The following is a 51657-nucleotide window of genomic DNA, read 5'->3' on the forward strand; positions in this document are numbered from 1 at the left end:
TGGATGGTTATGACGGCCAATGAGGAAGGCGCGGTTGGGGCGGTTCGGGCGCTCGAGCAGGCCGGTCTGGATAAAAGCTCCTGCGTAATCGGTCTGGGTGGCTATCTGGCAAAAGACGAATTCAAGAAGGAATATTCGGCAATGAAAGCGGCCACCTATTTCTCGTCCGATGCGGTGGGCGGCACTTCGGTAAAAGTACTGATGAATTACATACTGAAAAAAGAGGAAATGCCGATGGAAACTGCCGTGGATGCGGCTATTGTAACAAAGGATAACTATAAGCAGATTATGGGGAAAAACGCGGAATAGTTATATATACAGGTAAAGGGAACCGGCGCCCAGAGTGCATGGGCGCCGGTTTTTAAATGATCTTTTGAGATACACAGGGAGGCTGGCGGTTATGATCGACAAAATACGGTTTAAGCAGATGGACGCGCTGCGGCTGGAAAATGAATGGCTGCGGATTATTGTCATTCCGGCCTTAGGCGGCAAGGTGGCGTCGATGTATAAAAAGGATAAACAGTTTGAGCTGCTTTTTCAGCATAAAGAGGAGGCTTACCAAAAGCCCGGCAAGTACGCGTCGTTTGCCGAGTATGATGCCGCCGGCTTTGACGATGCCTTTCCTTCGATTGACGGGGGCAAGGTATGGGTAGGGCAGCAGGAACTGGAGTATCCGGATCACGGTGAAATATGGACCGCCGATTTTTCTTATGTCATTGAAGGCGATGATCGCGTAAGCCTGACCTATCAAAGCCCGGCTTTTGGCTACCGGTATCGGAAGCAACTGACTTTGCAGGATAAGACACTGCGGCTTCACTATCATATCACCAATCACGGGGCGGCTATGTTCCCGTGTATTTGGGCGATGCACTGCCTGCTGCGCTGTGAAGAGGATATGGAGCTTGAGTTTCCGCCGGGAACGCAAACGGTGCTCAATGTCCAGGACAGTGCGAGCTTAGGTCCTGCCGGGCAGCTTCATTCCTATCCGGTCACCCGGAACCGGGACGGCAGGCAATACCGGCTGGACCGGGTATTGCCCGCGACGAGCGGCACCACGCAAAAATACTATACCTGCGGCCGGGTCGCCGAAGGGCGGTGCGGGGTGTACTATCCGTCGCAGCAGGTGCGGTATCAGGTGGTATTTGATAAAGAAAAACTCCCTTATGTCGGTTTCTGGGTAACCGAGGGAGGCTTTCGCGGTGATTATAATTGTGCGCTGGAACCGGCTAACGGGTATTACGACGCCATTGATATCGCCAAGCGGAATCAGGCCTTATATTGCCTGGCGCCGGGCGAGACCCTGTCGTTTGAACTGGCCATGAATTTGGACTGACCGCAAGGGACCCGCTGATTAAATGAGCCTGCCGGCCTGGCGAGAGATTTTTTCGGCTGGCAAGGAAGTAAAACCGCAGGAATAGCGGTCCCTATTTCAAGGTTTTGCTGACGCAGCCAGACGGAAAAAGATCCGCCAGGATGTGCAGTGTGAATTAATCAGTGGTTCCCAAGGCTAAAAGGGGACCTTGCGAAATTCGGTCGGGGTATTTTTGGTGTGCTGTTTGAAGCAGGTAATAAAGTTAGCCTCGCTGTTGAAGCCGGTGGTAAAGGCGATTTCCTTAACGGACAAACCGGTGGTTTTTAAGAGATCCTTGGCGCGGTTAAGGCGGACCATGGTGACATATTCGTAGGGTGAATAGCCGGTGGTTTTTTTGAATAGCCGGCTGAAATAGTAGACGCTTATGCAAAGATGGTCGGCTAAGTCATTTAGGGAAATTTTCGAAGAATAGTTGGCTTTGATATAGGTGATCGCCTTGATCATCGGGTGGTCCTGATCAGTGCTGCCGGTAGGATATTGGGAGGCTACGCCGTAGAGTTCGGCCAGCAGGCGCTGTATCTGACAGGAAACCAGATGCTCATTTAATATTTGGCTGTTTTGCAGCAGCTTAAAAATATCCTCCAGACAGTCCGGAATTAACGGCGAACCGTGCAGCGGCAGGACGCAGCCCGAGCGATTATAGATCAGGTTAAAGTATTCGGTGCAGATATTGCCGTCGATGTGGCACCACAGGGTTTCCCAGCCGTCGGTACTATAGGCGTGCGGACGGTAGCAGTTGAGCAGCACGATATCGCCGGCTCTGGCGGTGACCACTTTGTCATCAAACCAGACCGTTCCCTCACCGGCGCGGACATACATGAGTAAAAAGCTGTTGTAAGACTGACGCTTGAGGTGATAATTACTGTCGCAATAAAAGTGTCCGGCGCAAATCACGTAGAAAAGAATGGACCTGGCCAATTGGCTGGGAGTATAAAAATAGGCCTGGGAGTGGTCTAATACTCCCCTTTCAATGACGTGCATGGTATCACCCTTCCTGTAATTGAGGCAGCGATAACTGTACATAACTGACAATAAGCTAATCCTATTATACGATAAATCGACAGTGAAATGAATGGATTTGTACGCGCTTATCCGGTGGAAAAAGAAAAATAATAAAGGGCAATATTTATGAACTAATGGGCAAGTAATAGTAATGATTACTGGACTTTATGCATTTATAATGAAAGCAAAATAGTAAAATAATTGGCTGCGGGAGGCGCGATCATGCAAAAGGATTGCAACGTAGAGATCCGGGAGGAATGGGTGGAGATTCCTACCTATCCGGTGGGGAAACCGGATAAGAATCCGATGTTTTTGGAAAAACGGGTATACCAGGGCAGTTCGGGAAAAGTGTATCCTTATCCGGTGATTGATAAAATATATGACGAAATAACGACTAAGCGGTACAAGGCAGTTTTTTTGGAAAACCGGTATTTGCAGATTATGGTACTGCCGGAACTGGGCGGCAGGATACAACGGGCGCTGGATAAAACCAACGGTTACGATTTTGTCTACTACAACCGGGTGATTAAGCCGGCACTGGTGGGGCTGGCCGGCCCCTGGATTTCCGGTGGTATTGAATTCAATTGGCCGCAGCATCACCGGCCCAATACGTTTGGACCGGTAGAATATGAGATCAGGGAGAATGATGACGGCAGCAAGACGCTGTGGGTCAGTGAAATCGACCGGATGTACGGCACCAAGGGGATGGCCGGTTTTACCCTTTATCCCGGCAAGGCATTTCTGGAGATTACCGGCCAGTTGTACAACCGCACCAACCAGCCGCAGACCTTCCTCTGGTGGGCAAATCCGGCGGTGGCGGTCAACGAGCATACCCAGTCGGTTTTTCCGCCTGATGTGCACGCTGTTTTTGATCACGGAAAACGGGATGTTTCCAAATTCCCGATTGCCACCGGCGTGTATTACAAGATGGATTATTCGGCCGGAGTGGATATCTCCTGGTACAAAAACATTCCGGTGCCCACCTCCTATATGGCACAGCATTCGGACTATGATTTTATCGGCGGCTATGACCATTCGGTAAAAGCGGGCATTCTACATGTGGCCAACCATCATATTTCACCGGGCAAGAAGCAGTGGACCTGGGGCTGCGGTGATTTTGGCAAAGCCTGGGACCGCAACCTGACAGATGGGGACGGCCCGTATGTGGAATTGATGACCGGGGTATTCACCGACAATCAGCCTGATTTTAGCTGGCTGCAGCCTAACGAAGAAAAAACGTTTACACAGTACTTTATGCCTTACAAGGAAATTGGGGTCGTCAAAAACGCCAATACCCGGGCGGCTGTCAGCCTGGAACTGAAGGATGGCAAGGCTCTTGTTGGTGTATATGCCACAGCCTGTTATCCGGCTGCGCTGATTGAGCTAAGCGGCGAAAAGCTATATTTGTCCTGCCGGGCCGATTTGTCGCCGGCGAAAGCCTTTACGGCAATGGTCGATATAGCGGGAGAAACGGAGCAGGGACTGCAGCTGCGCGTCATGGCCGACGAGCATACGGAACTGATCGCCTATCGTCCGGAGCAGGAAGGTTTACAGCCACCGCCGGCTGCGGCCAGGGCCATACCGGCCAATCCCCGGAGCTTGCCGACCACGGAAGCCTTATACCTTGCCGGTCTGCATCTGGAACAATACCGGCATGCCACGTATGAGCCGGACCGGTATTACCTGGAGGGACTGCGGCGTGATCAGGAAGACCTGCGGCTTAATAACGCCTATGGCGCTTTATTGCTGCGCCGGGGCCAGTTCGCGGCAAGTGAGAAGTATTTCCGGGCGGCTGTTAAAACGGCTACGCGGCATAACCCCAATCCCTATGACGGTGAGCCTTATTATCATCTGGGCCTGGCTTTGCGGTATCAGGGCAAGCTGAAGGAAGCCTACGCCGCCTTTTACAAATCGGTATGGAATGCTGCCTGGCAGGATGCGGGCTATTATGCACTGGCGCAGCTTGATTGCATCAACAGGGATTATGAAACTGCGCTGGCCCATTTGGAGCGTTCACTGGTGCGCAATTACCACAGTTGCCGGGCCCGCCTGTTGAAAACTGCGGTGCTGCGGACCTTAAACCGCCGGGAAGCGGCGGAAAAGCTGGCCCGGGAGACGATAGAGCTTGATCCGCTGGATTTTGGTGCCTACTATGAGAGCTATTTGTTGGCTGGTGCCAGCGGGGATGAAACAAAAGCTGCTGCTCTGGACGGAAAGCTGACGGCTATGCTGGGGGACCGCGAGCATAACTATCTGACTCTGGCGGCGGATTACGCGGCGGCAGGCTTCCTGACAGAAGCGGTGCAGGTACTGGAGCGTCTGGCCGGACAAGAGCGTGACGAACATGAAATTTCACCGATGGTATATTACTATTTGGGATATTATTATGAACAACTGCAGTCCCCACAGGCGGCAGATTACTATAAGCTGGCGGAAAACGCCAGCCCCGACTATTGTTTCCCTAACCGTCTGGAGGATATTGACGTGCTGCAGGCCGCCGGCAAAGCTCTGCCGGCGGCTGCCAGAGCAGCCTATTATCTGGGGAACCTGTGGTATGATAAAAAACAACCGGAGCGGGCGATTGCCTGCTGGGAGGAGTCCGCAGCGAGCGAGCCGTCATTTGCCACGGTTCACCGGAACCTGGCGCTGGCCTATTATAATAAACGGCACGATGCGGCCCGGGCCCAGGCAGCACTGGAAACGGCGTTTTCGCTTAATCCCGCTGATGCGCGGGTGTTTTTGGAGCTTGACCAACTGTACAAGAAGCTCAACAGACCCTGGAAGGAGCGGCTGGCTCTATACCGGGAGCATCAGGACTTGATCCAACAGCGGGATGATCTGTATATTGAATATGTTACGCTCATTAATTTGTCCGGTGACTTTGAAAAAGCGCGGCACCTATTGGCCGCCAGGCAGTTCCACCCCTGGGAAGGCGGCGAGGGCAAGGTGACCCGGCAGTATGTGTATGCCCAGGTGGAAATAGCCAAGAACAACATCGGCCGGCAGGAGTTTGCCGAAGCGGTTAAGCATCTGGAACAGGCGCTTGTCTATACGGAGAACCTGGGAGAAGGCAAGCTGGCCGGAGCCCAGGAAAACGATATTTATTACTATCTGGGTTCCGCTTACCGGGCCATGGGGCTTGACGGCAAGGCCGAAGCCTGTTATCAACAGGCCTCCGGGGGTTTGGAGGAACCGGCCAGCGCCATGTTCTACAACGATCAGCCACCGGAGACCATTTTTTATCAGGGGCTGGCCTTATTGGCACTGGGAAATGATAAACAGGCCCAAAGCCGGTTCAACAAGCTGATTAACTATGGTGAAGCCCATTTGTATGATGAAGTGGCGATTGATTATTTTGCCGTGTCTTTACCCGATTTTCTGATCTTTGATGAAGATCTGAATAAGAAGAACCAAGTACATTGCCGTTACTTGCTGGGGTTGGGCTACCTGGGGCTGGGCCAGGCCGTGCTTGCCAAGGAGCAGTTGACTATGGCCCAGTCTTTGGAGGTCAGTCATCAGGGCGTGCACACGCATTTGAAGATGCTAGCGGCGCTGCTTGCTAAGTAAAAACAGCTATATGAAAAAGAAAATCCTGCGATCCTTGTGGAGGGCAGGATTTTTGGCTTTGTTGTTTTGTTGTAGGGACAACAAGAGGATTAAATGGGTTGCGACCGGTGCCAGTTAACGTTGCGGGATTTCAGCCGGACGGATATGCCAGATGGCATCGGCATATTCCTTGACGGTGCGGTCGCTGGAGAAGCGGCCGGAGTGGGCAATATTCTTGATGGCCATCTGCCAGCGGGTGTGTTCGTTCCGGAACAACCGGTCGATTTTGGCCTGGCCGTCCAGGTAGGCGTCAAAGTCCTGCAGCTCCAGAAAAGCACCGTTGGGATGCAGCAAGTACTCATAAAGCGGTTTGAATTCATCGCCAATGACGGGGAGGCTGCTATCGATCAATTGGTTGACACAATTTCTTACCCGTTCATCCTGATTGTAGAGGTTCATCGGGTTGCACTGGCCGGTTTGGTAGCAGGCGGTCGCTTCTTCGGCCGTGAGACCAAAAATGAAGATATTCTCATCGCCTACGGCTTCGCGGATTTCCACATTGGCACCGTCTAAGGTACCGATGGTGATGGCGCCGTTCATCATGAATTTCATATTGCCGGTGCCGGAGGCTTCCTTGCCGGCAGTGGAAATCTGTTCACTGATATCGGCGGCAGGAATAATTAGTTGCGCTAACGATACATTATAGTTTTCTAAAAATACGATTTTGAGTTTATCCCTGATGGCGGTATCATTGTTGATTTGTTTGGCCAGGGTGACAATAAGCTGGATGATTTTCTTGGCCAGGTAATAGCCGGGCGCCGCCTTGCCGGCGAAGATAAAGGTACGGGGCAGAATGTCCAGTCCGGGATCGTCCTTTAGCCGCTGATAAAGCTCCATGATCCGAAGCGCGTTCAGGAGCTGCCGTTTATAGGCATGAATGCGCTTGACCTGTACGTCGAACAGTGAATGGGTATCAAGGGCAAGGTGATAGTTGTCAAAAATAAATTTGGCCAGAGCTTCTTTCCGGTCCTGTTTGACAGCCGCCAGTTTTTGCTGGAAAACCGTGCTGGCGGCAAAGGGCAGCAGCCTTTCCAACTCATTGGGCCGCTGCAGCCAGGCGGGTCCGATGGTATCGGTAATCAAGCCGGCCAAGCCGGGATTGGCGGAAAGCAGCCAGCGGCGATGGGTAATGCCGTTGGTTTTGTTGTTGAATTTTTGCGGCGTATGTTGATAAAACAGGTGCAGGAGGTCTTCTTGGAGAATCCGGCTGTGCAGCTCGGCCACGCCATTGACGCTGTGGCTGCCGACCACTGCCAGATGAGCCATCTTGACAAAACCGTCGGCAATGACGGCCATGGCGGCAATGCGGTCCCAGTCGCCGGGATAGTGCTTCCACAGTTCGGCGCAGAACCGTTCATTAATCTCGTGAATGATTTCGTAGATACGGGGCAGCAGGCCCCGCAACTGATCGACCGGCCATTTTTCCAGCGCTTCCGGCAGGACGGTGTGATTGGTGTAGGAGATGGTATGGGTTGTGATGTCCCACGCTTCATCCCAACCCATGCCTTCTTCATCCATGAGAATGCGCATGAGTTCGGGAATAGCCAGCGCCGGATGGGTGTCATTGATATGGATGGCAATCTGGTTGGCCAGATAGGACAGGTTGGAACCCTGTTTGCGCTTAATATGGCGGATAATGCTTTTCAGTCCGGCCGAAACCAGGAAGTACTCCTGGATGAGGCGCAAATGGCGGCCTTCTTCATAACGGTCGTCAGGATACAGAATTTGCGAAATAGCCTCCACCCAGTTCTTATATTCCAGCAGTTTGCGGATATCACCCGGTGTGAGGCTGGAATAATTGACATTTAAGCCGTCACGCAGTTCGGCGCTCCATAAGCGCAGGGTGTTGACAGTCCGGTTGTCAAAGCCGATAACGGGGATATCGTGGGGTACGGCCTTAACTGTACCCAGCGGCGGCCCGAATTCCACGTTAACGGCTTTGCCGGTTTTGCGGTATTCCCAGATATCCAGATCGCTCAACCAGGTATCCGGTTTTTCCACCTGTACGCCATCGATAATGGACTGTTCGAACAGGCCGTAGGTATAGCGGATACCGCAACCGTGGCCGGGTAAACCGAGCGATGCCAGGGAATCCAAAAAGCAAGCTGCCAGCCGTCCCAGACCGCCGTTGCCGAGGCCGGCGTCCCGTTCGGCGTTTGTCAGTTCGGTGTAGTCGATGCCGAGCTCAGCCAGGGCCTCGCACCAAACCTCCCTAAGACCGAGGTTGCGCAGATTAGTGTCCAGTAAGCGTCCCGGTAAAAATTCAATGGAGAAATAGTACACCTGTTTTTGTTTTTGGTCGTCATAATGGCGGGTGGTATCCACCCAGCGCTGACCGATGTAGTCGCGGATCAGGCTGGCTAGCGCGGCGTATTTGTCAGCGGACGAGGCCTCATCCAGACTCATACCTGTCAGCGCTAATATCCTTTTTTGCAGGGCAGCCTTGCACTCCTCTTTGGTTAACACTTCATTCGCCTCCCTTAATAAATAATGTTTAACTCCTGTTTTTATACCTGCAGGCGGCTGATTTCTGCAGGATTATCGCTGTCAGCTCCTTTTTCCGCGGTTAGTCATTTACGGTGATGCTGTCGTACCGAGTCCTCCTTGTCGTCAACCGGAAGGAAAAACCATTTGGAAAAAAGGGCAAATAGCCTTGTTATAAGCAGTGAGCCTGCGATTAATACTATGCCTGCAACCAACCATGGAGCTAACTTTTTAAGCCATTCCATATGACCGACGCCCCCTTGGTTTGCGGATTTCTTTTTGCTGGTTATTGATAGATAAGAGTCATAGATAGGCCAGCGGGCAGATGATGCTATTCCCGCGCTTTGCACTTCATTGTGCGTATCCCCGAATATAATTTGACCGGGTCAAATTATGGTTAAAAAAAATCCAATAGTTCTATTGGAGTGATTTGTTGGTTTATTTATTTAAGCGATAAGTGCAAAGTTGCTTCTGGCAATGCCAATATCTTTTCGATGAGAGATCCCGCTATCTTAAAATGGCAGGCCATTTGTTCGTCCGATGTTTTCTCGCATAATGCGTCCGTAATACAGTGCAGGATCGACATGATAAAATTAAGAGCGATAAGGGGATCAGAAACCTGGAAACAGCCTTTTAGGACTCCCTCGTCAATTACTTTTAGAAGCCAAGGTTTAAGTAAGAGCGCATTTTGGTGGACAATTTTATTTCTGATATCTAAATGTTTCTCATCAGATAAGAAATCCAGGAGCAAGCCATTTTTGTATTTAGCTGTGTGATAGATGGAATTAATCATGAATTCAATCTTTTGGGGCGGAGGGATAAGCTGGGAGCAGGCCATATTTTTCATATCCGTCAGCAGGATGGAGATTTGACGGTTGATCACCGCTTCCAGAATTGCTTCCTTCGAGTTAAAGTAATAATAGATCATTCCCTTGGCAACGCCCATTTGGTTAGTGATATCCTGGACTGTTGTTTGGCGGTAGCCATTTGCCGCAAACAGAGGCTCGGCTGTATCTAAAATTTCATCGATCCGGATTTTGGGGTCCTGGGGAGTTCGGGGCATACATTTCACCTCAAAAAAGTTTGAACTGGTCAAATTATAAATCCGTCTGGGGATTTTTGTCAATGATTAAATTCCTTTTTGATTTCCCGCGAAATGGATTAGTAACCACCAGCCCGGCGTATCGGTCGCCGTTACCAGGCAAAAAAGTAGAGCAGCATCTGCAATAAAACGGAGCTATTACCGTTATATAGAGTAGAAAGCAGTGCAATAAAGGAGGCGAAAGGAACAGCAGTACAAAGACAAATACGATAGAAATGATTGAGGGGAATGATTGCTATGACCGATGCGAAAGTCATTGAAGCGTTTCAAATGATGTGGGGGAATTTTCCTGATCCAGTCATGCTGGTACATAAAAGCCGGGAGATTTTGGCCGTGAATGCGAGCTATAACAAGTTGGGGGTGGTGCCGGGCATCAAGTGTTCTTCTATGGGCACGCCGGAACGACACAAGCGCTGTCTGGCAAACAAGGCACTGGCTTCTCAGCAGGCTGCTTTTTTTAAGGGAGAAGTAAATGGTAAATCCGTTATCGGTTTTTGGATACCGGTGGTCGGGTATCCTGATATTTATGTTCACTTCGGTGTTGGCATGATGATTGACTATGACCAATATCCGGCTGCAGTGAAATAGAGAGGCGGGTAGCAAGCGGTATTAGCCCGCTGTTAACCGGCCATCCTAGTATTATGCCGATTTCTTTTGACAAGGACCGGAACGCCTGACCGTGTTAGGAAGGTATATTCCGGCGAAAGGAACAGGAATAAAGGAGGCAAACAATCATGAATATTTACGATTTTCAAGTTAAGACCATTGACGGCAAAACCATTACGCTGGCAGAATTTAAAGGCAGAGTGCTGCTGATTGTGAATACTGCCAGCAAGTGCGGTTTTACTCCTCAGTATGAGGAACTGCAAGCCCTTTACCAGGATTATGCTGGTCAGGGACTGGAGATTCTTGGTTTTCCCAGCAACCAATTCGCAGAACAAGAACCGGGCAGCAATGAGGAAGTACAGCAATTCTGCCAGCTTACTTATGGAGTTAGCTTTCCTATGTTTGAGAAAACCGAAGTCCGCGGTAAAAGTGCCCATCCGTTGTTTGTCTATCTGACGGAGCAGGCGCCCTTCCGGGGATTTGACGCCGGTCATCCGATTGCCGGTAAACTGGAGGAAGTACTAAAGGAGCGCTTTCCGGAATTGCTGGAAGGCGACGGCATCAAATGGAATTTTACCAAGTTTCTCGTCAACCGGGAGGGAAAGGTCGTGGGGCGCTACGAACCTACGACTTCCCCGTCGGCTATGAGAACGGCGATTGAAAAATTGCTGTAAGAACAAATAAGACACTCTCGGACCGCTGTATATAGGCGGGGAGGGTGTCTTGTCTATTTTGGAGACCATAGGAACAAAAGCACAGAAGGCATAGGTATCTTACAGTTTCCTTTTACGGGTCAAGTTAATGCGAAACGCGTACATATCGGCCCGGTAGATGCTTTTCTCATACTCGACGGGGTTGCCGTCGGCATCGGTGACCAACCGTTTGGACAGGAGGGCGCAGCAGGGCTCGGAAGTGAGACCCAGCAGTTTCTTTTCGATGGCCGTGGGGATGATCGCCGCGATGGATTGCTTGGCTTCCCAAAGGTTGATGCCGAGTTTCGTTTCGAATATATCGTAGGTGGAAACGTTGTTTAAATCGAATTCGGCTAATTTGAGTCCGTACTCTAAGGGGTAGTACTGTTTTTCCAATACAACAGGGGTGGAATTGGCCAGCCTCAGCCTGTTGGTTTCATAAACTTCTGCCTGTTTAAATATTTTGGCGGCGTCCTGCGGCGCGGGAACAATGCCCTGGCTTAGCATTTGGATATTAGGCATCATGCCCATTTCTTCCACAATATCAAAGAAGCTGCTTAAGTTGCCCAGCCATTCTTCGATCGGTCTTACGGCAACAAAGGTGCCCAGACCATGGCGCGTTTCCAGAACCCCGTCTTCAATCAGGGTCTGAATCGCCCGGCGTATGGTCGCGCGGCTTACGCCGAATTTATCCATCAGATCAAATTCGGGAGGGATTTTTTCCGTATAAGTGCCTTTAAATATTTCATTGCGTAAAAAATTCCGCACCTGCAAATGCAGGGGAATCGAATTGGTTTTATCCAGCAAAATGAGGACATCCTTTCCTCGCAAAAAGTATTGAAAAAAACAGTTGCGTAAAATCAATTTTTGTTTTATTATAACAGCATACGGATGTACGGACAACCTGAAATGAACAAGTTGTTCGTAAAATAAACTATTGACAGGACAACTTCTTTTACGGTATAAATGATATAACATAATGCTTAGCAGGCTGATCAGACAAACTGAAGGCTAAGGTCATTCCCATTTTGGGTATGCTCTTAGCCTTTTTATTTTGGAATACCATCTCTTGCTAAAGAGTAAGGTGAAGGAATATTCCAGGCCATACATAGACAAGAGGAAGCGGCGAGGGAAAAAGGTTCCTGTAACCACTGGTTTGATCATACGGTTCTGCCAGGTAGTTTATTTTCAAATTTAAGTTGTTCGGACATCCTGATGATGATTATATGGATATGCGATAGGCAGGAGGCTTTTGAATGAGTACAGCAGATAGTTTAGAGGTCGATGAATTGGTAAAACTCCACCGGGATCATTTATGGCTCCATCTTACCAATCACAAGGCCTTTGAAAGTCAGGAACCGCCGATTATGACGGAAGGAAACGGTTTTATTCTTAAAGACATTTACGGCAAGGAATATGTAGACGGCTTATCAGGCGGGGTTTGGGCAGTCAATGTCGGTTACGGCAGGGATTCCATTGTAGAGGCTATTGCCGGGCAACTGAAAAAACTGCCCTATTATGCCGGGTCGATGGCAACACCTCCGTATATTTTACTGGCGCAAAAACTGGCCTCGCTGCTGCCGGACCTGCCGAAAGTGTATATATCCAACAGCGGTTCCGAGGCGAATGAAAAGTCCTATAAAATTGCCCGACAGTATTTTAGCGAGAAATATCCGGCAAAGGAAAAATATAAAATTGTTTACCGCAACCGGGATTATCACGGCACTACACTGGGCGCGCTGGCCAGCAGCGGCCAGCAGGAGAGAAAAGTGAAATTCGGGCCCTTGCCGGAAGGCTTTGCCGCTATTCCTCATGCCCTCTGCTACCGGTGTGAATTGGGCAAGTGTTATCCTTCCTGTAATATAGACTGTGCCCGCGCTCTGGAGACGGTGATCCAAAGGGAAGGCGAGGACAGTGTGGCGGCGGTGATTGTCGAGCCGGTTACCGCGGGCGGCGGGATCATTCCGCCGGTTGCCGAGTATTATCCGGTCCTCCAGGAGATTTGCCGGAAATATGAAGTGCTGCTCATTATGGATGAGGTCGTTACCGGTTTTGGCCGCACCGGCCGCATGTTCGGGCATCAGCATTACGCAGTTGAGCCGGATATGATCACCCTGGCTAAGGGACTGGCCAGCGGTTATATGCCCATATCGGCAACGGTTGCCCGCAAGAGCATCTTTGATCAGTTCTTAACCGGGCTGGAAGATCCGACCGGGTATTTCAGGGATATCAGCACCTTCGGCGGCTGTGCCGGCGCTTCAGCGGCAGCCCTGGAAAACATCCGGATTATCGAGGCGGAAAAGCTGGCGGAGAACAGTGCGCAGATGGGAGCGTATTTGCTGGAGGGCCTTAAAGAGCTGGAGAAATATCCTATAGTGGGTGAAGTCCGTGGCAAAGGCTTGCTGGCCGGTATCGAACTGGTTGAGGATAAGAAATCAAAAAAGCCGCTCCCTGAAACACACCTGGCCCGGATTGTGGCGGAAGCCAAGCAGGCGGGCGTGATTATCGGCAGGATGGTGCGCAGTGTTCCCGATTGCAATAACGTGTTATATACGGCACCGCCGCTGATTGTAACGAAAGAGGGCATCGATCGGATTGTCGGAGCGTTTGCCCAAGCGCTGGCTCATGTTAAGCTATGAGTTCTGCTGCCGTAGGGGAAGGAGGTTACTATGAACATTGCCTATTTTGTCAGGAAGCAGGTTACCGTAGAGCGGCTGCTGACAGCGAGCACGGTAATCTTGCTTTTACTGCTGTGGTATACTCTCACCGAGTTAAAGCTTGTTTCCGATATTGTTGTTCCTTCACCTTATAAAGTGGTTACCAGTTTCCTTGAAATTGCCCGCAGTGGCTATAAAGACAATAGTTTGCTTGTTCACTTGGGTGACAGTCTGGTGCGTTTAATCACTTCCTTTTTATTGGTGGTGATTACCGCGATTCCCTTGGGGCTGGTTTGCGGCTATAACTCCAAAGCGCGGGCTATTGTCGATCCGCTGATTGAGTTCTACCGGCCCTTGCCGCCGCTGGCCTATTATACGCTGCTCGTACTATGGATGGGGATTGAGAACTCCTCGAAAATAGCACTGTTATATCTGGCGGGTTTTGCCCCGGTCTATCTTTCCTGTGTGGCCGGTGTGCAAAAGATAAAGAAAGACTATATTGACGGGGCCTATACACTTGGCGCAAACAGCAGGCAGATTTTCTTTCATGTGGTTTTTCCCGCGTGCCTGCCTGATATATTCATCGGCCTGAGAACAGCCATCGGGGTTGCCTATACCACGCTGGTGGCGGCGGAAATGGTGGCGGCGGTCACCGGCATAGGCTGGATGGTGCTTGACGCCAGCAAATTTTTGCGCAGCGATATCATTTTTGTCGGAATTTTTATTATGGGCATTACCGGTATTCTTTTGGATGGCATGATCCGGACTATTGAGAGCAAGGTCATACCTTGGAAAGGTAAAGAATAAAACAAAAGAGGGGATTTATGTATGAAACAAAAATTAAAGAGGCTGTTACTGGCCAGCGGGCTTATCCTTGCTTTAGCAGTGCAGTTAACCGGCTGCGGCAAGAGCCCGGAAACTAAAACGGCTGCCACTGAGGCGGCGAAACCGGAAGTCGTGAATATCGGCTTTCAGGACATTCCTAATGATGAAATTGTTGCTAAAGTGAAGAATTGGTATGAAAGCGAACTGGGTGTGAAGGTGAATTTCAAAAAGTTTGATTCCGGCCGTGATGTCAATAATGCTTTTGCGTCAAAGAGCATCGATATTGCCCTGGTGGGCACAACGCCTGCAGCGGTGGGGATAGCCAAAGGTGTTGGCTACGAGGTTTTCTGGATTCATGATATCATTGGCACTGCCGAGTCGCTGGCGGTAAAAAACAGTGCTAACATTAATTCTATTAAAGATTTAAAAGGAAAAAAGGTAGCGGTACCGTTTAGTTCGACGGCTCATTACAGTTTGCTTAATGCGTTGAAGCTGGAGGGAGTAAATCCTTCGGAAGTGAAAATTCTTGATATGCAGCCGCCTGATATCTTTGCTGCCTGGCAGCGGGGAGATATTGACGCCGCTTATGTCTGGAACCCGGTATTGGGTAAATTGCTGGCCGATGGAAAAACGCTGACTGACAGTGGCAGGCTGGCCGAAAAAGGCATCGTAACGGCCGATGTGGGTGTGGTAAGCAAAGAATTTGCTCAAAAGTATCCTGATATTGTGGCCAAATACATCAAAGTACAGCAAAAGGCTCATGACCTGTACCAAAGCAATCCCGATGAGGCTGCCGAAGCCCTGGCTAAGGGTCTTAATATTGACAAGGCCGATGCCCTGAATCAGACTAAGGAATTAATCTGGCTGTCGGCCAAAGATCAGCTTTCCGATAAGTATTTCGGAACCAGTGCCAAGAAAGGCGATTTAGCTAAAATCTTAAAAGCAACCGCTGATTTCCTGGTTGAGCAAAAAGCCATTGAAAGTGCGCCGGGACAAGAGACGTTTGATCAGGGAATTAATGCTACATATATTGAGGGCGCTTTAAAATAGGCGGACAAACAGGAGGTTGACGGCAACATGATGGCTGTAGACGGTCAGGGCAGGCTAGAAAAAGCTGTAGTAATCGCTTTAAAAGATGTGTCACTAAGCTATAACTCGAATAGGGATGACAATGCGCTGGAACATATTGATCTTACGCTGACGGAGGGCGAGTTTGTCTGCCTGCTGGGCCCTTCCGGCTGTGGTAAGAGCACTCTCTTGAAAATTATAGCCGGCTTTATATCGCCCACTGCCGGAACGGCCGTCATGGATGGTGAACCGATCAATGGAGCCGACTGGCACCGTGGGGTGGTTTTTCAGCAGCCCCCTCTGTATCCCTGGCTCAATGTAATGGAAAACGTCATGTTTGGCCTGAAAATGAGAAATATCCCGGTCCATGAAAGTCACAGACTGGCAGAGGAGTACATAGATAAGGTGGGACTAAGGGAGTTTCGCCATAGTAAGCCCTATGAGCTGTCCGGCGGTATGAAGCAGCGTGTTGCCATTGCCAGGTCGTTGGTCAATAAACCCCGCGTACTTTTAATGGATGAGCCCTTTGGCGCTTTGGACGCCTTAACCCGGGAACAAATGCAGACACTGGTAAGAAATATCTGGTGGGATTCTAAATGCACCATTTTGTTTATTACCCATGATGTGGACGAAGCGCTATCCTTGGGCACCAGAGTCATCGTCATGTCCAAACGGCCCGGTCGAATCCTCCGGGAGCTTAACACGGAATTTACCTATAAGATTAGCGGCGACAATTCCAATCGCACCCGGTATTCGGACCAGTTTCTTGAGCTGCGTGAGGAAGTCCTTAATCTAATTAATCGGCAGGAGTTAATGTATCAGGTGTAACTTTTCCAAGGAGAAAGAGTCCTGCTTTGGTGAAAGCAGCTTTAGGTTTTAAGTGAAAACGCCAAATACATACAATAAAGCGCTTCAGCAGGGAGATGCCGGCTGAAGCGCTTTACTTTGGGGTGTGCACAGAGTGCGTTAGATCTTAACATATCCCGAATGAGTGATACCAGCTCGTCGCGGGTTGTCGGTAGCCAAGGCGGCGGAGGAATACCAAAGGAAAGAACGCCGGCTCATGAAAGAAAAACAAAATGTCCGTCCTTGGAAATTGACAGGAAAATCAAGACGCCTTAGCTTGGCTGTACCGGCCTAAGGCGCCTTGCTGTTTGAGTTTTATAGGTGTTTTAAGAGTGAAGTGGCAAAGACTTTTTACTTTTTCCCAATGATAAAACCGGTTGAATGATGTATTCCGCCAACAGGAAACATAAAAGCAATGTGACGATGGAAACGCCGGTATATTTCAGCCAAATATTAATGTCCAGTTTTTGGACCAGACAGCCGATGGGAATAACGACACATTGGTGAATAAAATAGATAATATAGGAGTTGGCGGCAAGCCGGCGCCATAGGTAAGCGCTGCTGTCAAAGAAGTTTTGGAATACGGCGATCAGGCCAAAGGTTGCTGTCATGGCGAAGGTGGCATGAGTGAGGGCATGACCAATCTTAAATGGCAGGGGGACTTCGGGCATGAGCGTAAAGGTTACGCGGTACAGCAAAAATACGATCAGCATAATGACGGCACTGGCGCTCCAGGGGATAAGGCGGGGACTGTAACCGCCGGGAGTGAACCAGGACTGTTTCCAGGCATATACGCCCAGGCTGAAATAGCAAAGATGGAGCAGGAGCCTGACCGGTTGGATCATAAAAATATATTTTACATGCAGCCAGGTATCATTCCAAAAAAATAAGTTGGCACTGAAGAAGCAGGCGGCGGTAAGCAAGGCGAAAAAGGGAAAGAACCAGACTGGCGGCATACGCTTTTGCCGCGGCGTGCTCAGGTAAGACGGCTTAGCCAGATGAAAAGCGGTGAGCAGCAGAAAAAACAGGGTCAGGATGCCAAGAAACCAGAAGTGCCCCTGCTGATAAAAGGGGCCCCAGAAGCCGTTACGCCAGAAATCGAAAAAGTTGGGTGGGACCGGCATACGGCTGAAAAAGGTGCTGTAAGCTATCAAGGGAGCAATGAACAAGACTCCGCCGACCCAGGGAATGACGATGCGCCGCAGTTTGTCCTGCCAGAAGGCGCCAAGTCCTTTTTTGACCAGCACCATAGGCGCGAAATAACCAGCCGCTAAGAACATGATCGGCATAATATAAACATCGGTTTCCAGAATAAAGTAATCAAAGAAATTGCTTTTTTGAATGTCGTTTACTGTCCACCATTTGAGGTCCCAGGTGGTATAGCCCATGCCGATGTGGAAGATAACCATAAGCAGAATGATAAATGCTTTCAGATTATCGAAAAAATATAAACGATTGCGGCTGATTGCTTGCAGTTTCATGCTATTCCTCCCCGAGCAAATTTACTTGTGCTGTATTTCTTCCACAGCTAACGGGCAAACCCCTCTTGAAATTATAAAAATATTCTATTAAATCGAGTTTGTAATAGCTGGTTATATCAGGTGATACTTAGTGGACCTTTTATGGTATACTAATGATAATGTCCGACTTCTAGTGCTCTGTCTACTCTGAAAACGGGCTTTTGCCCGCAATGCTTTGTTATTGCCGGCTTACATATGTCCGATGTGGCGCCTCCTCCGCCTTATCTTGCAAAAATTCACGGGGATTCTTTTACACTTTCAAAGTAGACAGACCACTTGGACCGGTTAGGAGTACAGGTAAGGAGAAATGATCCATGACAAATTGTCAACCGATTGCTATTTTGAATGGCCCTATCGTGACGGCAGACGGGAAGTATTCCTGCCGGACGATCAGTTTGCAGGAAGCCATAGATCTGGTGCAAGGTGCGCCGGAGATTGTTTCGGCCGTGGGGCATGAGGCTACGGCCGAGCTATTGACTGAATTGTTTAATCGGAAGATTAGTTTTAACCGGATTAATTTTCAGCAAGCAGCGGGGCAGGATGCCCTTGTGTTTAAGCTGAACCGCCGCTCGCCGGAAGGCGTAGTTCTCACTAAAGCTGAGATTGAAAAAATCGGTTATCAATTTCAACTGTTATCGCGCATTTCTTAGCACATGGCCGTCGTAAGACGGTCTTTTTGCCGCCCGTAGCCATTTTACCCTGACGGATTATATTTATATTTCGGGGAAGGATATCCATAAAGGAGGGATTGCCTGATGCGACAACTTGCCGCTATTGAAATCCTGGCGTTAACCAAAAGTCTGGAAGGCGAAATGCATGCCTTATCCATGGCTAAAACCAGTTTAATGAATATGAAGGATGAGGATTTAATAAGTGTAACCCAGTCAGGAATTAAGGCAACCGAGATACGAATAGCCAGGCTTCAGGAGTTTATTGCCGAAAATAATATAGTTCCTAATATCCAACGGAATACTATTCAGTAGAGGTGAATACTATGGCATCATTAATAGGGTCGATATTTTCCGCGGGCGATATGGCATCGGACCAGACGATGGCCTATATGGCGGCGGTAAGCGCAGCCGGGACGGCCAATGCTTATTTTTCAGCTGCTGTAGTGGCTGTGACCCCGGAGGTCAGGCAGTTATTTAGCGAATTTAGTTCTGAGATGTTAATGGGACACGGGCAGCTTCTTAACCTAATGCTGCATAAAGGCTGGATGAATCCTTATGATGAAACCAATCGGCAATTGCAAAGCGTATTAACTCATTCGCTGCAAGTACTGCCTTCCGAGCATCAGCACAGTATATAACAAACAAAACCTGTCCAGCTTTTGGACAGGTTTTGTTTGTGGTAGGTATTTATTTCGACAAAATGTGACCGGGAATTCTGGGTATAATCAAAGGGAACTTTAATTTTGAATGGAGTGTTGTTATGAAAAAAAACGTTCTTCTAACAGTTCTTTGTTTACTCGCTCTTGTTATGGGAAACAGCGTATTAGCCCAGGAAGCTCCTGATTCACAGAAAGTATACAATATCGCGATTGTGCCGTACTTTAATTCAACCGAGGAGAAGGCAGGGTATGTAGAGGAAATCGTTAACGGCAAATATACTGAACAATACTCCAATCAAAATTTTCATCGGGTTCCTTTAGTGGAAGTACAAAAGGCGTTGAATGAAGCAGGCTATGATGTCTCTAATATGGAACTTCCCGACAAGGATGTCTTAGCGACGGTGGCTAGGCAAACCAATGCCGATTATGTTATTGCTATGGAGATTTCAGAACTGATTACGACCAGACATCTCAGTTACTTTCAGAATAAAGTGGTAACTAAGACCAAGCTGCGTTATAAATTCTATAATGCCGGGCAGGATAAGGTTACATCCTTCCAGGTGACCGGGTTGTCCGAAAATAAAGCGGTATTTGGTTATACCGGCTACAAAGATCCGATCACCAAGGCCTTGAACCAGGCGCTGGATGATGCCAACCAAAAAGTTATGACCTATTTATAGACAATGATAATTAAAAGACCTGCTTACGGTCTCGATTAACAGGCAGGCATAACAAAACTCTCATCCGTAGGGATGAGAGTTTTGTTATGCCGCAGTAAAGCAGCAAGTTATTTGTAATAAACCTATGGAGAGTCAGCTTGTGATTTTGTTCTTATACCACATCATGGCAAACAGCAGCAGTGGCAGGAACAGAGCCAGGGCACCGGCCAGCTCGAAATAACCGCCGTACAGTGATACAGCGAGTCCTCCCAGCGGGAGAAGGCCGAATATGGACAGGATAGCCCAGCCGGATTTTACCATGACGGGTACTGTTAAAGGGGGAGCCTGACGATAGACGGTATTGTTCCAACGGGTCAGCCAGACACAGATGCCGGAGATAATCATGGCCATGGTGATGAGACTATAAACTGACCAAATGATTTTTGTCGCCAGTAAAGCATGATTGTGAGTGTGTAAATTGACAAACACGGCGGTAACCGGTAAATACCAGGGAAGCGGCTTGCGAAAACAGGACGCAGGGCCGCTCTTTTCGCCGGCAGACGCGGCAACAAACAGGGGTTGTCCCATAAAGTCATCCGGACCTGCCGCTAGCGGCTTGATATAAAGGGTATATAGATTGCTCTTCGGTTCCGGCATTTTGAGAAAAATGACAGCTTCGTTGTCTAGGGCCTGACTGGCCGTTTGCAGTGCTGTCCAGGGTGGCACGGTTACCTGGTTTTGACTGTAAGCCGGTAGCTGCTGCGCTGCTTCACTGCGTGCTGCAGTGAGATAGGAGCTGTAGCCTAAAGAAAATAGGACGATCATCACCCCGCTCAGGCATAATACCAGAGCCCACATCCCGGCTGCCAGCCCTGTGAGTTTATGCCAGTCGGACCAGAAAATGCGGCGGGAGTGATTCCTGAGCATGCCCGCTGCCAGTTTTCTTAGGGGAGGGGCATAAAGCCAACAGCCTGATAAAAGAGACAGGCAGCTTAGCAGGCAGAAAAAGCCTAAAAAGAGCATTCCTTCCCTGCCTAACCCTAAACGTACGTGCAACGAGCTGAGTAATTGCAGGCAATCTTGCAGAGCAGGATATTTTAGTGAGAGGGTGCTTTGATCGGTAAAAGTCTGTGTCTGCACATGATAGGCAAGCTGTACTTCTTTTGCTGTATTAGCTGCTGAGGGATGTTTTTTATCCTCCAGGTCCTGGAGACGAAAGATAAGATCGCCTTTATCGGCCTTAGCGGAAATGGTTTTGATCGTTTTTTGCGGATAGTCTGCCTGTATGGTCTGAATGCCTTGTTCCAGCCCCTGCCAAAGGGTGGCATAGCTCAAGGGCTGCGGATTTTCCGGCGGCCGAAGTTGATTCCATTCGTTGATTTCCTCTTTGAATAAAAGCGGCAGTCCTGTCAGGCAGAGCAGCAGGAATAAGAGGGCGCAAATCAAACTGGTCCAGCGATGGATACGGTAAACATATTTCATAATTTTATATCTCCGATGCGGTTAGAGGGAATAATTCATGCTTAGACTATAGGTTCTGCCGCTGGTGGCTTCTGTTGCATAGAACTTACGATTAAACAGATTCTGGATGCCGAACTGAAGGGTAGCCTGGTCGTTCAGTTTATAATTCAGCGAAGTATTTATCACAAAAAAGGCATCTTCGGAATTATATTCGCCGGTAGACAGATCCGGGCTTTGCCGTTCACTGACATATTGCGCATCGGTTAGCCAGTTCACTTTATTTTTGCTATATTCCACGCCAGCGTGCAGCAAATGCTTGGGAATATCCCAGTTGCGGGTCGTTTGGCCGCTGGACGTATTTTCACCGCTTTCAAAGGTATAGTTAAGATAGGAAGACCAGGTTGGCGTCATTTTGCTCTTCAGTTCAAATTCGATACCTTTGGCAGTTCCGCTGTCTAAGTTATAGTAAGCCTTTACCGAATTTTTGATTGCTGAAACTATTTTATCTTCCGTTTTCACATGGAACAGGGTGACACCCAGTGAGGTTTTCTGATCCATTTGCTGCTTCATGCCGATTTCAAAGGTGTTTGAGGTCTCCGGCTTTAGATCGGGATTGGCTTGTATGGAACTCATGTCAGTGCCAGCCCGGCGGTATAACTTATAGATTGTCGGGGGATTGAAGGAATGACCGTAACTGGCGTAGTACTTGGTGCGGTCGTTCTGGGCATATTCGAAGGCTAGTTTCGGACTTAGCTCGGTGAATTCGGCAGAGGGATAATCCTGTTTGCTGCCACTGACTAAGCAGTAGCCGCCTTCTTTATTGTACTGATCCAGGCGCAAGCCGGTATACATGGTCCAGCGGTCGGAAGCGGCATATTCATCCTGAGTGAAAACGGCCCAGGAGTTGGTGGAACCTTCGCTTTGGGTGGTTAAAGCTCCCACGGTGCTCCAGTCGCGCCAGTGACTCAGCGCGTAAGAACTGTAAGTCATTTTTTCTTTTATCCAGCTAAAGCCGGAGACGATGGTATGGCGGTTGAAATCCCAGGTTTTTTGGGCATCCAGATTATAGTTTTTACTGGGATACATCGCTAAGGTGCCGCTGCCTGTCCAGTTGATTGAGTTGGCGGAGGAACCGGCTTGACTGTAGCCCTCTTTCGTCACATCGGACAGACCCAGCCCGACAGTGATCTTATTCTCTGTGTCTTCTTATTTCAGTCTGTGAAGGTCCTGCTCTCTTTCGCCAACATAGCCCAGATAAGCGGAAGGGGATAAGGTCACATAGGTATTGTCCTGAGTCCGGATAGTACCGTAGAAGAGAGGATTGCCGCTGCCGTCATAAGCGTAGGTGAAAGGGTTGTGATAGGCATATTGGTAGTTGTTATGCATGTATGAGTAGGACAGGGTTTTAGTGGTATCCAGCAGGTAATTCAGGTCAAGAAAGTAATTTTCGCTTAGCTTGCTTTTTTCGCCGCGACCGCCAAGTAGATAGGTCCCGTTGCCAAGTTTGGGGAGTGTTACATTTAGGGTGGGAGTACCTATAGTCTTACCAGGTGTAACGTAGTAACCGGAATAGCCGTCTGTAGAACGCTTTTCATAACCGGTATTGAAGGAAAGCTTATCGTTGGTGCTGCCGCCAATTCTAATTCCCCGCTGCCAGGTATTGTTGCTGCCTGTTGACAGGGTCAGATCGGTCTTTACTTCACCGCTGGCCGGAGCCGGCTTTTTGGTAATGATGTTGATGACGCCGGCAACTGCATGTCCGCCGTAGAGCGAGGAACCGGCGCCCCGGACAATCTCGATTCTTTCCACGTCGCTGATGGGGAAGGAATCCCAGGCTACACTGCCGTCAAAAGAGGTATTTATCTGTTGGCCGTTGTACAAGACAAGAATATTGCCGCTGCCAAAGCCACGTATTGACAGGGCATCCTTCACTTCTGCCGTAGGTTTCACATACAGGCCGACTTCATTTTGCAAGGCTTCCCGTAAACTGAAAATATTGCGTTTCTTTAAATCCTCAGCGGTAATAACCGTCACGTTGGCCGGTACATCTTTAAGTCTTTTGGCGACTCTGGTTGCTGTAACGATAAAGTCGTCGAAGGTATATTCGGGAATTTGGTCTGACTCTGTTGCTTTTCCTTCCGCCTCCCGGTTGCTTTCTGTTGCCACCGTCTCTGGCGAAGCTGTTTCCGGCGGAGCTGCTTGTACCGATGTGGCTATTGCCATACAGGCCAGCAGCATAATCCCTGATTTTTTTGTAGTAGAATACATGGTGTCTTTTTCGCTCCTCTGTCAATTTTGAAATAAAAGCAACCATACCTCTGACCGGAAGCAAATAAAAAAGAGCTTTTCCCATGCAAAGAAAAAGCTCATTGTTCATATTCACAATAAGTAAATCCCCTTCCCATCGCTCGCAGGTCAAACGGTGATTGCTAAACAGGCAGTTCTCCTGGCTCCAGTTCATAGCTCCTTCGCGCCTTCCCAAGGCTGTAGCCCCAGTGACATAATTGCGAATTTGCTCCCTGATACAGTGGCGGGACCGCGCTGACCTTACATCAGACTTCCCTATTAAGTCCTTTCGGACACCTGTTTCAAACCATATGAAATTTTTTCAATCTTTACTATGGGTTATCGTATCAGTTGGTTTTCCTGTTGTCAATGTATTTTCGACAAAATTTGCTATGATCTTAGGCCGGTTTGGATAAAACGAAATGCAGGACCCGTGGCATTTGCCACATCAGGATAGTGTTCAGAAGAGTTGACAGATGGAATAATGGCAAGAAACCGTTCGCCGGAAGACAGGCGGTTCTTATTTGTTTTGAGGGGAAATTCTGTCTCTTTTTGCGCTTGCCTAGAGGAATATGGTAAGATGGAGACAAGGGGTGTTTTTCAACTACACGGAATGTTCCCTGAAAGCGCTTTTTACGGGACCTGCTGCCGGTCTCGAGCGCTGCTTAGTTTGTGTACAATGGAGGTAACTATGTCGATTTGGTCCAGTTTTATTCAGTATTATAAGCCATACCGGCGAATTTTCTTTATCGATCTGGCATGTGCGTCCGGGGTGGCATTGGTTGATATTGCCTTTCCCCAGATTCTGTATTATCTGACTCATTACGTGTTTGTCCGCAGCGCGGCGGAAATTTTGCCGATTCTGGGCTGGATCGCTGCCGGTATGTTTTTTCTGTATGGTATCCGGTATGCATGTCAGTATTATATTACCACCTGGGGCCATATTATGGGCGCCCACATGGAAAGCGACATGCGGCAGGATTTATTCGACCACTACCAGCGGCTGTCCTTTTCCTACTATGACCGTAACAATACCGGGGAGATGATGTCCAAGCTGGTATCCGACCTGTTTGATATTTCCGAGCTGGCTCATCATGGACCGGAGAACCTGTTTATCTGCAGTCTGAAAATCATCGGTTCTTTTGCCCTGCTGCTTTTTCTAAACGTTAAGATGACCTTGATTCTGGCTGTTGTCACCGGATTGATGATTGTTTTCAGTATCTATAAGAATCGCCGGATGAAGGCCGTGTTTATGGATAACCGGAAAAAGATTGCCGGCGTCAATGCGAGGGTACAGGACAGCCTGGCCGGCATCCGGGTGGTTAAATCCTTTGCTAACGAGGATTTGGAGCGGGAGAAGTTCTGTGACAGCAATGAACAGTTTTTGGATTCGAAAATCAGCAGCTATCAGATTATGGGAACCTTTCAAGCCGGCAATGGACTGTTTCAGGGTCTGCTTTATACAGCGGTTTTAGTCAGCGGTGGCTACTTTGTGGCCGAGGGAGCATTGCGGGGGTCCGACCTGGCGGTGTATGCCTTGTATATCGGGATTTTTATGAATCCCATTGATGTGCTGATCAACTTTACCGAGCAGTTTCAACGGGGCTATTCCGGGTTTAAGCGGTTTTTAGAGGTCATTCACACCACGCCGGAGATTTTGGAGAAGCCCCATGCCATGCCGCTGGGGGAAGTGAAGGGAAATATTGAGTATAAGAACGTATCGTTTCACTATAATCAAAACTCACAAGTGCTTGACGATGTGAATATTTCTATTGAAGCCGGCAAAACAGTCGCATTGGTGGGACCGTCAGGCGGCGGCAAGACAACGCTTTGTTCCATTCTGCCACGTTTTTACGATGTCAGCGGCGGTGCTGTGTTGATTGACGGCAAGGATGTGCGGGACGTTACGTTGAAATCGCTGCGCAGTGCCATTGGCATTGTACAGCAGGATGTCTATATGTTTGCCGGTTCGATTCGGGAGAATATCGCCTATGGCCGGCCCGAGGCGACGGAAGCGGAAATCATGGAGGCGGCCAAACATGCCAACATTCACGATTTTATCATCAGTCTTCCAGAGGGTTATGACAGCTATGTGGGTGAACGGGGTACCCGTCTGTCGGGCGGACAGAAACAAAGACTGGCGATCGCCCGGGTATTTTTGAAAAATCCATCCATCCTTATTCTCGATGAGGCTACGTCTGCCCTGGATAATGAAAGCGAACGCTATATTCAGGCTTCGTTGGAAAAGCTCTCCAAGGGCCGGACGACCATTGTAGTGGCCCATCGTCTGAGCACCATCCGCAATGCTGACGAGATCATCGTTATCAATCAGAACGGAATTCAGGAGCGGGGCAATCACGAGGAGTTGCTGGCGAGAAACGGTCTGTACGCCAAGTATTACAATATGCAGTTTGAAGGATTGGATGAGTTGCAGCCGGACTGATATGACCGGAATTTGGCCGGCTGCAACGGAAGTAAAGAAAGGCATAGAGAAAGAAAAGGACTGTTTCAATATAGGGTTGAAACAGTCCTCTTTGCAATTGCCGGATTTTTTATTTTGACGCATCTTGCGGTAAGTTGCTTATAAGTATTACAATAAAAATATTGCAAAACTTGTAAACTTTACTTTTATTTGCCTGTTTTGCGTAGTGCGAACGGAAAAGGGAGTTAGCTTGCTTATCGGAAGGGAAGTGAAATCTTGTGAAGCGAATTGAAAAAATTTATGAGTATATTTGCGAACAGTCAAACGAGTATACTCTGGAGCAACTGTTAGGCGAGGCCGGCGTGGACGCAGCCGCTATTTCGGAACGGCTGGGCATTTTACGGAACAATGTCAGTATGGAACTGAACGTATTATTTAAAATGGGCAGGATTATTAAGATTAAAGGCAGACCGGTCTTGTATTTCGATAAAGAGACGCTGGAGCGTTTGTGCGGAAAAAAGCTGGGGCCGGAACCGGTTGAAGTAAGCAGCCTGAAAGAACTGCTTGACGAGAACGAAGATGTCTTTTTGGAGAAAAACCCCTTTAAACATTTGATCGGCGTAAACGGCAGCTTAAAGGGCCAGGTGGAACAGGCCAAGGCGGCCATCCTTTACCCGCCCAACGGACTGCATACTTTAATTGTCGGGCAAACCGGCGTCGGAAAGACCCTGTTTGTCAATATGATGTACAATTACGGGAAATTTTGTGAACGCCTTAAGGAAAACGCGCCGTTTAAGGTATTTAACTGTGCCGATTACTATAATAATCCGCAACTGTTGGTATCGCATATTTTCGGTCATGTGAAAGGAGCCTTTACCGGCGCCGACGCCGATAAAAAAGGGATGGTTGAAGAAGCAAACGGCGGGATTTTGTTTCTCGATGAAATTCACCGTCTGCCGCCGGAAGGCCAGGAAATGATTTTTTACTTTATGGATACCGGCACGTATAACCGGCTGGGCGAAACCGACCGCAAGCGCCGGGCCAGGGTGCTCATCATTGGCGCGACAACCGAAGAACATACCTCGTCATTAATCAAAACATTCATTCGTCGCATCCCGATCGTAATTACCATTCCTCCTCTGCAGGAGCGTCCCGTCCGGGAGCAGGTGGATATCCTGAAATTCCTGCTGACCAATGAGGCGCACCGGGTGAATAAGCCGATCAGGATTACGTCGGAGGCGGTCAAAGCGCTGATTGCCAGCGTATCTTTCGGCAATATCGGGCAATTGAAATCCAACATCCAGTTAGTTTGTGCCAAAGCGTTTGTGAACGGGATTAATAAAAACTATATTGAGATTGATTTTAAATCATTGCCGGAACATTTTAAGAGCGGCTTGCTGACCCTGGGGGCCAGGCGCCAGGAAATGCTTGAACTGGACAAACACATTGAGGAAGAAATTATCGTCAGTCATCAGGAATATAAGGTGCTGGTGGAAGACGACCCTTATGAACCGCCGTTCAATTTGTACAAGATTATCGAAGGCAAAGCCGCTATGCTGAAAGCGGAAGGCGTGCAGGACGAACTGATCCAGAATTTTATCATGGCCGATATCAACCTCCATATTAAGTCCTTCTACAACAAATTTAATACCCACTTGAGCACCAGGCAAAGAATATTAAAAATTGTAGACCGTAAATTGCTGGAACTGGCTGAAGAAATCCAGCAGTTGGCCAAACAGCGGCTGAAACGGGATTATCAGGACCGGTTTCTGTATGCGCTGAGTTTGCATCTCAGTGCTTTGCTGCGCCGTCTGGAAAGCAATCAGACCTTGCAATATACCAATGTGGTAAGCGCTGTGCGGGATTATCCCGATGAATACAAGCTGGCGCTGGAAATAAAGGCGTTAATCGAGGATAATTATCATGTGGCGATACCCAAGGAGGAACTGGAGTATTTTACACTGTTGTTAAGTTCGGTCCATGAAGTGGATCAAAGCGGGCAAATTTTTATTATTGTGGCCATGCATGGCAACAGTACAGCCAGTTCTATGGTGAACGTAGTGCAAAAACTGCTGGGCTATGACAATATGGTGGCGGTGGATATGCCGCTGGAAGTCAGCCCCAAGGATATTCTGGATAAGATTATCCAGTCTGTGCAGGAAATCAACCATGGCATAAAGGGAATCCTGCTGTTGGTGGATATGGGCTCTTTAACTAATTTTGAAGATGCGATTATGGAAAAATGCCGGGTCAAAGTACGGACGCTGGATATGGTCTCCACACCGCTGCTCCTGGAGGCCGCCAGAAAGGTCAACGAATTTGGCCAGGAGCTGGAAGATATCTACACGGCCCTGCAGAATTTTCAAGGCTACGGCAGCCGCCAGCGAAAACGGTCTTACGAAAACGAAGGTGTCATTTTAACGATTTGCGCCTCCGGTGAAGGCACGGCGATCAAATTGAAAGAGCTGGTGGAGGACATTCTAGGCAATATGGTGGATGATCCTATTGAGGTCATTCCGCTGAGCAGCAAGAATATCAAAGAGAATGCGGAGAGAATTCAGCAAAAACATAAAATCCTGGCGTCGGTGGGGATTGTCAATCCCGGCATAGACGCTCCGTTTGTGCCCCTGGAAACGCTGATTAACAGCCGGGGTGAAAAGATACTGAAAAATATCATCAGGAACAATTTTTCCGTAGTGGAAAAGAAGCAGAATGTTGTTGTGAAAAATCTGAGCGAAGACAGTCTGAAACAGTTTTTAACCTACTTAAATCCGGCTAAAATTATTAGTGTATTAGAAGAATTTATTAGTGTATTAAAAAAATCCTTAAAAAGGGAATTTACTAATACAATGGAAATCAAGCTGATGATTCATTGCGGCTGTGCCCTGGAACGGATGGTCATTCAGGATGGACTGATCTATAAGGGAGATAAGAGCCGTATTAATCCTGTCCATGTGCAGGGTATCAAACGGTCGGCTCAGGTCTTCAAAGATACGATAGGGATTGAATTGACCGAGGATGAAATATTGTATATTGCCGAGATGCTGTAACTGCTTTACAGCCAAGGGAAAACGATTCTTACCGCGTTACGCGGTAAGAATCGTTTTTTTATCTGAGATCACGGAAAAATCATTTTAAAAAGCTGATATTCTTTTTTGTATTTTTTCTGATTAAGTGTATTAAAAGAATTTGATAGTGTATTGGAATTTGTTCCGGCACTGAATTTTGCCTTGCTATCAGTGGCGGGACGGGTTTCGATACAGGCAATTGGCATGGGGCTTGCACATAGTATGATCGGAAAACGAAAAACATTTGTTTTGTTCTAGGAGGGTAGTTATGATAGCTGTTGTGATAAGTTCTCATGGCCGTTTTTCGCAGGAAATCCTGAAATCGTGCGAGATGGTTTGCGGGACCAGGGAAAACGTAAGGGCTGTAACCTTTGATGCCGGTGAGAGCGCCGATTCTTTAGTTGATAAATATAGAGCGGTTATCAAGACCATGGATGTAAGGGAAGGGATTCTCTTCGTTACCGATCTATTTGCCGGCAGTCCGTATAATGCAGCCTGCAGAATTTCGCTGGAAGCTGAGAATGCCGGCGTGGTAGCGGGGCTTAACATGCCCATGCTGCTGGAAATTTTAAGTTCGCCGGCGCTAAGCCTGCAGGAAGCGAAACAGGTTGCCCAGACGGTGGGGAAAGAAGGGATTCGGGCTTTTGAGACGGTGACTGCCGAAGAAGATAGCGATAAGGAGGAATTATAATATGAACATTGTGCTGGCGAGAATTGACGACAGACTGATTCACGGGCAGGTGGTGACGACCTGGTCCAAGGAAACCAAGTGTGAAAGAATTATTGTTTGCAATGATGAAATTTCGCGGGACACCATTCGCAAGACGCTGCTTACCCAGGTAGCCCCACCGGGAATTACGGCCAGTGTTGTTGATATCGACAAGGCCATCCGGGTTTACAATAATCCTAAGTATGCGGAAGCACGGGCGTTGCTCTTGTTCACTAATCCCACAGATGTGCTGAGAATGGTTGAGGGAGGTGTTGGAATAACCAGTGTCAATATTGGCGGGATGAGCTTCAAAGAGGGGAAACGGCAAATCACCAAGGCCGTATCCGTCAATGAACAAGATGTCAAAGCATTTCAGGAACTGCATAACCGAGGAGTGGAACTGGAAATCAGAAAGGTAACTACCGATTCTAAATTGGATTTGATGTCTGTGTTACAAAGCGGACATTAAATAAAGTCAGACAACATCATAAGGAGGAATTTGTATGGAAATTAGTGGTATCCAAATTGTTCTTATCTTTATCGTTTCCTGCATTTGCGGTATGGGAAGTGTGCTGGATGAGTTTCAGACTCACAGGCCGCTTATTGCCTGCACCCTGATTGGTCTGATTCTGGGCGATGTGACTACAGGCATTATCATTGGCGGTACTTTGGAAATGATTGCCCTGGGTTGGATGAACATTGGTGCGGCCATGGCGCCTGATGCGGCTTTGGCTTCGGTTATATCCACCATTTTGGTTATTGCCGGACATCAGAATATTGGCGCCGGCATTGCCGTTGCCATGCCGTTGGCAGCAGCAGGTCAGGTATTGACCATCTTTGCCAGAACCATTACCGTTTTCTTTCAGCATCAGGCTGATCTGTATGCCGAAAAAGGCAGTTTCCGTGGCATTGATATCTGCCATATCTTAGCTTTGTTTGTACAGGCGCTGCGGGTAGCTATTCCGGCCGTACTGGTGGCTGTGTTCATTGGAACCCACGCCGTTCAAGCTATGTTGGCCGCCATTCCGCCGGTCGTAACGGGGGGACTGCAGGTTGCCGGCGGCTTTATCGTCGTTGTCGGTTATGCCATGGTTATTAACATGATGGAAGCTAAATACCTGATGCCGTTCTTTTTCCTGGGCTTTGTGCTAGCGGCATTTACTTCTTTCAATCTGGTTGCTTACGGTGTCATTGGTATTGTGCTGGCTATTTTGTATATTCAATTGCATCCGAAATACGCTGCTGCCGGTGGCTTGGCCCTGCAACAATCGGCGTCGGCTAAAGACAGCGATCTGGATGACGAACTGGATTAAAGAAGAGGAGGAATGCAGGCATGGACACAGCAAAACAGGAAAAACGGTTAACTAAGAGTGATCTTTTCAATATGTTTATCCGGTCCAATTTTCATCAAGGGTCCTGGAATTTTGAACGCATGCAGGCTTTGGGCTATTGCTTCAGTATGGTGCCGATTATTAAGCGTTTATATCAGGGCGAAGACCGGGTGAAAGCATTAAAACGGCATCTTGAATTTTTTAATACCCAGCCTTTTGTTACGGCACCGATACTGGGAATTACGGCAGCCATGGAAGAAGAAAGAGCTAATGGTGCCGATATTGACGATGGCGCCATTAACGGGATCAAAGTGGGGCTTATGGGCCCGCTGGCCGGGGTCGGTGATCCGATCTTCTGGGGCACGCTGCGTCCGCTGGTAGCGGCGTTAGGTGCTTCGCTGGCACTGGGTGGCAGCATTGCCGGACCGATTCTTTTCTTCCTGCTGTTTAATATCGTCAGACTGGGTGTCCGCTGGTACGGCGTTGAATATGGCTATAAAAAAGGCACTGATGTTGTAAAGGATATGGGCGGCAATCGTCTGCAAAAACTGACCGAATCGGCGGCCATCCTGGGGCTGTTTGTTCTGGGCGCGCTGGTATGCAAGTGGACGTCGGTTAATATTCCGCTGGTAGTTTCCACCATAACTATGCAGGACGGCAAAGTGGTAACCACGACGGTGCAGGACATTTTGAATCAATTGATGCCGGGTCTGATTCCGCTAATTCTTACTTTTATTTGTATGGATTTGCTGAAGAAGAAAATTAACGCCATTTGGATTATTTTTGGTTTGTTCGCCATTGGTATTATCGGCTATGGCTTTGGCATACTTTCCGTCAAATAGGCAATAGATCAAAAAATACGATAGGAAACCAAAAGAACAGCCGCTATCGGCTGTTCTTTTGGTTGTTTGGATTTAAATAGCGGCGTTGTGGAAAACTGCAATTGCTTGAGTCTGCCTTGCGTATCGCCGTAATTACGCCGGTCTACGCAAAAGACTTCGGCAGCTTGCCCAAGCTGCTTGCCAAACAGGGAGCAGCCGGTGATATATTCGTGGTTTTACAACAGTAAACGTTACCTGAGTATAAAAAAGAAGCTGGCAAGGACCTATGAAGGGTCTTTGCCGGCTTCTTCGCTAACGTTTGAAAATAGTTGACAGAGCGTTGAAGTTCCGACGTGGGAAATGGCTGCTTAAGCCGGTTATGACCGGGACAGTAGTGTTTCAGACAAGGTTCCCTGATAAACTGCAGTGACAGGGCCGGTCATATAAATGTCGCCGGCGGCGGTAATGGCGATGTGAAGGGTGCCGCCGGGCATGATGACGGTGACATTCCGGTCGATCAGGCCCAGCCGGTAAGCGGCGCTGGCGGCGGCGCAACTGCTGCTGCCCGAAGCCAGCGTATAGCCGGCGCCCCGCTCCCAAATTTCAATCTGAATGGTGCTGCGGTCAAGCACCTTTAAGAGCTGCAGGTTAATCCGGTTGGGGAACAGCGGATGGTTTTCGATAACCGGTCCGAGCTGTTCGGCCAGCTCCCGCGAGATATTTGGCAGTGGAATCACACAGTGTGGATTGCCTACCGAAAGACAGGTGATGGCGTAGGCACGGTCTAAAACGGTGAGCGGTTCGGCGATTACCTCGCGGGCCGGGCCGGCTACCGGTATGGCTGTGCTGTTAAAGGTGGCGGCGCCCATATTTACCTTGATCAGGCTGGCGCGGGCATCGAGGATTTCGACACTGACCTTGCCGCCGGGCGTAAAAAGGTCAAAGGAACTGTCTTTTAGATAACCGGTGTCGAAGAGATAACGGGCAAACATCCGGATGCCGTTGCCGCTTTTCTCGGCTTCGCTGCCGTCAGGATTGAGTATCCGCAAGTGGATGCCGTTTTCCTGAAAGAACGGCCCGTACAGAATGCCGTCCGAGCCGATGCCGAAATGACGGTGGCATAAGAGACGGATGATCTCTGCGGTTAAGGACAGAGCAGTTTTGTTCGGGTCGAGAATAATATAGTCGTTGCCTAATGCGTGGTATTTATAAAAATCAACAGTCATGAATCATTCCTCCTGGCTGGGAGCTGCCTGCGCCTTATGTAGCCGGAAACTCCTGCGGTAATCAGGCAAATGCCGTAAATAACAAGCTGTCCCGGAGGTTGGTCGTCTCCGGGATTGCGCGGGGTGGGAACGGTTGATTCCCTCAAGCTTGTTATTGCTAGCTTTAGTATAACAAGAGAGAACGGAAAAAACATTGCATAAACTGCGGGAAAGGTGGTAAATACTGCTGTGGCGAATAGTAAGGGAAATACTGATGAAGAGCGGTGAGCGAACCAGCATGGACAGTGAAACTCGATTTTCTCCGGCGAAGCGGGGTTACCTCCTGCAGGAGGTCAGCTTTTTTAATTTATCGGACAACAAAAAGCTGCAGATTGAATCGCACTATCATGATTTTCATAAAGTAATTATCTTTTTATCAGGGAAAGTCACCTATTGTGTGGAAGGGATCGCCTATCCGCTAAAGCCCTGGGATGTGGTGCTGGTCCACCAGGACAGTGTGCACAACCCGGTGATTGACCCTGCCTTGCCATACCGGCGCATGGTGCTGTGGCTTAAACCGTCCTTTTTGCAAAGCGGCGGTGTAGCCGGTGATGATTTGCTGACCTGCTTTAGCCTGGCGCAGCAGAATAAAAATCATGTGCTCCGGATGACCCAGGATATGCTGCCGGTGATCAAGGGCCTGGTGGGACAGATCGACGAGACCTGTGGCAACAGGCAGTTTGGCGATACTATTTTGCGCAACGCACTGCTCCTGCAGTTGCTGGTGCATATCAACAGGCTGATGCTGTCGCGGCAGGACGGTATTACACCGGCCGGCGTTCAGCAAGATGAAAGTATCAGTGAGGTGCTGCGCCATATCGACAAGCATCTGGCCGAGGATTTGTCTGTTGAAAAGCTGGCGGCGGAATTCTTCTTGAGCAAATATCACTTTATGCGTAAATTTAAGCAGCACACCGGCTATAGCGTGCACAGCTATGTTCTGCAGAAACGGCTGATCAGTGCCGGCCGGCTGATCCGGGAGGGGAACCCGGTTATGTTAGCTTGCCTGGAAAGCGGTTTTAGCGATTATTCCAACTTTACCCGGTCCTTTAAAAAGGTGTACGGTCTTTCGCCAAGGAAATATCAGGGATTGGCGCAACAAAACAATACCCTGTTGCCGGAGCAAGGAGCGTTACAGCTCCAGAATGGAAACGATGCCAAGCAGTATGATGAGCACTCCTGACAGCCGGTTGATTTTGATAATGACCTTGTCGGTTATCCGGTTGCGGAAGCAAGCGACCAAACCGGTCAGCGTGAGCCACCATAACGCCGAGCCGGTAAAGACTGCCAGCGCGACCAGGACGGTTGCTGTCAGACTGGTGATTCTACCGGCGATGCCTAGCGTCGAAAAGACGGCTAAAAAGGCAAAGATGGTAAAGGGGTTGGTTAAGGTCAGGACAAAGACTTTGCCCACCAGACGCAGCAGGCTGTGGGGGGAAGGACGGGCTTCCTCGCGGCAGGGCGCCGCACTCTGGAAGGTCCGGTAGCCTAAATAGATGATCAATAGCCCGCCAACCCAGCGCAGCAATGAGACATGGCGGAGGATGAAATCGGTAAACACGTGAAGGCCGGCGGCTGCGATATAGGCAAAGAGCGCATCGGCCAGGGCGGCGCCCAGTCCGGCAGCCAGTCCGCTCAGACGGCCTTCGCTGAGCGTTCGTTTCAGGCAGATCAGGTTGACAGGACCGATGGGCGCGGCCAGCAAAAAGCCGCTGAGCAGGCATTTTAGAAACAGTAGGGAATGCATAGGGGTTTGCCTCCTAAAGACTCTGCAAAAGGATTCCTGCAGACCGGTTATGGTAATAGCCCTCGCCGCGTATAAGGAGAGGCGGAGGGGATATAACTATAGAGGAAATCAAACGGGGACTACAGGAGAGAAGCTGATGATTGCTGAAGTAATTGACAGAACGCTGCGCCGTTTCGAGGATCAAAATTGCCGGCCGGCGGCGGTCAAACGGGCCGGGGCCTTTTTTAAACATACCGTGGAGCAGGGACTTAGGCCCGGCTTTATTGACGCGGTCCAGGAATTGCGGCTGCGTCATATCCTGCAATATGTGCAGGAGCGGTCGCCTTTTTACCGGCGCTTATTTAAAGAATATGCCATTAAGGCGGAAACCATACGGACGGTCGCTGATTTAGCGCAGATCCCCTTTACGACGGCAGCGGATATCCGGCAATGGCAGGATTTTCTTTGCGTGCCGGAGGACCGGCTTTCTGCTGTTTTTACCACCTCCGGTACAACGGGGGAGCCTAAGCGGGTCTATTATACTTTCCGGGAAATGCAGGCCTTATCCAACTTGTATGGCATGACAATCCGGATGGTCCACAGCGGCAGGCTGGTGGCGCTGATTGCTTTGCCAATTGGGCACGGGCTGTGGATTGGCGGAGCCAGCGTGCAGCGTGCCGTAGAGCGGGCGGGTGGACTGCCGTTGATGGTGGGAGCTGACAATCCTGCTGAGACGGTGACCTGGCTGAAGCGTTTTTCACCGGATATGATTTTTTCCTCTCCGTCTTATCTGACTGCCGTTACCCGGGAAGCGCAGCAGATAGGGTACCGGAAGCCGGTCGGTAAAATTGCTCTCGTCGGGGAACGGCTGACGGCGGAGCATAAGGCTTTTTTTCAGGAATACTGGGGGGCGGCCGTGTTTGATATTTACGGCTCCACCGAGATTGGCAGCGCTCAAACCATTTCTTTGCCGGGCTGTCAGGCTTTTCATATTAACGATTTGCATCTGGTAACGGAAATTATTGATCCTGCCACAGGGCAGCCGGCTCAGGAAGGCGAGCTGGTATTTACCACGTTGCGGCGGGACGGAATGCCCTTTATCCGCTACCGGTCGGGCGACCGGGGGAGCTGGGCTGCCTGCCCGTGCTGGCTGCCGCTAAGGGCCGTCCATATCGGGGGACGAACCGACGATATGATTGTAGCCGGCGATATGAACCTCTATGGGCGGGTTATCGCCGATGCTGTCGGTAAAGTTCCTAAAACTACCGGCCGCATATTGGTAAGGGTGGAAAAAGCGGGTCTTGTTGATCAACTGACGGTACAGGTGGAAGGACAGCCTGATGAAATTTTGGTACGAGCCGCTTTGCAGAAGGCCTATCCTGAATTGGCGGTAAATATGAAAAATGGAAATCTACAGTTAGTTATTGAACCTATATCCAGTCTTGGTCAACAAATTAAGGATATCAGAGTCAGGGATTTGCGCTGAGTTGCTGCGCTGCATGCATTATGCCGTGAAAGCCACATGTCTTTCCGGAAAATTCTTTTGGATAAGTTTCGATTAATGTTCATAAAGGGAGCAATTTTGAGGGATATGTCCTTAAAATTGCTCTTTTTTCCGCCTGGCAATGTATTTTCTTCATCATAGGCCTTTTTCCTATATCTTTGATTGAAGATTTCGGTTCCAGCTTTTATAATGAAAATATTAGTAAGAAAATTATTGGCTTATACAGGAAGTTATGCCGTTTTTTCGGATAGAATGTCCTTTGAAGAGTAATTTGCCCGGCACAGGCTATGCTGGGATATTGTAAGCAGGGAAATTCCAACAAACAGAATCTTCGTGGATCTTATTGACGCAATATTAAATTTATAGTAGTATGAGGGTAAATTAAATATCTATGACAATGTAGAGTCAATCCACAAAGATGATGTTCTTTGTCGGTTGACTTTTTTCATATACTCCTATAATTGGGAGGCTGGAGGTGTTCTTGGTGCAAAATAACTTACTTGATTCCACGATTTATGATATTGTGTCGGCCTATCCGGCGACCCGGGAGATATTTATTCAGAATGGATTTGCTCCTTTTGCCGAAGACAGGGTGCTCAGGCAGTGGGGTTCTTTGCTAAAACTAAGGACAGCCTTGCAGGCAAAGCGGATACAGGAAAGTTGGTTTCTTTCCTTACTGCAGGATGTTGTCGGGAGAGCCGGCCAGTCGGGGAAAATAAGTCAAAACAGACTTTGCGAACGGCTGCATTTGCTGGCGCTGTTGCCGTGCCCGCTTAAAGTGCCGATAGAAACCGAATTAACACAAGTCATGGAACGGATGGAGGCAAATAGGGGGAACCCCTTACAGGTTTGCATTGAATCAAATGCCGACCATTCTATTAAGTTTCTGGATTATGTTAAATTTTTTACCGAACCGGACGAATTGCCCGATATTATTTTGCTTACGGGGTTTCATTTTTTGCTGCGAAGCTTTGTCGAACGTTTTGTTGAAACGGGGATTTTTACTGCCGTGCCCAATCAGGCAGTTAATATGCGAATAACCGGGTCGGAACTGGTCGATCCTGACGGGCACTTTTCTGTCATTGCGGCCAATGCGCTCGTTATGGTAGCAGACCGCAGGCGGCTGGGACAGACCCCGGTCCCGAAGCGTTGGGGTGATCTGCTTAAACCGGAATATGCCGGTAAAGTCGTCATAAGGGGGCACCGGGAAACTTTCTGCGATATTGTTCAATTGAATTATTATAAGGATTACGGACCGGAGGGCCTTGCCAAGCTGGCGGCAGCCGTTCGCTACGGTCTCCATCCTGCCGAAATGGTAAAAGAGTTAACGAGCCGATCGGCGAAGGTTCCGCCGGTTCATGTTATGCCCTACTTTTTTGCCCGGACACTGGCAGACAGTCCCCATCTGGAACTTGTCTGGCCGGAGGAGGGGGCTTTAGCCTATCCTATTCTTGTTTTGGTTAAGCGGGAAAAAATGAAAGAATTGCAGGAGCTGACCGAATTTCTCACAGGTCCCCGGGTTGCCCGTATTTGTGCCGCTGCCTCGTTTCCCGCCGTGCATCCGGAAGGCGATTGGGCCGTTCCGCCGGGCGGACGTCTAAAATGGCTTGGCTGGGATTTTGTTAAGAAGCATGATATGGAAAACCTGATTGAACGGCTGAATGCTGATTTCCTCCGGACCCGTCAAGCCGGGGAGCGGGAGGGAGGTAAACAATGAAGCTGATTACTGTAGCCGGTCCGCCGGCTGCCGGCAAAACATCGGTCATTATCAAGGTGGCCGGCGCTCTCCAGGCCGCCGGTAAAACGGTGGGGGTCATTAAATTTGATTGTCTTTCCACTCAGGATAAGGAGTTATATGATAAAAAGAACATACCGGTAAAAATCGGGTTATCGGGCAACCTTTGCCCTGATCACTTTTTTGCAATCAACATAGAAGATGCTTTCGCCTGGGGTCAGGGACAGGGTTTTGAGTTTTTAATCAGTGAAAGCGCCGGGTTATGCAACCGGTGTGCTCCTCATATCCGGGGCGTTACGGCGGTTTGTATCATTGATAATCTCAGCGGCATTCATACGCCGCAGAAGGTCGGCCCCATGTTAAAGCTTGCGGATATGATCATCATCACCAAGGGTGACATTGTTTCCCAGGCAGAACGGGAGGTTTTTGCTTTCCGGGTTAGGCAGGTTAATCCGGGAGCGGTGATTTTGCCTGTAAACGGTTTAACCGGGCAGGGCGCTTATGAGGCCGGTACGTTTTGGAATAAGGCGGAAGACCGGGATACGTTGTCCGGCTGCCGTTTGCGTTTTTCCCTGCCGGCAGCAACCTGCTCTTATTGTTTGGGCCAAACCCAAATCGGCGACAATTATCAAATGGGCAATGTGCGGAAGATGGTCTGGTAACGTTAGCCGGTGCCAAACGCGAGGGGAGGGCATGAAGGATGAATGTGCTGGTAACTGGTATGACGTTAAGGGAACTGTTTGCCCGGTATCCCTATGCCCGGGATTTTTTTGAGGCCTTTGACGAATATGAAGCACAAGAAACACTGCCAGTTGCGGATTTTTTTACCATGCTGGATGACGAGCTTTTAGCCGACCGGGGAGTTGAGCGGGAAGATCTGCCCCGGCAGTTAGCGGAATATCTGGCTTTTATGCAGCAGCTTACAGAGCCTTCTGTGGAAGAGGTCCGGTCAATCACCATCGTTGGCGGCCGGGACAAAAGCGGCGTGCCGGAGAATTGTCGGTTAACCATCCGGACCGGTGAAATTATTTGTATTGTCGGACCTACCGGTTCAGGCAAGAGTCGCCTATTGGCCGATATTGAATGGCTGGCCCAGGGGGATACGCCTACGGGGCGACGCATTTTAATTAATGAGCAGCCTCCGCCTGGGGCAATGCGCTTTTCTGTCGAACAGAAATTGGTGGCGCAACTGTCGCAAAATATGAACTTCATTATGGATTTAACGGTGGAAGAGTTTATTGCTATGCATGCCGGGAGCCGGATGAGGGAAGATGTGGCCGGCATAACTAGGATCATTGTAGAGGAAGCCAACCGGCTGGCGGGGGAAGCGTTTGCCGCCGCCACACCGGTTACTGCGTTAAGTGGCGGACAGTCTCGGGCGCTGATGATTGCCGATACGGCTTTTTTGAGCAGGTCCCCCATTGTGCTGATTGATGAAATTGAAAACGCCGGGATTGACCGCCGGCAAGCTTTGGGATTGCTGGTTACGCAGCAGAAAATTGTGCTGATGGCAACCCATGACCCGTTTTTGGCTTTATTGGGTGATAAGCGGATTGTAATAGGTAATGGCGGGATTCGCGATGTATTGGAAACCAGTGCGAAGGAGCGGGAAAACCTCCGGCTGCTGCAAAGTGTAGATGCTATGTTAAACGGATTGCGTCAGGACTTGCGGTCAGGCGGGCGAGTGGAGTTGGACCAATTGAGACTGATAGAAGGACTGAAACAAGAAATTAGCTGAAACAAGCCGGAAAGAATGGCTGTTTATCTCTAAGAGCGTTGCCTGAGATAAATAGCCGTTCTTTTTTATGGATGCAATGTAAAGACAGGTGTATTGACACTATCTTTGTCCGGCGTTACAATGAACGTGAATCAAATACCGTTGAGGGAGAGAGGAAGAAGGCTTTGTCAGAGTTAACACAGGAGATTAGAAGGCTCAAGCAGCAAAGAAATGCTGTGATTCTTGCCCATAATTACCAAATCGACGAGGTACAGGCAGTAGCTGATTATGTCGGCGATTCTTTCTATCTGAGCCGCCAGGCCGCTACACTGGCTTGTGATGTGATTGTATTTTGCGGCGTCTATTTCATGGCGGAAACGGCCAAGTTGCTTTCACCGGATAAAACGGTGCTGCTGCCCGAGGCGGATGCCGGCTGTCCGCTGGCCGATACGATTACGGCTGAGGATGTACGGGAGTTGAAACGGCTTTATCCCGGCGTGCCTGTGGTTTGCTACATAAACTCTTCGGCGGAAGTAAAAGCGGAGAGCGATATTTGCTGTACTTCGTCCAATGCGGTGCATATTATCCGCTCATTGCCCGACCGGCAGGTGATTTTTATTCCCGATGGTCATTTGGGTGACTATGTGGCTAAACAGGTGCCGGACAAAAAACTCATTTTGTGGGGGGGCAGTTGTGTTACCCATGCCAAAGTCAAACCTGACGATGTTTTGAAAGCCCGCCAGCGACATCCTGAGGCAAAGATTCTCGTGCATCCCGAATGTTCGCCTGAGGTTGTGGCACTGGCTGATTTTGCCGGCAGTACTTCGGAGATCATTCGTTGTGCGGAGAATTCCGCCGACAAAACCTATCTGATCGGTACGGAAGCCGGTGTATTGTGCCAGTTAAAGGCGAGCCGGCCGGATAAGGAATTTTTTCTGCTCCATGCCGGCCTGTACTGTCCTAATATGAAAAAGACCCGTTTGCAAAGTATTTACCAGGCGCTGCTGGATGATCAATACAGCATGAAACTGGATGAGCGGACGGCGAAGCCGGCAACCCGGACTTTGCGAAGAATGCTGGAGATGGTTTGAAATGGCGACAAGAGGGTATAGCTGCGGTGCCTTGGCGATGGCTAAGGCGGCCGACTGTTTTACTTATGACGTGATTATTATCGGCACAGGAATTGCCGGACTGAGCACCGCCTTATCATTGGATAAACGGCTGCGGGTGGCTTTAATCAGTAAAAACGCGCTGACTGAAAGCAGCACCTATAAAGCGCAGGGCGGCATGGCGGTCGCTGCCGGCAGCGATGACAGTGCCGCCCGTCACGCCGCCGACACCTTACGGGTGGGCAAAGGGCTTTGCGTACAGGAGAATGTGGAGCATCTCACCCAAGAGGCGATGGCGGCGCTGCAATTTCTGCAGGCTGCCGGCACCGACTTTTGTTGTGACGGGCAGGGCCTGCAACTGACCAGAGAGGGTGGCCACAGCCGGAACCGGGTGGCCCATCATCATGATTATACGGGGCGTCATATTGCCGAGGCCTTGATGAACCGGGCGGCCGGCCGCCCACAGCTTGATTTTTTCAATAACACGTTTCTGGTTGATTTGCTGACCGATACACAGGGCATCTGCTGTGGCTGTCTGGTTCAAACCGAACAAGCGGCGCTGCAATTGCTGGCGCCGGCTGTTGTTGTGGCTGCGGGCGGCTACAGCGGGATTTTTGCCCGTTCAACCAATGCCGCCACGGCGAGCGGTGACGGGATAGCCGCGGCTTACCGGGCCGGGGCGTTCATTGCCGATATGGAATTTGTCCAGTTTCATCCTACGGCGGTAACCCTGCCGTCAGGCAAGGTGTTTTTGCTAAGTGAGGCGCTGCGGGGTGAAGGGGCGGTGCTGCGCAATACGGCAGGCGAGCGCTTCATGCCGCGCTATCACGAAGATGGCGAGCTGGCACCGCGAGACGAGGTATCCAGAGCCATGCTGGCTGAGATGAAGCGCCGGCAAGCGCCGGTTATCTACCTGGATGCCCGCGCTTTACCTAGCGAGCAGCTAACCGAACACTTCCGTTCGATTTATGGCGAGCTGGCAGCGCACGGCTACTGTCTGGAGCGTGATGTCATCCCCGTACAACCGACCGCTCATTATACCATTGGCGGCATAAAAACCGATGCCTGGGGGCAGACCAGCGTACCTTCGCTGTATGCCTGCGGTGAGTCGGCGGCAACCGGGGTGCACGGCGCTAACCGGCTGGCCAGTAATTCCCTCCTGGAAGGCGTGGTTTTCGGCCGCCGGGTGGCTGCCTGCATCAACGATAACTGCCACCTGCCGCCGGGAAAACCCGACTTGTCGGACGCCGGTCTTCCTGTTTATCATCGGGGCATCGACACGGCGCTGTTACGTGCCAGGCTGGACCAGGCAGCCGGTGTCATCCGGCAGGGAGAAGAATTGGCCCGGCTTGCGGAATGGCTTTATTCCTGCCGGGAAACAGGGGAGCAAGTCTGGCAGCAGGCCGACTGTTGCCGGGAAAATGCTGCTTTGGTGGCGGAGCTGTTGCTTGAGGCGGCTTTTGTGCGGCAGGAAAGCCGGGGCGGACATTACCGGGCCGATTTTCCGGCAACTAATGACAGCCGGTTTAAAAAACATAGTGAACAGCTATGGGGAAGAAAGGTAAGAATGCAATGAACCCAATCGCATTGGAACAGATTATTAAACAGGCTTTGCTGGAGGATATCGGTGCCGGCGACCTAACCGGTGAGGCGATTTTTAGCGAGGGTCACCAATCGGCAGGCCGTTTAATCGCCAAACAGCCCTTAATATTGGCCGGAACGGAAGTTTTTTTGAAGGTCTTTCAACAATTGGACAACCGGATTGACGTTGCCTGGAACTGCCGGGAGGGTGATTTTGCAGCGCCCGGGACGGTGCTGGCCAGTTTGCGGGGGCCCACCCGGGCGCTGCTTGCCGGTGAACGGGTGGCATTAAATTTTTTGCAGCATTTGACGGGAATTGCCACGGCTACGAAAGATTATGTGCGGCTTTGCAGCGGCACCGGCACCGTGATTGTCGATACAAGAAAAACCACACCGGGTTTGCGGATGCTGGAAAAATACGCGGTTACCGTGGGCGGCGGAAAAAATCATCGCTATGCCCTGGATGCGATGGTGATGATAAAGGACAATCACAGCAAGGCGGCCGGAGGAATTTTACCTGCCGTGCAGGCTGTCCGCCGGCGGATATCACCGTTCATAAAAATAGAGGTGGAAGTGGAGTGCCTGGAGCAGGTGAAAGAAGCGCTGGCAGCGGCGGTCGACGTGATCATGCTGGATAATATGGATTTGGATACGGTGAAGCAGGCAGTAGCCTTGATTGATGGCCGTGCTCTTATTGAAGTATCCGGGAATATCACGGAAGAGCGCGTTGCGGCACTGGCCGGGGCCGGTGTGAATGTCATCTCCAGCGGCGCCTTGACCCATTCGGTCAGGGCGGCGGATATAAGTCTGAAATTTGAATAGTATTTGAGGGAGGGACTGCGCGCTCGGGAGAAAACTTCCGGTGGGACAGTCCTTATTTTTTTAACTCATGATGTGTAGTTTAGTTTTGCTGCTAATTTATCCGTATTCTGCTAAAATTAGTGTAGCGAGCCGAAACGGTAAGATGGTAGATTGCCGACCGTTACTTTTATACGTTCGGCAGCGTTATCAACTATAGTGGACAGTTTTTTTAGTAGGAAAGGGGGCGGCAGTTTCTGCGGCGATGGACGAACATATTTTGCTGGCAAAAGCGCAGGCGGGAGACCGTGAGGCGCTCAACGCTTTGATGACTGAATATTGGCAGCCGGTTTACCGGCTGATATACAGCAGGCTGGCCAACCCGGAGGATGCCAAGGAACTGACCCAGGACACCTTTATGAAAGCATTCCGGGCATTGCCAGGTTATAAGTCGATGGGAGTTTCTTTTAAAAGTTATCTGGGGAAAATCGCGCTTAATCTGGTTACCGACTTCTGGCGGAAAAACGGACGGGCACCGCAGGTAGTCGGACTGGAAGAGTACCAGGAAACCCTGCGGGACAGCGGGGAGAAGCCGGAGGAATATACATTGCGACGGGAAGGGCAGGAACGGGTAGCCGGGCTGTTAAAAAATCTTCCCGAGGAACAACGGCAGGCCATCCGGCTGAGGGTACTGCTGGGCATATCGGTTCACGACACAGCCGTCCTGATGAATAAGACTGAAGCGGCAATAAAAATGCTGCAACAGCGTGCGTTGAAGAATTTACGTAGTTTATGCCTGGAAACCGGCATGGTGAAATGAGGTGAAGCTTGATTATGCCAACAGAAGAGGAAAGACAGCAGGCAGAAGTGCTTTCGCGGGAAATTGATAACTTGACGATAGAAGGCCCCAGGGCGGTTGTAGACCCGGAGGTGGCCGAATTTTTGGCGGTGGCGGATATGATGAAACATGACTGTAGCGGTGATGAAATTCCTCATTCACTGATCGCCGGCATGGCTGATCGCCTGTCGGCGGAATTGAAAACTAAGCAGGAGCAGCGCCGCCGGCACCGGTTGTATACTGTGCTGGCCGGCAGTGCGGCGGCGGTAGTACTGGCAGTTGGCGTACAGCTAACCCTGTTTCAGCAAAATAACAACTTGCCGCCGGCTCAGCAACTGGAAGCGCAGGTGACGCCGCCAACAAGACCGGCAGACAAGACTGCCGGCGAACCGGACCGGACGGCACCGGCCGAGAAAAAAGCGCCGGCTGCGCCGCCAAGCAGCAGATCAAAACCGCAAATAGCTGCCGCCCTTTTGCCAGCCCCAGTGTTGGATAAGGTAAACGAGGCGGCAGGGGAGGCTAAAACGGAAGAAAGCGGACAACTGGCGATGAGCGAGGCGGATGTAGCGGCAGAGAAACCACAGCAGGAGACCCGCCTAATGGCTAAAGCGAGACTGGCCGCTCCGGCAGGGGAAGAGAGCGGCGCTAAACAGGAAATTACCCACTTGCTGGTTTTGCCCGGTCATACGGCGCAGTCGGTCACTGTGGCTCCTGACCGGAGGCTGGTTGAGCAAATTTATAAAATCAATAGCCGGGAAGAAATCCGTGTAATTCAACGATTGCCCGATGCCCTGCCGGCGGCTGATGCGGCAGGGGAGGCAAGCGGGCAGGCAGATACATCTGCGGTCAAAGCCAAAGTGAACCGGGTCACCGTGACCCGTGACGGCTATGAGGTCGTAGTGGAGGGTCGGCAAAAAACAGCGGAACTGAAAAAGTTGGCAGATTCGCTGGTAATCAGGGAAGATATGCCCTAGGCAACCACTGATTAAATGAACCTGTCGGCTTGGCGAGAGATTTTTTCGTCTGGCAAGGAAGTAAAACCGCAGGAATAGCGGCCCCTGTTTCAAGGTTTTGCTGACGCAGCCAGGCGGAAAAGGATCCGTCAGGACGTACAGTGTGAATTAATCAGTGGTTACCTAGAACAGGCGATAAGGCTCCGGCTTTCCGGCAGCCTTATCGCAATAATTTATAGAATTTTTTTTATAAGCAGGGTACCCCGTTACTTTTTATGGCGCCAGTCGTTTTATTCTATGAAGACAACAACGAAAGGCTAACCGGTTCGGTTAGACATACAGGGAGGTAAGGATATGTTAAAAAAAATGATTTTAGTGTTGGCAGCGAGTTTATTGCTGGCTGTGCCGGCATTCGCCAGTGAGGCAGCGAAAACGGTGGTTCAGGTAAGCGGTACCAGTCAGCAGGAAGTGACGCCGGATACGGCCCGGATCAGTCTGGTGGTAAATTCCATTCAGGATAATATAGAAAAGGCAAAAGCCGACAATGTCCGGCAGATGAATAAAGTGCTGGCTGCTCTGCGGGAGCAGGGAATCGGCAGCGAACAGATTAAAACAGATACATATCAGATTAATCCGTTATACAATTATGAGAAGGATAAGCTGCCGGTTTTAAAAGGCTATCAGGTGACACAGCGACTGGAGGTTCGTACCGCTATTGAGCAGGCGGGGACTATCGTTAATGAAGTTACGCAGGCCGGGGCCAACGAGATAACCTCCATTCGCTTTGAAACGGCCGATGAAACGAGCAGCAAGGACAAGGCCTTGCAGGAAGCCATTCAGGACGCTCTGCGCAAGGCGGAAGTGATTGCCGGGACGCTTCATAAACGGGTGGCTAACATAACCCTGATCAATGAATCCGGTGTGTTCTATAATCCGGTCATGCTGGAGACCAGAATGTTTAAAGCGGCCAGTGCCGACAGCGGGGCCCCGAACATTCCGGCCGGAAAAGTTACGGTAGGCGCTAATGTTCAGGTAACTGTAGAATTGGAATAAGGGCTAAAAGCCTGGAACGATCAGTCCCTTAAGACAGCATTTGCAAGCTGCGCTTAAGGGACTTTTTTCGCTGCCGGGTCATGCAGCCGCAAGTTAGCGGCACCGTGGGGAATAATAAAAAGAAAAATCGGATTAGCGGTAGGCAAGGGGGGGCAGTGATGAGAATTCTGGTGGTGGAAGATGATGAGGTGCTGCGGGAGGCCGTAGCCGATATTTTACAGGAAGAAGGGTATGAGGTTACCTGTGCGGAGGCCGGCGATGAGGGTCTCTTTGCCGCCCGGCAGGGTATCCACGATCTGCTGGTATTGGATATTATGCTGCCGGAAATCAGTGGTCTGGAGATTGTCCGTACGCTGCGAAGCGAAGGCTGTACCGTTCCTATTTTGCTGTTGACGGCCCGTGACAGCATAGATGACCGTGTCCAGGGGCTGGAAGCCGGTGCCGATGATTATATGGTAAAACCCTTTGCGATGCGGGAATTGCTGGCGCGGCTTAAAGCACTACTGCGCCGGAAGGGCAATTTGATGCCGGAAGACCGTTTGACTTACGGCGGCATCGTGTTAAACAGTGCTCGGCGCGATGCCTGTATTGGCGAAACCTGCCTAGGTTTGGGCAGCAAGGAATATGACATATTGGAGTTTCTTTTGTTAAACAGTGAACAAATTTTAACCAGAGAGCAGGTGTTTGACCGGATTTGGGGGATGAATTGCGATACCGGAATAGGAATTGTCGATATCTATATTCACCATTTGCGGAAAAAACTGGCCCCCTATGGCCAGGACAGGCTGGTTCAGACGATACGCGGTGTTGGTTTCATGCTTAAGGAACCATGAATATGTTTATTCGGACACTTCGCCGGTTGACTATATTTATTTCCCTGGTATTTCTGCTGATTTTCGGTATGTATATATTGGTGCTGTACGGGTACTTTTCTCACCGGTTATTTGATAATATTGATGAAGCGATGCGGATTCATGCCAATTCTTTCCGGCTGGTGGACGGGGAACCTGTCGCTATAGGCCAGCCGATTTTCGATCCGCGGATCGTGCTGCTTTTAAGAGGGGACGATGGCCGGACGATTGATTTAAATCCGTACAGGACTCCCCGGGAATTGGCGCATCTTAGAGAGATTACTGCGACTGTGGAAACCGGCGAACTGCAGATGAGGGAATATGCGGGGCATACCTACCGGATGATGCGCTGGCCCTATGCTTATGACCCGCAGTATAATGCGGACCGGAGCTTCCGGCTGCAGTCGGTGATTGTAGTCAGCATTGTGGATTCGGAAGTACAATTGTTGAACAATCTACTGTGGATTTCTTTATTGGGGGTCACTACCGGGACCTGTTGTATTGTTCTGGCCAGCTATTTTATTGCCCGCCGGGCTATGGTGCCTGTGCAAACTGCCTGGGAACGGCAGCGGCAGTTCGTAGCCGATGCTTCCCATGAATTGCGTTCGCCGGTGACCGGTATTTACAGCAACGCGGAACTGCTTTTGCGCCATCCTGAGCATAGTGTGCAGGAAGAGAGCCGCCGCATATACTCAATCATGAAAGAAGCAATGCGCATGACCCGTTTGATCAGCAGCCTGCTTACCCTGGCCCGGGCCGACGCCAACACGGAAATGCCGATGACGGTGATTTCGGTCAGTGAAGTTGTTGGCGAGGTGCTGGAGCTCTTTACTGCGGTTGGAGAAGCCCAGGGAATTGACTGTGTGGCCGAAGTAAAGCCGGGAATCCGGGCGCGGGGCAATAAGGACCGGCTCCACCAATTATTGGTTATCTTACTGGACAATGCCTTTAAATATACTCAACAGGGCGGGTCGGTCGTTGTTACCTGCCGCCAGGAGGGCAGGCAGGTACTGCTGTCGGTCCGCGATACGGGAATTGGCATGGCGCCGGAGCTTTTGCCACGTATTTTTGACCGGTTTTTCCGGGCAGATAAAACCCGCAGCCGGGAAACGGGAGGAACCGGTCTGGGCTTAGCGATAGCCAAGTGGATTGTGGATATGCACGGCGGGAAGCTTCAGGTAGCCAGTAAACCGGGTGAGGGCACAATATTTACCGTTTTTTTGCAGGCGGAAAAAGCATAACCGGTAAAAGAATACTATATTTCATAATTTATTTGTCGAGAATGGCAGGGAAAAGCAAAAGCACAGAGAAATATAATCGCTAACTTAGGTAAGCACTGATTAATTCACACTGCGCGTCCTGACGGATCTTTTTCCGCCTGACTGCGTCAGCAAAACCTTGCAATAGGGGCCACTATTACTGCGGTTTTGCTTCCTTGCCAGCCGAAAAAATCTCTCACCAGGCCGGTTCATTTAATCAGTGCTTACCTAGCAAATTGGGTTAATAAGACAAATAAAAGGGGTTTGGGAAATATGCCGTTTATCGAATGGAACGAGGAAATGGTATTTCAGATTGATGATATTGACGCTCATCACGAAAAGCTGGTTGATCTAATCAATACTCTGTATGAGCGGGTTTTTGAATGCGAGAATCTTGAACAGGAACGGGAACTGACAGGCCATATTTTACGGGAGCTAAGAGATTACGCTGTGTACCATTTTTCGGCGGAAGAGGAATTGTTGATAAAATGTAATTACCCGGCATACCGGGAACATAAGCGGGAGCATGATCAGTTCGTTTCCCGGGTGGGCGAGCTTTCTGAAGAATATTCCAGAGGCGAGCCGGTCCTTTCCTTTCCAACGTTTATGTTCCTCAAGAATTGGTTGGTCGATCATATATTGCGCAAAGATAGTGATTATGTCGCCTATGTAAAAACGGACACTGTGCTTTGATGGCAAAATTCGACGAATTTTGCTAGAGAGGAATTGACAGGCTGACGGCAGACTGCTACAATAAGTCACATGTAAATATTCTCGTATAATTTTGGGGATAGGGCCCAGAAGTTTCTACCGGCAACCGTAAATTGCCTGTCTACGAGTGAAAGTGTACCTGAGGTTCCACATGGTTGGGATTTTTTTATTTCCCGCCACGGCTGCGACCGGGTGGTATCAGTGGTTAACACTACACCGAAGGGGATAAAAGCCCTGGCGGGGGACATTTCGCTCATGTTTCATTACGGCGAGGGTCTCCTGTCAGGGCTTTTTTTATTAACGGAGCAGCGTTTTGTTCCTCGGCTATCAACAACTGGCCGGTCGATTCCGTTGGACCGGCAATGCGCGTTCGTTAACCCCGAGACATAAGGAGGCTATATGGAATTATTAAAAAACAGGATTCGGACGGATGGTCTGGTGTTAAATGACTCGCTGCTGAAAGTGGATTCCTTTTTAAACCATCAACTGGACCCGCAGCTTATGTTCAAAATGGGTGAGGAGTTTGCCCGGCGGTTTTCCGGCGAAGCCATCACCAGGATTCTGACTATTGAAGCGTCCGGTATTGCCGTGGCGATTATGGCCGGTCTGGTCATGCAGGTACCGGTTGTTTTTGCCCGTAAGAAAAAGTCGGCCGTCACGACAGACGACTTGTATTGCACTAAGGTATATTCCTTCACCAAGAAAGAAAGCAATGACATTATTGTGGACAAGAAGTTCCTGGCGGCCAACGACCGGGTGTTGATTATTGATGATTTTCTTGCCAATGGGGAAGCCGCACTGGGTTTGGCCAATATTGTGCAGCAAGCCGGCGCCGCTGTGGCGGGAATCGGTATTGTGATTGAGAAATCCTTCCAGCCGGGTGCCAGCAAGCTGAAGGCGGCCGGTTTCCGTGTGGAATCCCTGGCCCGAATCGCCGCCTTTTCCGGCGGACAGGTTCAGTTTGTACCAGAAGTTTAGAATTACCGGTCTTGTTGATTTTTTTGTTATTAAATAGGAGGTTATTATGAAACAAACCAATGGAAAAACCCTGTTGCTTGGCGCGCAACATGTGCTCGCTATGTATGCCGGCGCGATTATCGTGCCGTTGATTGTTGGCGGGGCTTTAAAACTGGACGCCACACAAATGAGCTACATCATTGCCGCCGATTTGCTGACCTCGGGAATCGCCACCTTACTCCAGGCTTGGCGGAATCCCTTTTTCGGCATTGGCCTGCCGGTCGTGCTGGGCTGTACGTTTACCGCCGTGTTTCCCATGATCAGTATCGGCGGCCAGTACGGACTGACGGCTATGTATGGCTCGATCATCTGTTCCGGTCTGTTTGTCGTTCTTATAGCTAATTATTTTTCCAAGCTGGTCAAATTTTTCCCACCCGTGGTAACCGGCTCAGTGGTGACTATTATCGGCGTTACGCTGGTGCCTGTGGCCATTAACAATATGGCCGGCGGTGTGGGCAGCCCGGACTTTGGTTCACTGACCAATTTCGCCCTGGCCTTTGGCACGTTATTATTTATTATTCTGGTCAACCGGTTTACCCGGGGCTTTATCCGCTCTATTTCCGTATTGTTGGGCCTCATTGCCGGTACTCTGGCTGCCGGTCTTATGGGAACGGTATCACTGGGCAGTGTAGCTCAGGCTTCCTGGTTTAACCTGGTTACGCCGCTTTACTTCGGTGTGCCTACCTTTGAGCCGAGTGCCGTGATTACGATGATCATTGTAGCCGTTGTTAGTATGATTGAATCGACCGGCGTGTTTATGGCATTGGGTGAGATTTGCAAACGGGATTTGTCAGAGAACGATCTGGCACGGGGTTACCGGGCCGAAGGTCTGGCCGTTATGCTTGGCGGACTGTTTAATTCCTTCCCCTATACGACTTTCTCTCAGAATGTGGGCCTGGTGCAGCTTTCTAATTCCAAAACGGCCAATGTGACCATTGTTGCCGGAGGTATGTTGATTTTGTTAGGCTTTATTCCTAAATTCGCCGCTTTGGCGATGATTATACCCAGTGCCGTGCTGGGCGGTGCCATGATTGCCATGTTTGGCATTGTGGTGGCTTCCGGTATTAGAATGCTGAGCAAGGTCGATTTTACCAGCAATGAGAATTTACTGGTTATCGCCTGTTCGGTGACCTTAGGCTTAGGCGTGACTGTAGTGCCCAACCTGTTTGTCAAGTTGCCGCCGCTGCTTAAGATGTTTTTTGAAAATGGCATTGTAACCGGCGCGCTGACAGCGGTCATCTTGAATATCCTTTTAAACATGACAGCCGGAAAAAGCGTGACGCAGCCCAAGTTGACGGCGCACGGATAAGCAAAACGGTCCTTATAACTCAACCCTGACTCCTCAATAACGCCAGGGTTGAATTCGTTAAATGAAAAGGTAAGTTCAAGAATGGGTCAAAGCATGGAGAATGCAAGAATAAGGTCAACTCATTTCACTTTACGAAGGAGAAAAAAGGCTGTATAATGCCACTAAGAAGCTGCATTGCCCTGTTTTTCTACAAGGGAAAGAGACATCTGAAACAGCGTGCAAAACTGAATTCCACATGTCGTTGTCGTGTAGGACTAAATTCGGCAGTGAATTCCCCCGCATAATGAGTGTTATTTTAAGAGTGATGGTTTAAGAGTGACCTCGTCGGGAGGAATGGCAACCAGTTTCAGAAGGTCATGCAACT

General features: G+C 49.7%; 46 protein-coding genes and 2 riboswitches (1 of these 48 only partly in view). Of the genes, 36 read left to right on the plus strand and 10 right to left on the minus strand.

All coding sequences use genetic code 11. From position 1 onward, the window contains the following. Both F3H20_RS05310 and F3H20_RS05315 read left to right on the plus strand, forming a co-directional pair. A protein-coding gene (locus F3H20_RS05310; protein ID WP_149733905.1) for an arabinose ABC transporter substrate-binding protein crosses the window boundary here: on the plus strand, nucleotides 1-309 show its 3' end. It extends 714 nt beyond the left edge of the window; only the last 309 of its 1023 coding nucleotides appear in the window; its start codon lies off the left edge, out of view; it ends in the stop codon at nucleotides 307-309. A 91-nt stretch (nucleotides 310-400) separates the two neighbouring features. Next, entirely contained in the window at nucleotides 401-1333 is a 933-nt protein-coding gene (locus F3H20_RS05315; RefSeq protein WP_149733906.1) for an aldose epimerase family protein, read from the plus strand. Nucleotides 1334-1507: 174 nt separating this feature from the next. Here the strand turns inward: F3H20_RS05315 and F3H20_RS05320 are convergent, their stop codons facing one another. After that, nucleotides 1508-2353, minus strand: a complete 846-nt coding sequence (locus F3H20_RS05320) for a helix-turn-helix transcriptional regulator (RefSeq protein ID WP_188128206.1) — start codon at nucleotides 2351-2353, stop codon at nucleotides 1508-1510. Nucleotides 2354-2596: 243 nt separating this feature from the next. Between F3H20_RS05320 and F3H20_RS05325 the strand changes: the two genes are divergently transcribed. After that, the gene (locus F3H20_RS05325; RefSeq protein ID WP_149733908.1) at nucleotides 2597-5941 is read left to right on the plus strand and encodes a DUF5107 domain-containing protein; all 3345 of its coding nucleotides are present in this window, start codon (nucleotides 2597-2599) and stop codon (nucleotides 5939-5941) included. 114 nt (nucleotides 5942-6055) lie between these two features. On the opposite strand, the gene F3H20_RS05330 is transcribed toward F3H20_RS05325, so the two are convergent. Both F3H20_RS05330 and F3H20_RS05335 read right to left on the minus strand, forming a co-directional pair. Further along, entirely contained in the window at nucleotides 6056-8446 is a 2391-nt protein-coding gene (locus F3H20_RS05330; protein ID WP_149733909.1) for a glycogen/starch/alpha-glucan phosphorylase, read from the minus strand. Between the two features lie 460 nt (nucleotides 8447-8906). Next, entirely contained in the window at nucleotides 8907-9560 is a 654-nt protein-coding gene (locus F3H20_RS05335) for a TetR/AcrR family transcriptional regulator (protein WP_149733910.1), read from the minus strand. A 243-nt stretch (nucleotides 9561-9803) separates the two neighbouring features. On the opposite strand from F3H20_RS05335, the gene F3H20_RS05340 reads away from it, so the two are divergent. Further along, complete coding sequence (locus F3H20_RS05340; protein ID WP_149733911.1) at nucleotides 9804-10154, plus strand: hypothetical protein; 351 nt, start codon at nucleotides 9804-9806, stop codon at nucleotides 10152-10154. A 146-nt stretch (nucleotides 10155-10300) separates the two neighbouring features. Further along, nucleotides 10301-10846: a glutathione peroxidase gene (locus F3H20_RS05345; protein WP_149733912.1), complete on the plus strand. Its 546-nt coding sequence runs from the start codon at nucleotides 10301-10303 to the stop codon at nucleotides 10844-10846. Between the two features lie 99 nt (nucleotides 10847-10945). Here F3H20_RS05345 and F3H20_RS05350 read toward each other — a convergent pair whose 3' ends face one another. After that, the gene (locus F3H20_RS05350) at nucleotides 10946-11671 is read right to left on the minus strand and encodes a GntR family transcriptional regulator (protein ID WP_223191632.1); all 726 of its coding nucleotides are present in this window, start codon (nucleotides 11669-11671) and stop codon (nucleotides 10946-10948) included. Between the two features lie 449 nt (nucleotides 11672-12120). Here F3H20_RS05350 and F3H20_RS05355 point away from each other — a divergent pair, with 449 nt between their 5' ends. From F3H20_RS05355 to F3H20_RS05370, 4 genes are read left to right on the plus strand one after another with little or no spacing between them, the layout of a single operon-like run. Beyond that, on the plus strand, nucleotides 12121-13503 hold the full coding sequence (locus tag F3H20_RS05355) for an aminotransferase family protein (protein ID WP_149733914.1): 1383 nt from the start codon (nucleotides 12121-12123) through the stop codon (nucleotides 13501-13503). A gap of 30 nt (nucleotides 13504-13533) precedes the next feature. Then, nucleotides 13534-14328: an ABC transporter permease gene (locus F3H20_RS05360; RefSeq protein WP_149733915.1), complete on the plus strand. Its 795-nt coding sequence runs from the start codon at nucleotides 13534-13536 to the stop codon at nucleotides 14326-14328. A gap of 21 nt (nucleotides 14329-14349) precedes the next feature. Continuing rightward, complete coding sequence (locus tag F3H20_RS05365; RefSeq protein WP_149733916.1) at nucleotides 14350-15396, plus strand: taurine ABC transporter substrate-binding protein; 1047 nt, start codon at nucleotides 14350-14352, stop codon at nucleotides 15394-15396. A 27-nt stretch (nucleotides 15397-15423) separates the two neighbouring features. After that, a complete protein-coding gene (locus tag F3H20_RS05370; protein WP_223191633.1) occupies nucleotides 15424-16242 on the plus strand; it encodes an ABC transporter ATP-binding protein in 819 nt (272 codons plus the stop codon). A 344-nt stretch (nucleotides 16243-16586) separates the two neighbouring features. Here the strand turns inward: F3H20_RS05370 and F3H20_RS05375 are convergent, their stop codons facing one another. Further along, complete coding sequence (locus F3H20_RS05375; protein ID WP_149733917.1) at nucleotides 16587-17741, minus strand: acyltransferase family protein; 1155 nt, start codon at nucleotides 17739-17741, stop codon at nucleotides 16587-16589. A gap of 353 nt (nucleotides 17742-18094) precedes the next feature. Between F3H20_RS05375 and F3H20_RS05380 the strand changes: the two genes are divergently transcribed. From F3H20_RS05380 to F3H20_RS05395, 4 genes are all read left to right on the plus strand, one after another. Beyond that, a complete protein-coding gene (locus F3H20_RS05380) occupies nucleotides 18095-18430 on the plus strand; it encodes a YddF family protein (protein ID WP_149733918.1) in 336 nt (111 codons plus the stop codon). Between the two features lie 105 nt (nucleotides 18431-18535). Continuing rightward, nucleotides 18536-18763 carry a hypothetical protein gene (locus tag F3H20_RS05385; protein WP_149733919.1) on the plus strand — a complete coding sequence of 76 codons (228 nt, stop codon included), beginning with the start codon at nucleotides 18536-18538 and terminating at the stop codon, nucleotides 18761-18763. A gap of 11 nt (nucleotides 18764-18774) precedes the next feature. Then, nucleotides 18775-19089: a spore coat protein gene (locus F3H20_RS05390; protein ID WP_149733920.1), complete on the plus strand. Its 315-nt coding sequence runs from the start codon at nucleotides 18775-18777 to the stop codon at nucleotides 19087-19089. A gap of 122 nt (nucleotides 19090-19211) precedes the next feature. Then, the gene (locus F3H20_RS05395) at nucleotides 19212-19790 is read left to right on the plus strand and encodes a hypothetical protein (protein WP_149733921.1); all 579 of its coding nucleotides are present in this window, start codon (nucleotides 19212-19214) and stop codon (nucleotides 19788-19790) included. A gap of 132 nt (nucleotides 19791-19922) precedes the next feature. On the opposite strand, the gene F3H20_RS05400 is transcribed toward F3H20_RS05395, so the two are convergent. Genes F3H20_RS05400 through F3H20_RS05410 form a run of 3 tightly spaced genes read right to left on the minus strand, consistent with a single transcriptional unit; the run spans nucleotide 19923 to nucleotide 23498 of the window. Further along, nucleotides 19923-21251, minus strand: a complete 1329-nt coding sequence (locus F3H20_RS05400; protein ID WP_149733922.1) for a PepSY-associated TM helix domain-containing protein — start codon at nucleotides 21249-21251, stop codon at nucleotides 19923-19925. A gap of 21 nt (nucleotides 21252-21272) precedes the next feature. Then, entirely contained in the window at nucleotides 21273-22391 is a 1119-nt protein-coding gene (locus tag F3H20_RS05405; protein ID WP_188128207.1) for a TonB-dependent receptor, read from the minus strand. Between the two features lie 45 nt (nucleotides 22392-22436). After that, nucleotides 22437-23498: a TonB-dependent receptor gene (locus tag F3H20_RS05410; RefSeq protein WP_149733924.1), complete on the minus strand. Its 1062-nt coding sequence runs from the start codon at nucleotides 23496-23498 to the stop codon at nucleotides 22437-22439. 151 nt (nucleotides 23499-23649) lie between these two features. Further along, nucleotides 23650-23832: riboswitch (cobalamin riboswitch) on the minus strand. Nucleotides 23833-24207: 375 nt separating this feature from the next. Here F3H20_RS05410 and F3H20_RS05415 point away from each other — a divergent pair. The 7 genes from F3H20_RS05415 to F3H20_RS20270 all read left to right on the plus strand — a co-directional run bounded on the left by F3H20_RS05415 (nucleotide 24208) and on the right by F3H20_RS20270 (nucleotide 32115). Beyond that, nucleotides 24208-25959, plus strand: a complete 1752-nt coding sequence (locus tag F3H20_RS05415; protein ID WP_149733925.1) for an ABC transporter ATP-binding protein — start codon at nucleotides 24208-24210, stop codon at nucleotides 25957-25959. A gap of 257 nt (nucleotides 25960-26216) precedes the next feature. After that, nucleotides 26217-28988, plus strand: coding sequence for a sigma 54-interacting transcriptional regulator (locus F3H20_RS05420; RefSeq protein ID WP_149733926.1), 2772 nt, complete (start codon nucleotides 26217-26219; stop codon nucleotides 28986-28988). A 286-nt stretch (nucleotides 28989-29274) separates the two neighbouring features. Continuing rightward, nucleotides 29275-29697 carry a PTS sugar transporter subunit IIA gene (locus tag F3H20_RS05425; protein WP_149733927.1) on the plus strand — a complete coding sequence of 141 codons (423 nt, stop codon included), beginning with the start codon at nucleotides 29275-29277 and terminating at the stop codon, nucleotides 29695-29697. A gap of 1 nt (nucleotide 29698) precedes the next feature. Next, nucleotides 29699-30184 (plus strand): mannose/fructose/sorbose PTS transporter subunit IIB, encoded by a 486-nt coding sequence (locus F3H20_RS05430; RefSeq protein ID WP_149733928.1) that lies wholly within the window; start codon nucleotides 29699-29701, stop codon nucleotides 30182-30184. Between the two features lie 34 nt (nucleotides 30185-30218). Then, on the plus strand, nucleotides 30219-31028 hold the full coding sequence (locus F3H20_RS05435; protein WP_149733929.1) for a PTS mannose/fructose/sorbose transporter subunit IIC: 810 nt from the start codon (nucleotides 30219-30221) through the stop codon (nucleotides 31026-31028). 20 nt (nucleotides 31029-31048) lie between these two features. Beyond that, entirely contained in the window at nucleotides 31049-31888 is an 840-nt protein-coding gene (manZ, locus tag F3H20_RS05440; protein ID WP_149733930.1) for a PTS mannose transporter subunit IID, read from the plus strand. 101 nt (nucleotides 31889-31989) lie between these two features. Continuing rightward, a complete protein-coding gene (locus F3H20_RS20270; RefSeq protein ID WP_262501600.1) occupies nucleotides 31990-32115 on the plus strand; it encodes a hypothetical protein in 126 nt (41 codons plus the stop codon). A gap of 129 nt (nucleotides 32116-32244) precedes the next feature. Here the strand turns inward: F3H20_RS20270 and dapF are convergent, their stop codons facing one another. Continuing rightward, nucleotides 32245-33093: a diaminopimelate epimerase gene (gene dapF / locus F3H20_RS05445; RefSeq protein ID WP_149733931.1), complete on the minus strand. Its 849-nt coding sequence runs from the start codon at nucleotides 33091-33093 to the stop codon at nucleotides 32245-32247. A gap of 253 nt (nucleotides 33094-33346) precedes the next feature. On the opposite strand from dapF, the gene F3H20_RS05450 reads away from it, so the two are divergent. Then, complete coding sequence (locus F3H20_RS05450; RefSeq protein ID WP_149733932.1) at nucleotides 33347-34315, plus strand: helix-turn-helix domain-containing protein; 969 nt, start codon at nucleotides 33347-33349, stop codon at nucleotides 34313-34315. Here F3H20_RS05450 and F3H20_RS05455 read toward each other — a convergent pair. Beyond that, nucleotides 34265-34879, minus strand: coding sequence for a LysE family translocator (locus F3H20_RS05455; protein ID WP_149733933.1), 615 nt, complete (start codon nucleotides 34877-34879; stop codon nucleotides 34265-34267). The genes F3H20_RS05450 and F3H20_RS05455 overlap by 51 nt on opposite strands. A gap of 136 nt (nucleotides 34880-35015) precedes the next feature. Between F3H20_RS05455 and F3H20_RS05460 the strand changes: the two genes are divergently transcribed. From F3H20_RS05460 to F3H20_RS05530, 15 genes are all read left to right on the plus strand, one after another. Continuing rightward, a complete protein-coding gene (locus F3H20_RS05460; RefSeq protein ID WP_188128208.1) occupies nucleotides 35016-36344 on the plus strand; it encodes a phenylacetate--CoA ligase family protein in 1329 nt (442 codons plus the stop codon). 502 nt (nucleotides 36345-36846) lie between these two features. Further along, nucleotides 36847-38079 (plus strand): ABC transporter substrate-binding protein, encoded by a 1233-nt coding sequence (locus tag F3H20_RS05465; RefSeq protein WP_149733935.1) that lies wholly within the window; start codon nucleotides 36847-36849, stop codon nucleotides 38077-38079. Beyond that, nucleotides 38076-38759, plus strand: a complete 684-nt coding sequence (locus F3H20_RS05470; protein ID WP_149733936.1) for a GTP-binding protein — start codon at nucleotides 38076-38078, stop codon at nucleotides 38757-38759. Before F3H20_RS05465 ends, F3H20_RS05470 begins: the two co-directional genes overlap by 4 nt. A 38-nt stretch (nucleotides 38760-38797) precedes the next feature. Then, entirely contained in the window at nucleotides 38798-39835 is a 1038-nt protein-coding gene (locus tag F3H20_RS05475) for an ATP-binding cassette domain-containing protein (RefSeq protein ID WP_149733937.1), read from the plus strand. A 71-nt stretch (nucleotides 39836-39906) separates the two neighbouring features. Further along, on the plus strand, nucleotides 39907-40905 hold the full coding sequence (gene nadA, locus F3H20_RS05480; protein WP_149733938.1) for a quinolinate synthase NadA: 999 nt from the start codon (nucleotides 39907-39909) through the stop codon (nucleotides 40903-40905). Nucleotide 40906: 1 nt separating this feature from the next. Next, nucleotides 40907-42499: an L-aspartate oxidase gene (nadB, locus tag F3H20_RS05485; RefSeq protein ID WP_188128209.1), complete on the plus strand. Its 1593-nt coding sequence runs from the start codon at nucleotides 40907-40909 to the stop codon at nucleotides 42497-42499. Next, complete coding sequence (gene nadC, locus F3H20_RS05490; protein WP_149733940.1) at nucleotides 42496-43326, plus strand: carboxylating nicotinate-nucleotide diphosphorylase; 831 nt, start codon at nucleotides 42496-42498, stop codon at nucleotides 43324-43326. Before nadB ends, nadC begins: the two co-directional genes overlap by 4 nt. Before the next feature lie 241 nt (nucleotides 43327-43567). After that, the gene (locus F3H20_RS05495) at nucleotides 43568-44122 is read left to right on the plus strand and encodes an RNA polymerase sigma factor (protein ID WP_149733941.1); all 555 of its coding nucleotides are present in this window, start codon (nucleotides 43568-43570) and stop codon (nucleotides 44120-44122) included. Between the two features lie 14 nt (nucleotides 44123-44136). Beyond that, complete coding sequence (locus tag F3H20_RS05500) at nucleotides 44137-45114, plus strand: hypothetical protein (protein ID WP_149733942.1); 978 nt, start codon at nucleotides 44137-44139, stop codon at nucleotides 45112-45114. A gap of 333 nt (nucleotides 45115-45447) precedes the next feature. Continuing rightward, nucleotides 45448-46146: an SIMPL domain-containing protein gene (locus F3H20_RS05505; RefSeq protein ID WP_149733943.1), complete on the plus strand. Its 699-nt coding sequence runs from the start codon at nucleotides 45448-45450 to the stop codon at nucleotides 46144-46146. Nucleotides 46147-46304: 158 nt separating this feature from the next. Continuing rightward, on the plus strand, nucleotides 46305-46979 hold the full coding sequence (locus F3H20_RS05510) for a response regulator transcription factor (protein ID WP_149733944.1): 675 nt from the start codon (nucleotides 46305-46307) through the stop codon (nucleotides 46977-46979). 2 nt (nucleotides 46980-46981) lie between these two features. Then, nucleotides 46982-48238 carry a sensor histidine kinase gene (locus F3H20_RS05515; protein ID WP_149733945.1) on the plus strand — a complete coding sequence of 419 codons (1257 nt, stop codon included), beginning with the start codon at nucleotides 46982-46984 and terminating at the stop codon, nucleotides 48236-48238. Nucleotides 48239-48529: 291 nt separating this feature from the next. After that, complete coding sequence (locus tag F3H20_RS05520) at nucleotides 48530-48949, plus strand: bacteriohemerythrin (RefSeq protein WP_149733946.1); 420 nt, start codon at nucleotides 48530-48532, stop codon at nucleotides 48947-48949. A gap of 61 nt (nucleotides 48950-49010) precedes the next feature. After that, a riboswitch (purine riboswitch) is annotated at nucleotides 49011-49111 on the plus strand. 255 nt (nucleotides 49112-49366) lie between these two features. Next, nucleotides 49367-49945, plus strand: coding sequence for a xanthine phosphoribosyltransferase (locus F3H20_RS05525; protein ID WP_149733947.1), 579 nt, complete (start codon nucleotides 49367-49369; stop codon nucleotides 49943-49945). 46 nt (nucleotides 49946-49991) lie between these two features. Then, the gene (locus tag F3H20_RS05530) at nucleotides 49992-51293 is read left to right on the plus strand and encodes a nucleobase:cation symporter-2 family protein (RefSeq protein ID WP_149733948.1); all 1302 of its coding nucleotides are present in this window, start codon (nucleotides 49992-49994) and stop codon (nucleotides 51291-51293) included. Nucleotides 51294-51657 lie beyond the last annotated feature (364 nt).

Source organism: Propionispora hippei DSM 15287 (assembly GCF_900141835.1).
In the GTDB taxonomy this organism is placed as follows: Bacteria; Bacillota; Negativicutes; order Propionisporales; family Propionisporaceae; genus Propionispora; species Propionispora hippei.

Coding starts and splice junctions, on each gene's coding strand:
- F3H20_RS05325 (WP_149733908.1), top strand. CDS start 2,597: ATGCAAAAGGATTGCAACGTAGAGATCCGGGAGGAATGGGTGGAGATT.
- manZ (WP_149733930.1), top strand. CDS start 31,049: ATGGACACAGCAAAACAGGAAAAACGGTTAACTAAGAGTGATCTTTTC.
- F3H20_RS05345 (WP_149733912.1), top strand. CDS start 10,301: ATGAATATTTACGATTTTCAAGTTAAGACCATTGACGGCAAAACCATT.
- F3H20_RS05385 (WP_149733919.1), top strand. CDS start 18,536: ATGCGACAACTTGCCGCTATTGAAATCCTGGCGTTAACCAAAAGTCTG.
- dapF (WP_149733931.1), bottom strand. CDS start 33,093: ATGACTGTTGATTTTTATAAATACCACGCATTAGGCAACGACTATATT.
- F3H20_RS05470 (WP_149733936.1), top strand. CDS start 38,076: ATGAAGCTGATTACTGTAGCCGGTCCGCCGGCTGCCGGCAAAACATCG.
- F3H20_RS05495 (WP_149733941.1), top strand. CDS start 43,568: ATGGACGAACATATTTTGCTGGCAAAAGCGCAGGCGGGAGACCGTGAG.
- F3H20_RS05380 (WP_149733918.1), top strand. CDS start 18,095: ATGACAAATTGTCAACCGATTGCTATTTTGAATGGCCCTATCGTGACG.
- F3H20_RS05455 (WP_149733933.1), bottom strand. CDS start 34,879: ATGCATTCCCTACTGTTTCTAAAATGCCTGCTCAGCGGCTTTTTGCTG.
- F3H20_RS05370 (WP_223191633.1), top strand. CDS start 15,424: ATGATGGCTGTAGACGGTCAGGGCAGGCTAGAAAAAGCTGTAGTAATC.
- F3H20_RS05460 (WP_188128208.1), top strand. CDS start 35,016: ATGATTGCTGAAGTAATTGACAGAACGCTGCGCCGTTTCGAGGATCAA.
- F3H20_RS05365 (WP_149733916.1), top strand. CDS start 14,350: ATGAAACAAAAATTAAAGAGGCTGTTACTGGCCAGCGGGCTTATCCTT.
- F3H20_RS05450 (WP_149733932.1), top strand. CDS start 33,347: ATGAAGAGCGGTGAGCGAACCAGCATGGACAGTGAAACTCGATTTTCT.
- F3H20_RS05320 (WP_188128206.1), bottom strand. CDS start 2,353: ATGCACGTCATTGAAAGGGGAGTATTAGACCACTCCCAGGCCTATTTT.
- F3H20_RS05375 (WP_149733917.1), bottom strand. CDS start 17,741: ATGAAACTGCAAGCAATCAGCCGCAATCGTTTATATTTTTTCGATAAT.
- F3H20_RS05415 (WP_149733925.1), top strand. CDS start 24,208: ATGTCGATTTGGTCCAGTTTTATTCAGTATTATAAGCCATACCGGCGA.
- F3H20_RS05530 (WP_149733948.1), top strand. CDS start 49,992: ATGAAACAAACCAATGGAAAAACCCTGTTGCTTGGCGCGCAACATGTG.
- nadB (WP_188128209.1), top strand. CDS start 40,907: ATGGCGACAAGAGGGTATAGCTGCGGTGCCTTGGCGATGGCTAAGGCG.
- F3H20_RS05390 (WP_149733920.1), top strand. CDS start 18,775: ATGGCATCATTAATAGGGTCGATATTTTCCGCGGGCGATATGGCATCG.
- F3H20_RS05355 (WP_149733914.1), top strand. CDS start 12,121: ATGAGTACAGCAGATAGTTTAGAGGTCGATGAATTGGTAAAACTCCAC.
- F3H20_RS05425 (WP_149733927.1), top strand. CDS start 29,275: ATGATAGCTGTTGTGATAAGTTCTCATGGCCGTTTTTCGCAGGAAATC.
- F3H20_RS05505 (WP_149733943.1), top strand. CDS start 45,448: ATGTTAAAAAAAATGATTTTAGTGTTGGCAGCGAGTTTATTGCTGGCT.
- F3H20_RS05510 (WP_149733944.1), top strand. CDS start 46,305: ATGAGAATTCTGGTGGTGGAAGATGATGAGGTGCTGCGGGAGGCCGTA.
- F3H20_RS05400 (WP_149733922.1), bottom strand. CDS start 21,251: ATGAAATATGTTTACCGTATCCATCGCTGGACCAGTTTGATTTGCGCC.
- F3H20_RS05520 (WP_149733946.1), top strand. CDS start 48,530: ATGCCGTTTATCGAATGGAACGAGGAAATGGTATTTCAGATTGATGAT.
- F3H20_RS05500 (WP_149733942.1), top strand. CDS start 44,137: ATGCCAACAGAAGAGGAAAGACAGCAGGCAGAAGTGCTTTCGCGGGAA.
- F3H20_RS05315 (WP_149733906.1), top strand. CDS start 401: ATGATCGACAAAATACGGTTTAAGCAGATGGACGCGCTGCGGCTGGAA.
- F3H20_RS05475 (WP_149733937.1), top strand. CDS start 38,798: ATGAATGTGCTGGTAACTGGTATGACGTTAAGGGAACTGTTTGCCCGG.
- nadA (WP_149733938.1), top strand. CDS start 39,907: ATGCAATGTAAAGACAGGTGTATTGACACTATCTTTGTCCGGCGTTAC.
- F3H20_RS05410 (WP_149733924.1), bottom strand. CDS start 23,498: ATGTATTCTACTACAAAAAAATCAGGGATTATGCTGCTGGCCTGTATG.
- F3H20_RS05360 (WP_149733915.1), top strand. CDS start 13,534: ATGAACATTGCCTATTTTGTCAGGAAGCAGGTTACCGTAGAGCGGCTG.
- F3H20_RS05515 (WP_149733945.1), top strand. CDS start 46,982: ATGTTTATTCGGACACTTCGCCGGTTGACTATATTTATTTCCCTGGTA.
- F3H20_RS05525 (WP_149733947.1), top strand. CDS start 49,367: ATGGAATTATTAAAAAACAGGATTCGGACGGATGGTCTGGTGTTAAAT.
- F3H20_RS05430 (WP_149733928.1), top strand. CDS start 29,699: ATGAACATTGTGCTGGCGAGAATTGACGACAGACTGATTCACGGGCAG.
- F3H20_RS05395 (WP_149733921.1), top strand. CDS start 19,212: ATGAAAAAAAACGTTCTTCTAACAGTTCTTTGTTTACTCGCTCTTGTT.
- nadC (WP_149733940.1), top strand. CDS start 42,496: ATGAACCCAATCGCATTGGAACAGATTATTAAACAGGCTTTGCTGGAG.
- F3H20_RS05435 (WP_149733929.1), top strand. CDS start 30,219: ATGGAAATTAGTGGTATCCAAATTGTTCTTATCTTTATCGTTTCCTGC.
- F3H20_RS05340 (WP_149733911.1), top strand. CDS start 9,804: ATGACCGATGCGAAAGTCATTGAAGCGTTTCAAATGATGTGGGGGAAT.